Origin of the sequence: Flavobacterium sp. Root935 (genome assembly GCF_001429295.1) — a bacterium.
GTDB lineage: Bacteria > Bacteroidota > Bacteroidia > Flavobacteriales > Flavobacteriaceae > Flavobacterium.
Map to the genome: position 1 here is coordinate 115,499 of NZ_LMJL01000001.1, position 52,809 is coordinate 168,307.

At 30.1% G+C, this 52,809-nt stretch carries 52 protein-coding genes and 1 pseudogene (1 of these 53 running past the window's edge); 1 reads left to right on the plus strand and 52 read right to left on the minus strand.

Annotated elements, in window-relative coordinates; translation table 11 throughout:
* The 50 genes from ASE40_RS00535 to ASE40_RS00780 all read right to left on the minus strand — a co-directional run.
* On the minus strand, positions 1 to 309 hold the start of the coding sequence (locus ASE40_RS00535) for a hypothetical protein (RefSeq protein WP_057114867.1). The gene continues 1,089 nt to the left of window position 1, outside the view; only the first 309 of its 1,398 coding nucleotides appear in the window; it begins with the start codon at positions 307 to 309; its stop codon lies off the left edge, out of view.
* 41 nt (positions 310 to 350) lie between these two features.
* Positions 351 to 1,172: a polysaccharide pyruvyl transferase family protein gene (locus tag ASE40_RS00540; protein WP_057114868.1), complete on the minus strand. Its 822-nt coding sequence runs from the start codon at positions 1,170 to 1,172 to the stop codon at positions 351 to 353.
* A gap of 4 nt (positions 1,173 to 1,176) precedes the next feature.
* Positions 1,177 to 2,052, minus strand: a complete 876-nt coding sequence (locus ASE40_RS00545; protein ID WP_057114869.1) for an N-acetylneuraminate synthase family protein — start codon at positions 2,050 to 2,052, stop codon at positions 1,177 to 1,179.
* Positions 2,039 to 3,205 (minus strand): acylneuraminate cytidylyltransferase, encoded by a 1,167-nt coding sequence (locus ASE40_RS00550; protein WP_057114870.1) that lies wholly within the window; start codon positions 3,203 to 3,205, stop codon positions 2,039 to 2,041. The genes ASE40_RS00545 and ASE40_RS00550 overlap by 14 nt, the downstream gene beginning before the upstream one ends.
* Positions 3,206 to 3,247: 42 nt before the next feature.
* Entirely contained in the window at positions 3,248 to 3,874 is a 627-nt protein-coding gene (locus ASE40_RS00555; protein ID WP_057114871.1) for a hypothetical protein, read from the minus strand.
* On the minus strand, positions 3,874 to 4,926 hold the full coding sequence (locus ASE40_RS00560) for a glycosyltransferase family 2 protein (RefSeq protein ID WP_057114872.1): 1,053 nt from the start codon (positions 4,924 to 4,926) through the stop codon (positions 3,874 to 3,876). Before ASE40_RS00560 ends, ASE40_RS00555 begins: the two co-directional genes overlap by 1 nt.
* A 15-nt stretch (positions 4,927 to 4,941) precedes the next feature.
* A complete protein-coding gene (locus tag ASE40_RS00565) occupies positions 4,942 to 5,721 on the minus strand; it encodes a glycosyltransferase family 2 protein (RefSeq protein ID WP_057114873.1) in 780 nt (259 codons plus the stop codon).
* 36 nt (positions 5,722 to 5,757) lie between these two features.
* A complete protein-coding gene (locus ASE40_RS00570; RefSeq protein WP_057114874.1) occupies positions 5,758 to 6,615 on the minus strand; it encodes a glycosyltransferase family 2 protein in 858 nt (285 codons plus the stop codon).
* A 3-nt stretch (positions 6,616 to 6,618) separates the two neighbouring features.
* The gene (locus ASE40_RS00575) at positions 6,619 to 7,605 is read right to left on the minus strand and encodes a glycosyltransferase family 2 protein (protein ID WP_057114875.1); all 987 of its coding nucleotides are present in this window, start codon (positions 7,603 to 7,605) and stop codon (positions 6,619 to 6,621) included.
* A 7-nt stretch (positions 7,606 to 7,612) separates the two neighbouring features.
* Positions 7,613 to 8,650 (minus strand): hypothetical protein, encoded by a 1,038-nt coding sequence (locus ASE40_RS00580; protein ID WP_057114876.1) that lies wholly within the window; start codon positions 8,648 to 8,650, stop codon positions 7,613 to 7,615.
* Positions 8,647 to 9,486: a polysaccharide pyruvyl transferase family protein gene (locus ASE40_RS00585; protein ID WP_057114877.1), complete on the minus strand. Its 840-nt coding sequence runs from the start codon at positions 9,484 to 9,486 to the stop codon at positions 8,647 to 8,649. The genes ASE40_RS00580 and ASE40_RS00585 overlap by 4 nt, the downstream gene beginning before the upstream one ends.
* Positions 9,483 to 10,388: a glycosyltransferase gene (locus ASE40_RS00590; protein ID WP_057114878.1), complete on the minus strand. Its 906-nt coding sequence runs from the start codon at positions 10,386 to 10,388 to the stop codon at positions 9,483 to 9,485. The genes ASE40_RS00585 and ASE40_RS00590 overlap by 4 nt, the downstream gene beginning before the upstream one ends.
* Positions 10,378 to 11,658 (minus strand): ABC transporter ATP-binding protein, encoded by a 1,281-nt coding sequence (locus tag ASE40_RS00595; RefSeq protein WP_057114879.1) that lies wholly within the window; start codon positions 11,656 to 11,658, stop codon positions 10,378 to 10,380. The genes ASE40_RS00590 and ASE40_RS00595 overlap by 11 nt, the downstream gene beginning before the upstream one ends.
* Complete coding sequence (locus ASE40_RS00600; RefSeq protein ID WP_057114880.1) at positions 11,658 to 12,521, minus strand: ABC transporter permease; 864 nt, start codon at positions 12,519 to 12,521, stop codon at positions 11,658 to 11,660. The genes ASE40_RS00595 and ASE40_RS00600 overlap by 1 nt, the downstream gene beginning before the upstream one ends.
* A gap of 133 nt (positions 12,522 to 12,654) precedes the next feature.
* Positions 12,655 to 14,622: a polysaccharide biosynthesis protein gene (locus ASE40_RS00605; protein WP_057114881.1), complete on the minus strand. Its 1,968-nt coding sequence runs from the start codon at positions 14,620 to 14,622 to the stop codon at positions 12,655 to 12,657.
* 81 nt (positions 14,623 to 14,703) lie between these two features.
* Positions 14,704 to 15,588, minus strand: a complete 885-nt coding sequence (rfbA, locus tag ASE40_RS00610) for a glucose-1-phosphate thymidylyltransferase RfbA (RefSeq protein ID WP_057114882.1) — start codon at positions 15,586 to 15,588, stop codon at positions 14,704 to 14,706.
* Positions 15,589 to 15,665: 77 nt separating this feature from the next.
* Positions 15,666 to 16,511, minus strand: coding sequence for a dTDP-4-dehydrorhamnose reductase (rfbD, locus tag ASE40_RS00615; protein ID WP_057114883.1), 846 nt, complete (start codon positions 16,509 to 16,511; stop codon positions 15,666 to 15,668).
* Positions 16,511 to 17,059 carry a dTDP-4-dehydrorhamnose 3,5-epimerase gene (gene rfbC / locus ASE40_RS00620; RefSeq protein WP_057114884.1) on the minus strand — a complete coding sequence of 183 codons (549 nt, stop codon included), beginning with the start codon at positions 17,057 to 17,059 and terminating at the stop codon, positions 16,511 to 16,513. The genes rfbD and rfbC overlap by 1 nt, the downstream gene beginning before the upstream one ends.
* Positions 17,060 to 17,068: 9 nt before the next feature.
* The gene (locus ASE40_RS00625) at positions 17,069 to 18,202 is read right to left on the minus strand and encodes a DegT/DnrJ/EryC1/StrS family aminotransferase (protein ID WP_057114885.1); all 1,134 of its coding nucleotides are present in this window, start codon (positions 18,200 to 18,202) and stop codon (positions 17,069 to 17,071) included.
* Positions 18,203 to 18,204: 2 nt separating this feature from the next.
* Positions 18,205 to 18,624, minus strand: a complete 420-nt coding sequence (locus tag ASE40_RS00630) for a WxcM-like domain-containing protein (protein ID WP_057114886.1) — start codon at positions 18,622 to 18,624, stop codon at positions 18,205 to 18,207.
* A complete protein-coding gene (locus ASE40_RS00635; protein ID WP_057114887.1) occupies positions 18,614 to 19,585 on the minus strand; it encodes an MraY family glycosyltransferase in 972 nt (323 codons plus the stop codon). Before ASE40_RS00635 ends, ASE40_RS00630 begins: the two co-directional genes overlap by 11 nt.
* Entirely contained in the window at positions 19,585 to 20,487 is a 903-nt protein-coding gene (locus tag ASE40_RS00640) for an NAD-dependent epimerase/dehydratase family protein (protein ID WP_057114888.1), read from the minus strand. Before ASE40_RS00640 ends, ASE40_RS00635 begins: the two co-directional genes overlap by 1 nt.
* A gap of 4 nt (positions 20,488 to 20,491) precedes the next feature.
* Positions 20,492 to 21,529, minus strand: a complete 1,038-nt coding sequence (locus ASE40_RS00645; RefSeq protein WP_057114889.1) for a hypothetical protein — start codon at positions 21,527 to 21,529, stop codon at positions 20,492 to 20,494.
* On the minus strand, positions 21,529 to 22,680 hold the full coding sequence (locus ASE40_RS00650; RefSeq protein WP_241774303.1) for an NAD-dependent epimerase/dehydratase family protein: 1,152 nt from the start codon (positions 22,678 to 22,680) through the stop codon (positions 21,529 to 21,531). Before ASE40_RS00650 ends, ASE40_RS00645 begins: the two co-directional genes overlap by 1 nt.
* Positions 22,665 to 23,252: a DapH/DapD/GlmU-related protein gene (locus ASE40_RS22525; RefSeq protein WP_057114890.1), complete on the minus strand. Its 588-nt coding sequence runs from the start codon at positions 23,250 to 23,252 to the stop codon at positions 22,665 to 22,667. The genes ASE40_RS00650 and ASE40_RS22525 overlap by 16 nt, the downstream gene beginning before the upstream one ends.
* On the minus strand, positions 23,249 to 24,331 hold the full coding sequence (locus ASE40_RS00660) for a glycosyltransferase family 4 protein (protein ID WP_057114891.1): 1,083 nt from the start codon (positions 24,329 to 24,331) through the stop codon (positions 23,249 to 23,251). Before ASE40_RS00660 ends, ASE40_RS22525 begins: the two co-directional genes overlap by 4 nt.
* A 5-nt stretch (positions 24,332 to 24,336) precedes the next feature.
* Positions 24,337 to 25,422, minus strand: a complete 1,086-nt coding sequence (locus ASE40_RS00665; protein WP_057114892.1) for a glycosyltransferase family 4 protein — start codon at positions 25,420 to 25,422, stop codon at positions 24,337 to 24,339.
* A gap of 101 nt (positions 25,423 to 25,523) precedes the next feature.
* Positions 25,524 to 26,519, minus strand: a complete 996-nt coding sequence (locus tag ASE40_RS00670) for an EpsG family protein (RefSeq protein WP_057114893.1) — start codon at positions 26,517 to 26,519, stop codon at positions 25,524 to 25,526.
* Positions 26,520 to 26,638: 119 nt separating this feature from the next.
* Positions 26,639 to 27,625 carry a glycosyltransferase family 2 protein gene (locus ASE40_RS00675; protein WP_057114894.1) on the minus strand — a complete coding sequence of 329 codons (987 nt, stop codon included), beginning with the start codon at positions 27,623 to 27,625 and terminating at the stop codon, positions 26,639 to 26,641.
* Between the two features lie 13 nt (positions 27,626 to 27,638).
* A complete protein-coding gene (locus tag ASE40_RS00680) occupies positions 27,639 to 28,730 on the minus strand; it encodes a glycoside hydrolase family 99-like domain-containing protein (protein ID WP_057114895.1) in 1,092 nt (363 codons plus the stop codon).
* A 2-nt stretch (positions 28,731 to 28,732) separates the two neighbouring features.
* Positions 28,733 to 29,350: a DapH/DapD/GlmU-related protein gene (locus ASE40_RS00685; RefSeq protein WP_082586722.1), complete on the minus strand. Its 618-nt coding sequence runs from the start codon at positions 29,348 to 29,350 to the stop codon at positions 28,733 to 28,735.
* A 72-nt stretch (positions 29,351 to 29,422) separates the two neighbouring features.
* Entirely contained in the window at positions 29,423 to 30,733 is a 1,311-nt protein-coding gene (locus ASE40_RS00690) for a glycosyltransferase (protein WP_057114896.1), read from the minus strand.
* On the minus strand, positions 30,708 to 32,066 hold the full coding sequence (locus tag ASE40_RS00695) for a lipopolysaccharide biosynthesis protein (RefSeq protein WP_057114897.1): 1,359 nt from the start codon (positions 32,064 to 32,066) through the stop codon (positions 30,708 to 30,710). The genes ASE40_RS00690 and ASE40_RS00695 overlap by 26 nt, the downstream gene beginning before the upstream one ends.
* On the minus strand, positions 32,053 to 33,195 hold the full coding sequence (gene rffA, locus ASE40_RS00700) for a dTDP-4-amino-4,6-dideoxygalactose transaminase (protein ID WP_057114986.1): 1,143 nt from the start codon (positions 33,193 to 33,195) through the stop codon (positions 32,053 to 32,055). Before rffA ends, ASE40_RS00695 begins: the two co-directional genes overlap by 14 nt.
* Before the next feature lie 96 nt (positions 33,196 to 33,291).
* Entirely contained in the window at positions 33,292 to 33,921 is a 630-nt protein-coding gene (locus ASE40_RS00705) for an acetyltransferase (protein ID WP_057114898.1), read from the minus strand.
* On the minus strand, positions 33,918 to 34,556 hold the full coding sequence (locus ASE40_RS00710) for an HAD family hydrolase (RefSeq protein ID WP_057114899.1): 639 nt from the start codon (positions 34,554 to 34,556) through the stop codon (positions 33,918 to 33,920). Before ASE40_RS00710 ends, ASE40_RS00705 begins: the two co-directional genes overlap by 4 nt.
* Positions 34,557 to 34,559: 3 nt before the next feature.
* Positions 34,560 to 35,534 (minus strand): ATP-grasp domain-containing protein, encoded by a 975-nt coding sequence (locus ASE40_RS00715; RefSeq protein ID WP_057114900.1) that lies wholly within the window; start codon positions 35,532 to 35,534, stop codon positions 34,560 to 34,562.
* Entirely contained in the window at positions 35,516 to 36,346 is an 831-nt protein-coding gene (locus ASE40_RS00720; RefSeq protein ID WP_057114901.1) for an NAD-dependent epimerase/dehydratase family protein, read from the minus strand. The genes ASE40_RS00715 and ASE40_RS00720 overlap by 19 nt, the downstream gene beginning before the upstream one ends.
* A 25-nt stretch (positions 36,347 to 36,371) precedes the next feature.
* Entirely contained in the window at positions 36,372 to 37,439 is a 1,068-nt protein-coding gene (locus ASE40_RS00725) for a Wzz/FepE/Etk N-terminal domain-containing protein (protein ID WP_057114902.1), read from the minus strand.
* Positions 37,440 to 37,448: 9 nt separating this feature from the next.
* Positions 37,449 to 39,878 (minus strand): SLBB domain-containing protein, encoded by a 2,430-nt coding sequence (locus tag ASE40_RS00730; protein WP_057114903.1) that lies wholly within the window; start codon positions 39,876 to 39,878, stop codon positions 37,449 to 37,451.
* A 44-nt stretch (positions 39,879 to 39,922) separates the two neighbouring features.
* Entirely contained in the window at positions 39,923 to 40,969 is a 1,047-nt protein-coding gene (gene rfbB, locus ASE40_RS00735; RefSeq protein ID WP_057114904.1) for a dTDP-glucose 4,6-dehydratase, read from the minus strand.
* Positions 40,970 to 40,979: 10 nt separating this feature from the next.
* Positions 40,980 to 41,987 (minus strand): mannose-1-phosphate guanylyltransferase, encoded by a 1,008-nt coding sequence (locus ASE40_RS00740; protein WP_057114905.1) that lies wholly within the window; start codon positions 41,985 to 41,987, stop codon positions 40,980 to 40,982.
* A 31-nt stretch (positions 41,988 to 42,018) separates the two neighbouring features.
* Complete coding sequence (locus ASE40_RS00745; protein WP_057114906.1) at positions 42,019 to 43,308, minus strand: nucleotide sugar dehydrogenase; 1,290 nt, start codon at positions 43,306 to 43,308, stop codon at positions 42,019 to 42,021.
* Positions 43,309 to 43,589: 281 nt separating this feature from the next.
* On the minus strand, positions 43,590 to 44,054 hold the full coding sequence (locus tag ASE40_RS00750) for a UpxY family transcription antiterminator (RefSeq protein WP_057114907.1): 465 nt from the start codon (positions 44,052 to 44,054) through the stop codon (positions 43,590 to 43,592).
* Positions 44,055 to 44,126: 72 nt separating this feature from the next.
* A complete protein-coding gene (locus ASE40_RS00755) occupies positions 44,127 to 45,518 on the minus strand; it encodes a UDP-glucose 6-dehydrogenase (RefSeq protein ID WP_057114908.1) in 1,392 nt (463 codons plus the stop codon).
* A gap of 26 nt (positions 45,519 to 45,544) precedes the next feature.
* On the minus strand, positions 45,545 to 46,528 hold the full coding sequence (locus tag ASE40_RS00760; protein ID WP_057114909.1) for an SDR family oxidoreductase: 984 nt from the start codon (positions 46,526 to 46,528) through the stop codon (positions 45,545 to 45,547).
* Between the two features lie 11 nt (positions 46,529 to 46,539).
* A complete protein-coding gene (locus ASE40_RS00765) occupies positions 46,540 to 48,987 on the minus strand; it encodes a polysaccharide biosynthesis tyrosine autokinase (RefSeq protein WP_057114910.1) in 2,448 nt (815 codons plus the stop codon).
* A gap of 12 nt (positions 48,988 to 48,999) precedes the next feature.
* The gene (locus tag ASE40_RS00770) at positions 49,000 to 49,797 is read right to left on the minus strand and encodes a polysaccharide biosynthesis/export family protein (protein ID WP_057114911.1); all 798 of its coding nucleotides are present in this window, start codon (positions 49,795 to 49,797) and stop codon (positions 49,000 to 49,002) included.
* A 69-nt stretch (positions 49,798 to 49,866) separates the two neighbouring features.
* Positions 49,867 to 50,487, minus strand: coding sequence for a recombination mediator RecR (gene recR, locus ASE40_RS00775; RefSeq protein ID WP_057114912.1), 621 nt, complete (start codon positions 50,485 to 50,487; stop codon positions 49,867 to 49,869).
* 141 nt (positions 50,488 to 50,628) lie between these two features.
* Complete coding sequence (locus tag ASE40_RS00780) at positions 50,629 to 50,994, minus strand: CoA-binding protein (protein ID WP_057114987.1); 366 nt, start codon at positions 50,992 to 50,994, stop codon at positions 50,629 to 50,631.
* A gap of 154 nt (positions 50,995 to 51,148) precedes the next feature.
* On the opposite strand from ASE40_RS00780, the gene ASE40_RS00785 reads away from it, so the two are divergent.
* Entirely contained in the window at positions 51,149 to 51,778 is a 630-nt protein-coding gene (locus ASE40_RS00785; protein WP_057114913.1) for a MarC family NAAT transporter, read from the plus strand.
* Between the two features lie 74 nt (positions 51,779 to 51,852).
* Here ASE40_RS00785 and ASE40_RS22185 read toward each other — a convergent pair.
* A partial coding sequence (locus tag ASE40_RS22185; RefSeq protein ID WP_241774304.1) for an arginine deiminase-related protein occupies positions 51,853 to 52,171 on the minus strand: 319 nt, incomplete at its 5' end.
* Position 52,172: 1 nt separating this feature from the next.
* Positions 52,173 to 52,787 (minus strand): annotated as a pseudogene (locus ASE40_RS00790) (arginine deiminase-related protein); the annotation flags it as partial.
* Between the last annotated feature and the right edge of the window lie 22 nt (positions 52,788 to 52,809).

Below are 52,809 nucleotides of genomic sequence, written 5' to 3' on the forward strand. Positions count from 1 at the left end.
TAAATTATTTAGGCCTTTGTAAGATTGAGGAAAATTATATGTGTTGTAAACAACTTCATTAAACTTTTTATCAAAAAAATTCAACTCCATTCTTTTACGAGAACGACTATAAACCAAAGTTAAAGGATGTAGGGATTTCTCTTTAATCTGCAACTCTTTGAAACCTAACTTTTCGGTAATAGAAAATGGAGTATTATTCCAATAAGTAATATCAAACCCACTTTTCTCTCCTATTTCTTTAAAAGAAGTTAAGGCAAAATTTCTAAGTCCAACGCCGTCTGGCAAAAAGATAAATATGTTTTTTTTCATTTAAAATAAGAGGCTAAAAAAATCTGCAGTTTAATAAAGTATTATTTTTTAAAAGGACAAACATTCAAAAGTCCATCGCATAATTGATCTATAATTTCTCGTTTAGGAAGATTCGGAAGTTCTTTAAAAAGATTTTCTAATTCTGAATTAGAAAATTTTTCAAGTCTAATTTCAGGTTTAACAAAAGGCAGCTGGACAGATTCAAAATAATCTTGATATTTAATATCATCTCCGAATACTTTTTCTGAAAACTTCTGCCAAACAGCGGGAATATTATATGCATGAGCTACTATAACTCCATGAAGGGAAGATGATACTATTTTTTCACATTGGAGAAATTCTATTGTTTTTGCTTCAATATCATTTGTCATTAAATCTATAAGCAGTACTTCTGGATTATCTGTAAACCAATTTTGAACTAGTCTATAATCATTATAGTGAGGTATAAAACCGTATTTATATTTTTTTTCTATTGTTGGATTAAAATATCTCGGCAATAATAATGCTGGATCTCCATAAACTTCAGGAACATCATAAGAAAGATCTAAAAGAAATTTTCTTGTTTGCGGACCTCGTACAGCTAAAAAAACTGCCTTTTTTATTTTTATATTTTGATCTATAATTCCACTTCCCCAAACAATACATTTATGATTTGCATTTGCCAAAACACTTCCGACAGTTACATAAATTGGAATTATGTAATCTAGCAATGAGAACTTTTTTGGCCACGCAAAAACAACTTTTTTTGAAGAGATTTTTTCTACTAGATATTTTCCAACAAGATCTCCATAATTTTCTCTTTTTTTACCTTGAATGATTTTTTCATTCCACCAAAAAAGCCTAATTGTATTTGAGAAAAACATATTATTAAACCTTTTTGTTTTTTAGTTTATCTCTTTGAATTTGTTCAATTGGTAAAATATCAGAGGACTTAAAAGCTAATGCTTGATAAACTGCATTTAAATCACGAGTAAGTTTACGCAATCCCATTGGTTCCAAAGAAGCCGCATGATCTGTACCCTTCCAAGTTCTGTCTAAAGTATAATGTCTTTCTATAATATTGGCTCCTAAAGTATAAGCTGCAATATCAACGGCAATACCCAAATGATGTCCTGAAAAGCCAATATGTTTGACTTTATGTTCGTATTTTTGTTTTAAAATATTAATATCCAAAAGACATACATCTTCAAAAGGAACGGGATATCCTGATGTACAATTGTATAAAACTAAATCTTTGTTTCGTTGTTTTTGTGTAAAGAATTCAACTAAAGTATCTGTTTCTTCTTTAGTAGTCATTCCAGTAGAAATATGAATCTCACCTGAATAATTGTCACTTAGCCAGCCCAGCATTTCAAAATTATTATTGCAGGCAGAAGGAATTTTAATAAAATCTGGATTTAACGAAGCAATTTCTTTTGCAGATGTTGTATCCCAAACTGATGTGGAATATGTAATTCCGATTTCATCACAATACGTTTTTAATTCTCTGTGCTGCTCAAGATCAAATTCTAAAAATTCTCTGTGTTCTCCATAAGTTTCACCATATGAATTAGAGAAATTTGGATGTGGCGCATTATATTGTTCTTCTGTTAGAAGCTCTTTATTATTACGCTTTTGGAATTTAACTGCATCTGCGTTTCCGAAGATTTTGGCTATTTTAATTAACTCTTTGGCTATTTCCATTTCACCTTTATGATTACATCCAATTTCTGCAATCACATAAGGTTTCTTAAATTCCTTCATAACGTTTGTTGTACTTTATTAAAATTTCACAAGTTTCTCTTATTGCACCAGCGCCAGATTGATGTGTCAAAATATAATCTGCATTTGCTTTAACAATTTCTATTGCATCTGCAGGTGTAAACGACCATCCGACACTGCAAATATTGGCCAAATCATTTACATCATCTCCCACATATGAAACGGCGCCAAAACTACTATTTCTCTCGGAAAGAAAATGTGTTAAAAACGAAAACTTATCTTTTATTCCTAAAAAAGTATGTTTAATCTGCAATTTCTTCATTCTCTGCGCAACTAACTCAGAATTTTCTGAGGTCATTACCACAACTTCAATATTATTTTGTCTTAATATTTCTAATCCCATTCCGTCGCGCATGTCGAATTTTTTTGCCATTTCGCCATTTGCGTCATAATAAACACATCCATCAGTAAAAACGCCATCAACATCTAAAACCAAATAGTCAATACGTTGGTGTACTTTCTTTTTCTTCTGACGATCTGCCAAGAGTTTTTCAATAATATCCCAATCTGACAAACTATCAATCTCTACAAGAGACTCTTCGTCCATTTTTACTAGACCAATTGAACCGCTAACTCTATTTTTTGAATTTAAAAAAGCTTCTTTATTTGTTGCATATACGGCTCCGTTTTCAATCAACAATCCATCAAAATCTTGGCGTCTTGGTCTTTTAAAAACATCATAATTTTGAGGAGTTCCATCTGAATTCCATGTGAATCGATGTGTATTTACGACTGTCAAAGCCGATTCTTTTTTATTAACAAGAATTTCGTTTAACGTTGCATTAATATCTTGAGCTTTTGTAATTGGTGAGGTTGCCTGTAATAAACATAAAATATCAAAATCATTATTTATCAATTCTGCGAATTCGAGCATAGCACTTTCTGTAGATGCTGTATCAGAAGCATTTTCATCATTTCGTAAAAGAGTTTTTACTTTTGGGGTCCAAAAATATTCTCTTTTAATATAATCTATAATTTCTTGATCATCTGTAAAAATGTAAACTTCATCTAATTCTGAGAAAATAGCTTCTGTTAGAACCCATGAAAAAAGTGGTCTTCCAAGCATCTTCTTTTTATTTTTTCCTGGGATCCCTTTTGAATTTTTACGAAGTGGAATTATGGCTGTTTTTTTCATAACTTTATTATTTAAAAAAATTAGTCTGTTTCAGACTAATACTTAGTTTTGTGATCCCGAAGTATTTGATTTCTTTATCAGATTAAAAATTGACTGCTTTCTCCATTCTGCATAATTTTCAATTTCAAAACCATGTTTTTTGAAAATTTCAATCAGTTCGTTGTATGTATAATCACTTAGCCAACCGTTTTTTTCTCTTGTCAATGTAACAATATCAGAACAGCAATAAGAAACAACAACTTGTTTAATGTCTTTAGAAATAATTTCGAAAACCCTATCAATATCATAAACATATTCTAAAACACCACTGAAAACCACTGCTTGATATTTTGAAAAATCGATATCTATTGTCCCGTTTAAATCACAAACTACGGTTTCATCAAATCTCTTTACGATATCAGAGGGCGTATAACTTCTATAGTTTGAAAGATATTTTTTTAAGAACATATTACCAGCGCCAAATTCAATTATATCTGAATCAAGCGCAATAAAATCTCCTAGAATTGCCGTTCTTTCATTCCAATCTATAAATAATTCATTTTTGTCCTGCCATCTTTCAATATCAGATTTTTTCTCATTTCTGATTTGGCTGGTTGATTCCTCAATTTTATGTACTCTCGAATCTATATTTTTTATGCCCTTCAGTATTTTTAGTATTTTCTCTATCATTATAGTTTTATTTTTAGACAAATTTTGTTTTCATTTATAAAATATTGATATGGTGCATTTCTGCAAAATGAAATTATGACTTCTAAAAGCAAATTGTTTATTATTTGAAAATCGTAGTATTCCGTATACTTTCTCCCTATAAATCTTTTGATTAAGTTTTTCGTTTTATTCTCATTCACAGTTTTTTTGATTTCGATTTCTGCAATTGAATTTTTCAAATCAATCAACGTGCCTCGAAGCAAAGCATCGACTGCCGCTTTTTCATTTGTTATGGAAATAAAAACATTAGGATTCTCCAAAGATTGATAATCATCCGGATTCGGAATTACTCCCCAATCAAAGTTAAGATTGGCCTTGCTTTTTTTTAATTTATCGGCTTGTAAAAGATATCTAGAATTAATTTTTTCTAATGAAGTATGAAAACCTGTTTTATTTTGAACTGAACGATAAACTTTAGGATGCCATTGATGCAGCATCAAAATTTCCTTATCATAGTATTCAACTGATATGCCCAGATTTTTTAACCTGACATGCATATCTGTATCTTCTGATCCCCAGCCATGGTAAAATTCGTCAAATCCGTTTATCTGCTTAAGCAAATCCGTTGGGTACAAAGTCATGCCCGTAGCATTCTCTGTCGAATTAAAACTAATTTTGTATTCTTCAAATGAACCGTTTTGATGACCTTGATTTTTATCTAAAAAACCAACTTGAAAATATTTTACTGCCTTCTCATTTTTAAGTTCAAAAAGTCTGTTTACAAAATTAGGATGATAGATCATGTCTATATCTCCAACGAAAAAGAAGTCAGTCTTACATTGTTTAAGGGCAATATTAATGGCTCTGCATTTATTCCAAAGCTGTCTTGAAACTGGACAGTCAATAAAATTTATTTTAGAATAAGAATGTACCAATTCTTTTAAACTGACTAAATAGTTTTTATCAGAACCATAATCTACAAAAAACAATTCAAATTGATCATTAGACTGATTTTTGAGCGAGTCTAAACATTTCTTCACAATGTTTAAATCGCGATTTCGATTGGTTAGCACAATTGATATCAACTTCTAGAATTTTTTTGGCTTATTTAAAATGAATTTTATCGCAAAACAGAATCTTAAAAACGCATAATATAAATCTATTATAAAATTTTTTATTAAAAAAAACAAAGAGCCAATGAGACCTTTAAGGACAGATAAAAATTTTATATCTATATGCCAGAGCTGGTAATTGCCAATCATATCATTCTTAAATCGAAAAAAAACTTGTTTTCTGGTTCTTTTGATTTCATAATGAAAAATCGATTCAACAAATTCAATATCATAACCTTCGGCCAAAACTCTTTTCGACCATTCTTTATCTTCAAAAGTGGCTACGTCATTTCTAAAATTATGTTTTTCCCAAACATCTCTATTAAAAGCGGATCCTGAAAAAATCAGTCCCGATTTGTTTGGATCAACTTTAGCTGAAACATTATTTATAAAATTCCTATAATCGTTTGTACTATGGAGACATCTTAAACCTGCCAGATTCTGATTTTGAAGAAATTTTGACTTTATAAGTTTAAAAAAGTCATGGCTGACCGGATAAGAATGAGCACTAAAAATAACGACAATTTTTTGACTTGCCTCCTTTGCAGCTAAATTGGCACTGCCTCCGTAACTAAAGTTTTTAATAGAAACAAATCTGCCTTTATACTGCTCAGTAACATCTTTACTTCTATCTGTTGATAAGTTGTCAATTACAATAATTTCATGAATATCATCAGCATATCTTTCCGTTAAATTTTTCAATAAAAATGATAATGCTTCTGCCTGATTTTTATTTCTGATAACAACTGAAATCATAAAGTTTTATTTAGTAATGAAGTCGAAAATTTGGGGTTATTTATATAATTTCAGTTTACTTTTAAAAAATCTTAAAGGCTTAGTTATAATCCTGCCGATTTTATATTCTAGAGATTTTTTAATTTTTTGCTCGCTTGTTTTATATCGTTTTAATAAAAAAATAAAATAATACAAAGTCATATCAAAATTCTCAATATAAATTTCTTTGTGCTTTGTATATACATACTCTATATTGCTTTCAACATGATTCGCTAAAGTGTCGGTAAGCATTGATTTTTTCGATTTACGGTAAAAAAACAAAAACTCTTCTATAAATTTGAACTTCCAACCTCTCTTTGTAATATTAATCCAAAACTCCCAATCTTCGAAGCCTTTTTTCATGTTCTCGTCATAACCGCCAACTTCTTCCCAACATTTTTTTCTGTATAAAGAAGACGCCGTTAAAATATTTTCATACATTAAATCATTGCAATTGGAACCTTTAGCTTTTTCTTTATAAAAAACATTGTTTATGTTGTCTCTAAAAAATTCTCTATAGCTGGACACTATCGCTAGAGATTCATCATTGTGCAGTTCTGGCACTAATTTTAATAAATAATTTTTATGCAAAATATCATCTGAGTCGAGGGCTAGAATAAATTCTCCATTAGAAATTTTAATCCCTGCATTTCTTGCACTTGATAACCCGCCATTCTCTTTAAAAAGATATTTGAATCGGCTGTCTTTACCGCACCAATCTAAAGCAATTTCTTCAGTATTATCGGGGCTCCCATCATTAACAATAATACATTCCCAATAATTATAAGTTTGGTCTAGCACTGACTGCAGGGTTTCTGTTAAAAAATGAGCCTGTTTATAACAAGGAACAACTACTGATACTAAGACTGTTTCCATTAATTAATTATTAATAACTTTTTTCAAATGATTTCTAAATGCATTCATGCCTATTCCTTTAATTTTAAATAGCTTGCTATTAAGAAAAAACATTAAACTAAATAGAAATCTTTTTTGCTTAAAGCTATACAACTTTGATTTTAAGTACCATTTAAAAATTGCATTCGATTCCTTTTTGTTTTCTTCAAAATAAGGCATTACAAATTCAAGGATAATCTTACAGTTAAATTTTCGTAAATCTTCTTTATGGTTTACATTGGATATTAGATGCAAATGTATATTATTGAATACAATAAGGGCTTCTAACATATTACCAATAAAGTTATTCTTTAAAACCTTTTCATCATCCTGCCGATAATAATTATCTATTTTAAAATCTCTGTATATTTTTATCTCTTTAGACTGTGAAAGTACTTTAATATTAAAACTTAAATCCTGAAAACGCTTTAAATTTTCATCAAACTTACAATTTGTAATACTACTTTTTTTATAGAAGCATGCCATTATGGGCCAGGGAATTCTATAGCTCAAAAACATACTTAAATAATCTCCACTGTTCTTTATTTCTGGATCTTTATTAATAGAAAATGATTGTTTTACATTTTCAATAAAATAAGCAGTATCCCTAACTAATAAATCTATGGAAAGATCATCGACTACTATGCTAGCTCTTTCTTCCAGACAAAAAGATTCACAAATATCATCAGAATCTAAAAACATTACATATTCACCTTTACTTTTCTCTAACCCTAAATTTCTACAGGCATTAGCTCCTTTTAAATGATTATCTGGACGATAATAAAATTTAAAACGGTTATCTTTACTTAAATATTTATTAATTATGTCTTCTGTGTGATCTGTTGAACCATCATCAACAACAATGCATTCCCAATTTTGATAAGTTTGTGTAAAAATACTATCTAATGTTTCTGCAATGATATGTGCACGATTATAGGTTGGAATTATTATAGAAACCTTTACTGAGTTCATAGAGTTATTATATTCCCGAAGCAATTTTTTTTATTAAATTATCGAATTGAGCAGCTACGTTATTTGGATAAAAAGCTTCTAGAGCTATTGAATTAATTTTATGATTCTTTTTCTCTAACATTTTCACTCCCTCAATGATTGCTTTTTTTACTGATTTAGGAGAGTGAGGATTAAAAATAGGGAAATCAAACATTTCTAAATGCTCTTTTATATTTCCTTGATCTGGTCCAACAATCATTTTTCCATAAGTAAGTCCAAGAAAAATATTTCCAGAATTTAAAATCTCTATTCTGGGAACAAATACAATATCTGCAGCAGACATCATTAATGCTAATTCTAGATGACTTTGATACTCGTTTCGAAAAAAAAACTTTGGATCTATACTTTTTTTTAGGATTGGTCTGCTAAATATTTTTTTAAATTTATAATATCCAGGAAGCTTGTTCCAGATATTTTTTTTGTACATATTCGGAACAATTAGTATTTTCTTTTTATTTCTGATTGCTCCAAAAGCCGTCATAATCATTTTTTTTTCAGCTTTATTTCTAATTCTCCCAGGTGCAATAATCACTAATGCATCACTTTCGATTTTTAACAAGTTTCTTGCCTCGTATTCATTAAATACAGAAAAGGAATTGATATATAGCGGGTGCCTAACAAGGTAATGAACAGCATTTGTATACTGTTTTTCAAACATTTCCTTACTATACTCTCCTAAATGAATAAATACATCTGCATTTTCAGTAACAAGTTTGTACAATCTTTTATGATTTATATTGTATTCACTATGGGGTTTTAGGTTATGAACTGTATAAATAATTTTCGAATGTTTCTTCCAATATAAAAAAGCTCTCTCAAAATTATTTAGTTCTTCGAGAGAAAACGACTTCCAATTAAAAATGCTTTCAGGCCAATGAATATTTACAATCTCGAATGAAGAATCATAATTTAAATAATGATCAAATACAAATTCTGATGCGCTATATTTAATTATTTCATCAAAATAATTGTTTGCATCTTTGGGAAATGGCAAAAAAATTTTCATCTTTTATAATCAAAAATAAACCTTTCAACTTCTTTTTTCAATTGATCAATCTTACAATCAAAAACTTTATTTGAAGACAAATAAAATTTCCCTTTAGAATTAATCTTTTTTAATAGTTCAAAAAATTGAATTCTTCCAGAAACGAAGTTTGCAATTCTTGAATTTTTAAATAGCTTATCATTGATTTCTAGTATTTCAATTTCTTCAAAGATTTCCATTGAATAAAGCCAATCACACCATTTAATTTCAGATGTTAAAAGACTTTCATAACCATGTTTACCTAATCTCAATCTTTTCCAAGGAACTCTTAAGATATCTGCAATTATTGCCCCGTGCATAGCACCTGCAATAATTTTTTTGCTAGCGCCTATTTCTTCAAGTATATTTTCAATTGTATTATTAGGTAAAATAACATGTATACCTGTCAACTTTTCAAATAATTTCCAATTTATTATTTTAATATGTCTAAAATAAGGAATAATTGAACAATTATATTTTTTTTCTTGATTACTATAATTCTTTTCGAGTAAAGCTAAACAGTAAGCGCTATCTGTAATATAAGTTGCATTGTTTAAGTATTTAGAAGAAATTGGGCCTCTAACAAATCTTATATCTATATTTTCATTACAAGTAAACTGAAAATCCCGAATACCTGATCCAAAAATCACCTTTACTTGATTTCCTTTATTTAGTCTTCCATCTAATATAGAACCAATCCCGACAAAATCTATATTCTTGTCATAAGATTCAAAATCCCCAAAAAGTTTTTCCCAAATCCATGGATTTAAATCATCGCCAAAATTTCCAACTTGTGTCTTAAAATAGATTAAATTCATGAGAGCTTATTTTGGATATCAAAAATTCCTTTTTTCAATTGATTTGAATAATAAAATTGATCCCAAACTTCTCCTTTTAACAGTTCCTCCAGCTTGGGATTATCTTTTTGAACTAGAACTTCAGCACCGCACTTTCGCGCTTCAAGAACTGCTCTTTCACCTCCACCATCTACTTCCGCTGGGATATAAACTAATTTCGTTTGGTTTAAAATTATTGATAATTTTTCTTGGGAAACATAATCTAAGACATTAACCGATTCTTTTTCCAACTCATCAATAATCTGTTGGGAATCTTTTTCATTCTTATTTCCTATTACTAGTTTATTTTGCCCTGGTATTTTAAGAATTTCATTGTGTCTTTTATACGCTGTTAAAGCTCCTATGCTTACTACATCATATATTTTATCTAAATTTCTATTATGAAATACTTCAGAATTTATTCCAAAAGCATGATACACATATGGATGAGCAGCAATATATTCTTTATACCAATTGGTCTCGTACCACAAAATATCGTAAAAAAACATCCATTCTCTTTGTATGCTTTTTTTTGAGCATGATATCATAATACCTCGTGGTGTATTTAAACATTCAAGAGATCGAATATAACGATCAACAATCCAATTCCAACAACTTTTTACAATCAAAAAATCAAAAGCATTTAAATCTGTTGCCGTTGGCTTTTGATCTGCAAGATTAATCCAAGTAACATTAAATTCATCATCAAGTAATTTTACTGCACTTGTAAAACCATCGCTCCAATTATTATATTTTTCGGTATTGGTCTTCGGGATATAATAAATAACAGCTATTCTAGAAATTTCTTTTATCTGATAATTTCTAATTCTTTTTAGAATTTTCTTTTTTTGAATAAATCGAAGAATCTTGTCCTTAATTGACATTCCATTCAGCAGGATAAAATATTAAACTTTTCGATGATTTTTCTTTTGTAATAAAATGAAAATCTTTATTTGGCTTAGAAGGAAAAATTTCAAATTCCAGAAATTTCTCATGAAAATCAAGCAGTTCTTTACCATCAAGTACACTAATTGAAATGGTGTATACTCCATCTAATAAGTACAAATTTTGAGTTTTAATTTCTATGATCATATGACCACCTTTATTTTTAGGCAAAGGCTCTTCTATGTAGTCGTTACTTCTCCAAGTAATAATATTTACATTTGATAAATCACTTAATCTCAAACTAAATGTTGGATTTCTGATTAATGATTTTATATTTATTGAAACTCTAAAAATGATTTGTTCCCCTGATGAAAACTGGGTCATTAATTCTCGTTTATCATTTAAAATTTCAAAATAGTTTATTTTGGCTTTATATAATTCAGGTAATATAAATTCTTTAAAAGGAGCTATTTGAAGTTTAGAAGACAAATAAAAATTAATCCCTTTCTCAACATTTCCTTCAAATTCAATCCCTCCCTGATTCATTACTATAATTTTACTACATAATTCTTGCACAGCGGCCATATTATGACTAACAAATAAAACAGTCCTTCCTTCTCCCTTTGCAATTTCTTGCATTTTTCCAACTGCTTTCTTTTGAAATTCTGCATCGCCGACAGCTAAGACTTCGTCTACAATTAGAATTTCAGGTTCCAAAAAAGCTGCAACAGCAAATGCTAAACGAACTGTCATCCCAGAGCTATATCTTTTTACTGGCGTATCTATATAACGCTCACATCCTGAGAACTCGATAATTTCATCAAGTTTTGAAGTAATTTCTTTTTTGGTCATTCCTAAAATGGCACCGTTAAGAAATATATTCTCTCGTCCTGTCATTTCTCCATTAAATCCTGTCCCAACTTCTAATAAAGAAGCAATACGTCCTCTAGATTTAATACTTCCTGTTGTTGGCGCTGTAACCTTTGACAGAATTTTTAAAAGTGTAGACTTTCCAGCCCCATTCTTTCCAATAATCCCTAAAACTTCTCCTCGTTCAACTTCAAAATTAATGTCTTGCAAAGCCCAAACATAATCTGAAGTTCCTTTTGTACTACGATCATTTGTGTCTCCTACTTTTAAATACGGATCTTCTTTTCCTCGAATTTTATGCCACCATCGGTTAAAATCATGACTCAGAGTACCTGTTCCTACCTGTCCTAAACGATATTGTTTAGAAATATTTTCGGCTTTTAATATTATATCTTTCATTATACGGTATCTATAAAGCTTTTTTCTGTTCTATTAAAAACCAACAACCCAGATAAAAAAACAACTACTGTAACTGCCATTGTATATACTAACCCTAAAATTGATACACTACCAATATTTAAAAGCATATATCGAGAAGTTTCTATCACATACGCTAAAGGATTGTATTCAACAATCCAACCAAATTTTGGAAGTTTTTCTTTTATCAATTCCATTGGATACATTACGGCAGATACATACATTAAAAGCTGTACTCCAAAACCAACTAAATTATTTAAATCTCTATATTTTGTAACCATTGAAGAAATCATCATCCCCAAACCTAACCCTAAAATTCCCATAAATGAAATTAAAATTGGGAAAAATAATATAGATATATTTAGTTGTAAATGTGCTCCTTGAAAATAAAAGAAAATGTAAAAGAAAATAAATATTCCAAATTGAATTCCAAATTTGATTAAATTCGAAATCACTATAGATAACGGAGTAATAATTCTGGGGAAATAAACCTTACCGAATATTCCTGCATTAGACTTAAAAGTATCTGATGTTCCTGTAAAGCAAGCTGTAAAATAATTCCAGACCATAATTCCTGCAAGATTAAATAAGAATGGCGGTATAGTTCCAGTTTTAATTCCAGCGACATTATTGAATATGATGGTAAAAGTTACAGAAGTAAACAAAGGTTGTATTAGATACCAAAGCGGTCCTAAAATAGTCTGTTTATAAACTGTAATTATGTCACGCTTTACAAAAAGCATTAATAAATCACGGTATTGCCAAATCTCCTTAAAGTTTAAGGAGAAAAATTTATTCTTGGGTGTTATTTCAAACAACCAGTTATTTGTGTTTTTAGAATCCATTTAAAAAGAACTACAATGTCTTGTTTTTATAAAATTAACAAGATTTTTAACATTTTAGAATTTGTTTAAAAATACCAAAAGGTGTTTATTAAAAACACCTTTTGATTATATTTGTTGATATTTTATTTTAATATTACTTATCTAAAACCTCAAAAGTAGAATTCATACTCTTAAACTCTGGAACAATTTTTTTCATTTTAGATACTATGTCGTCATTTTCATAAAAATCGGCAATTCCAATAAGTTCATCAACATCATTATGTAAATTTTCATACTCATCTTGTATTTCCTGAGCAATCATGATTTTATTATGATATGTTGGAAGAGTCTTCGAAGTATCATTTAATAATTCTTCGTATAACTTTTCACCAGGTCTTAAACCTACAATTTTTATTTTTATTTCTTTATCTGGTATAAAACCAGCCAATTTGATCATTTTCTTAGCCAAATCAATTATACGGACAGGTTTACCCATATCAAATATATAAATCTCACCTCCGTTACCCATTGCTCCAGCTTCTAATACAAGTTGACAAGCTTCAGGAATTGTCATGAAATAGCGAATAATATCTTGATGAGTAATAGTAACTGGTCCACCTTCGGCAATTTGCTTAGTAAATAATGGAACCACCGAACCATTTGAACCTAAAACGTTACCAAATCGAGTTGTAATAAATTTTGTACCACCCTCAACATTTTCTTTTTGATTTTTCAAGAATAAAGACTGCACATATTTTTCAGCAATACGTTTACTTGCCCCCATTACATTACTTGGGTTAACAGCTTTATCGGTAGAAACCATAACAAATTTTTTAACATTGTACTTACATGCTAAGTCTGCTAAATTTTTAGTTCCTTTAATATTGGTTTGAATAGCCTGAGAAGGATTTTCTTCCATTAAAGGCACATGTTTATATGCCGCCGCGTGGAAAACAACATGTGGGTTATAACTTTTAAATACTTTTTCTAAGGCTTTTTTGCTTCTAACATCAGCAATTACTGCTACAATCTTTGCGCTCAAATTCATAGCTTGAGTCTCTAAACACAAATTATGTAACGGTGTTTCTGCATGATCCAGAATAATGACATTCTTTGGATTAAAATTCAGCACCTGTCTTACAATTTCACTTCCGATCGAACCAGCCGCTCCAGTAATCAAAATTGTTTTATCTTTTAATTGTTTAGAAATTGATTTACTATCTAGAACGATCGGTTTTCGTTCTAATAAATCTTCAATCTGAATATTCTTAACTTTTTGAGAAATTTCCTTTTGATTTTCCCAATCCGAAATTAATGGGACAGTGTAAACTCTGTAATTAAATTCTAAACATTGATCAACTATAATTAATTGCTCCTCCTTGCTCAAACTTTTATCTGCGATGATTACACCTTCCGCAGCAACAGATCTCATTAATGCAGGAAGTTTTTTTCTTAAAATTAAGATAGGAAGATCCAGCATACGTTTAGATGCATTCTGGTTGTTTTTATCTACAAATCCTACGATTTTAAATCGTGAAGGAGTTTCAAACTTAAGAGCATTAGCTACTGAAATTGCATTCGCATCGGTACCATAAATTACCGTTCTAACCAATTTAGTTGTCGCTTTTTCTGAAAAGTACATCTCAAATGTCTGTTTTACAACTACACGGTATAAAAATAATCCACAAAAAGATAAAACCAAATTAATAAAAAGTGCAGTATTCAAAAACGCTTTATGTCCCGTATACAGTTCAAAAACTAAATTTATAAATAAGAAAAAAACCAGCACTGACATTTGAGAAAAAAGCAGTTTAATTGCATCTATATAAGAAGAATGCCTGATAATTCCCGAATAGGTTCTAAAAAGCCAAAAGAAAAATATATTTACTAGTATTAAACTTGTGACAAAATAAAAATCATGTGATGTAATAATATAACCTATTGCAGTACCTTCAAAAAGCAAATAAGTAAAAGAAAATGAAAAAAACAAAACCATTACATCAATAGCAATGATAATCCACCTAGGCAGATAGCTCAGATTATTAATGTTTGCTCTAAGATTTCTTGGCGAAAAAGTTCTATACAACAAAGAAGTTATATTATTTGGTTTATCTGTATTCAATTGAGCTTTATTTAATCTTGTAATTTGTACATATACAAAAATACAAATTAAAGGTTTTAAATAATTATTTATAGATGTAAATTAAATTTTAACACCTTTTTTCTTTTGTTTTAAAAAATCTATGAGATACTTACCATATCCTGATTTAACTAATGGTAATGCTAATTCTTCAAGCTGGTCATCATTAATAAATCCTTGTCTCCAAGCGATTTCTTCAATACATCCAACCTTTAGGCCTTGCCTTTCTTCTAAAACTTGAACAAATTGACCTGCCTGCATTAAACTGTTAAAAGTTCCTGTATCCAGCCATGCTGTCCCTCTGCTTAGTATTCCCACTTTTAACTGACCTTTTTCAAGATAAACTTTATTTACATCAGTAATCTCATATTCACCTCGTGCACTTGGATTAATATTTTTAGCGATCTCAACAACGGAATTGTCATAAAAATACAAACCTGGCACAGCATAATTAGATTTTGGTTGTAAAGGTTTTTCTTCAATAGAAATAGCATTTTTATTCTCGTCAAATTCTACCACCCCATATCTTTCAGGGTCGGAAACGTGGTAAGCGAAAACAACTCCTCCATCTGGATTAGCATTATCCTTTAATAATTGCTGCATGTTTGTTCCAAAGAAAATATTATCTCCTAGTACTAAAGCAACTTTATCACTACCAATAAATTCTTCACCTATTACAAAAGCTTGAGCTAGGCCATTTGGATTTGGCTGCTCAGCATAACTAAATTTACACCCAATTGTACTTCCATCTCCCAATAATTTTTTAAAATGTGGCAAATCATGAGGAGTTGAAATAATTAAAATCTCATTTATTCCTGCCATCATTAAAGTTGACAACGGATAATAGATCATAGGTTTATCATAAACCGGCATTAATTGTTTACTTACTGCTAATGTCAATGGGTGCAATCTTGTGCCAGAACCTCCAGCTAATATTATTCCTTTCATAAACTTAATTTTAGATTGTAGATTGTAGATTTTAGATGTTTAATTTTTCAAACCTCTAGAATTCTAATCTAAGATTTTTAAACAAACATTTTTTTTAAACTTTCCTTATAATTTGGAATATTTAAATTATAAATTGCTTTTATTTTTTCTTTATTCAACAATGAAAAGCTTGGCCTCTTTGCTGGAGTTGGGTACGATGCTGATGGAATTCCCCCTACTTTGCAATTATAACCTCCAAGTTCTTTTATACTTAGTGCAAATTCGTACCAGCTAATTTCTCCCTCATTCGAATAATTATAAACTCCAGGAATCCATTTTGAAGATTCAATGATATTGATCATTACTTGTGCTAAATCAGCGGCATAAGTCGGCGAACCAATTTGGTCATTTACAACATTAATTTCATCTCTTTCTTGCATTAATCGCTGCATCGTTTTTACAAAATTATTTCCAAACTTACTGTAAACCCAAGAAGTTCTAATAATAATTGAATCTGGATTTTCTTTTAAACAAGCGATTTCTCCTGCAAGTTTACTGTCTCCATATACATTTATCGGATTAGTCTGAGCGTCTTCAGTTAGTGCATTTGAAGACAAGCCATCAAATACATAATCAGTAGAGATATGAATTAGTTTTACATTATTTTTAAATGCGTATTTTGCAATTAATTCTACGGCGAAGTGATTTATTGTAAAAGCTAATTCCTTTTCAGTTTCAGCCTGATCAACTGCAGTATAGGCACCACAATTAAAAATAATATTGGGTTGAATTTCATCTAATTGAACTTTCAGCAACTCTAAATTATCTAGTGTAATATCTTTTCTATTAGCAAAAATCCATTCATATTCTAAATATGATTTTGATAAAAGGCCAAGTTCAGATCCTAACTGTCCATTTGCGCCGGTAACAAGAATTTTTTTCATTAAAATAAACTATTACAATTTTCGATAAAAGGAAGAATTTGATCTTTTTCTGAAACTATTGCTTCATCCAGATTCATTCCCCAATCAATATTCAAAGACGGGTCATCATATTTAATTCCACCTTCAGAAGCTTTATTATAAAATTGATCACATTTATACATTACTGAAGCTGTTTCACTAATCACAGAAAATCCATGAGCAAATCCTTGCGGCACTAATAATTGTTTTTTATTCTCTGCTGATAACAAAATGCTAAATGCTTTTCCGTAAGTAGGAGAATCTTTTCTCAAATCTACTGCAACATCAATAATTTCACCTTCTAGAACTCGTACTAATTTTGTTTGAGCAAAAGGGGGATTTTGATAATGTAATCCTCTTAAAGTTCCTTTTTTTGAAAAGGACTGATTATCCTGAACAAATTCAATATTAATACCTAAATCTTCAAATTTAGTTTTGCTGTATGATTCAAAAAAATAACCTCTTTCGTCTCCAAAAACAGTTGGTTCAACAACAACCAAATCTTTTATAAATGTTTCTTCAATTTTCATATTGTAATTTTATATTCCTCTAAAAAAGTTAATAATAACTTCTTTTATTCTGTTTTTATCTTTATCAGTTAAATTTGATCCTGATGGTAAACATAATCCTTTTTGAAATAATTTTTCGGCAATTTTACCCCCATAATATGGATATTTTTCAAAAAGAGGCTGTAAGTGCATTGGTTTCCATAATGGACGGCTTTCTATATTAGCTTCTTCAAAAGCAAGTCTCAAACTTTCTCTTTCTTCCTCTGTTTCTAATAATATTGTATTTAACCAATAATTAGAAAAAAAATCATCGCTTGGATTATTAAATAGCTGCACCTTTTTAATGTTTTTGAAAGTTTCTCTATAGAATAAATGATTATCTCGTCTAAAACGAATATTATCTTCTAAATTTTTAATTTGTCCAAGACCAATTGCTGCACAGATATTACTCATTCTATAGTTATATCCTACTTCACTATGTTGATAGTGTACAGCTGAATCTTTTGATTGGGTTGCATAGAAAATAGCTTTTTCTTTGAAACTTTTTGAACTCGAAATTAATGCTCCCCCACTTGAAGTAGTAATAATTTTATTTCCGTTAAAAGATAAAATCCCAAAAGTTCCAAAACTTCCACATTTTTTTCCCTTATAACTGCTCCCAAGAGCCTCGGCGCTATCTTCAATAATTGGTATTCCGTATTTATCAGCAATTGAATGGACTTCATCTATTCGATATGGCATCCCATATAAATGAACCGCTATTATTGCTTTTGGTTTTTTTCCTTTTTTTATTCGGTCTTTTATAGCGGTTTCTAGATATTCTGGACAAATATTCCAAGTCTCAACTTCGCTATCTACAAATATGGGACATGCATTCTGATATAAAATTGGATTTGCCGACGCCGAAAAAGTCATACTTTGGCAAATCACCTCATCGTCAGCTTTGACATCTAGCAAAATTAACGCTAAATGTATAGCAGATGTACCTGAATTTGATGCTGTAATAAAGTTTTCGTTATCAAAATAATTTCGAAGTTTATTTTCAAATTCATCTACATTTGGTCCGCCCGAAGTAATCCAGTTTGATTTTAGAGCTCTTTGGATATATTCTTGCTCATAACCACTTTGTTGAGATAGGGACAAAAAGATTCTCTTACTGTTCATTATTAATAAAACCAATAATCTGATGGGTAGCGAACATCGTCATCTTCTAGATGACTTAAAGGCAATGTAGAAAAAGACATTAATTTTGAATTTTCTTCTAAAGACTCTATCGCATTTGCATAACCAGCTGGTATGTGAACAATTTTGCTGTCAGATTCAGAAACCAAAATAGTTTCAATAGCCAAATCCCTTGAAGGATTTTCCCAATTGTCAATTTTTATAAAATGAATATTAAAAGAACCTGAAAGACAATAAAAATTTTTAGCATCCAATTTATGTCCTTGCCAAGCTCGAATAGGATTTTCTTGAGAATTACTTATAATATAAAATCGTTCAATATTTGTAAAACTAAAATCGTTGACATACGAGATACTTCCTCGATGATCTAAAAATTTTCCTCCTTGAATTATTTTAGGCTCCATGATTAAAACGCAAATTACTTTTGTTTAACAAATAAAATTTTGCAGAGTAAAATAACAATAAGGGTAAAATTACAATTAAGAATACTAGTGAATCTTGAACTTTTTGATAAAGAAAAATAACTAAAAAAGAAATTCCTGTCTGTATAATTGCATAAAGAAGCGAAACTAATCTGTGCTGTATTTTATATTCATTACTCAATACTTGATACATATGTAATCGATGAGCCTCAAAAATATTTTGTTTCAGGTAAAGTCTGTGCAAAATTGTACAGACAGCATCAACTCCATATACAGCTAAAAACAATAACCAAATAAGTGTTTCTGTGACAATAATTAGCTTTAAAACTAAATAAATTATCCAGAAAGCGATAGCAATACTCCCCACATCTCCTGCAAAACATTTTGCCTTTTTTCTATAATTAAAAAATAGAAAAACTAAACTGGCAAGCATAGCGTATTTTATAAATGTGTCATCTGTAAAAAGCTGAATTTTAACATTAACGTATGATAATGATCCCATTACCACTAAAGTATAAAGTCCAGTAATGCCGTTAATCCCATCCATAAAATTATAGGCGTTTATTAGTCCAATCGCTAAAATATATGTAAGTCCGACGCCCCAAAGCGGCAATAAATGAAACAAATTTAGGTCATAAAAAATCAATGTGATTGATAGAAAATGAATTGAGATTCTTATTTTATTAGATAGACTCTGTATATCATCCCAAAAACTAACCAAACTCACAAGGGTAATCCCTGTAAAGAAGAAATAATTGTTTTGAGCATGCTGCACGAAGTAAAGCAAAGCTACAAACCAAAAAATGATTCCACCTCCTCGTAAAGTCACTTCTGTATGTGAACTCCTTTGGTTAGGTTTATCAATTATATTAAAATGATCAGCTACTTTGAAATAAATTAACATGATGATCATTAGAATGCTCCCTAAAATTGTGTATTCCATTATACTTCTATAAAGCTTTTTATAGTTTTTTCTAATCCTTGTCTAGCTGTGTTTGGAAGTTTTTCAATTCCAATAGCTGATTTTATTTTTTTGTTTGAGACCCTGTAATTTTCAGTCAACTTTTGAATGGTTTCAGAATTCAATGGTAATTTTGTTAAATCTCCCACTTTAGCCACACTGTTTATAATCGCTTTTGGAATTTTAATCAATTTATCTTTTTTATCTAAAACGTATGATATTATTCTTACCACATCATTTGTAGATAAAAATTCGTCATCAGAAAAATTATAAACTCCAGAAGAAATTTCTTTATTTTCAAGAATTTCTTTAATCAAAAAGTTAAGATTATCAATACCTAAAAAAGATCTTTCGTTGTGAAAAGATGCTAAAGGATAAGGTATTCCTTTCTTTACTACATTAAAAAGCAAATTTAGATTTCCTTTATTCCCTGGGCCGTGTATCATACAAGGTCTAACAATAAAAACTCTTTTTCCATTCGGAATTTTTTTTGACAAAATGTACTTTTCAGCCTGTCTCTTTGACTCACCATATGGAGTCTGAGGTTCGCTATTTACCTCTTCAAATAATGTATCTGGAACTCGATCCGCAACAGCTTTCACACTGCTAAAATAAATAAATAATTGACTGTCACTTTCCAAAAAGATATCAAACAAATCTTTTGTTAGGTTTGTGTTTATCTCAAAATATTCTTCACTTGCACTTATATTCTTTGTATCGTGAGCTTTACCTGCCAAATGTATTATTGCATCACCCTTTAAACCGTTTTTCCAATTTGCATTTCTTAGTGATAAAGGCAAAACTTCAAATTTACGATTAGACAAATAATCTGAAAGATTCTGACCAACAAATCCAGAAGCACCAGTAATTAATATTTTATTCATACAATTATTTTAAATTTTCAATCCAAAAATTAGATTCATCTTGAAAAAAAATACAATTTAACCATCCTTCAATTGACATCTTTTCATAAATATCATCATTTATATTTTCATATTTTGATTCGAAAAAATCCTTTTCTATTTTGATATTTTCTCTATCAATAACAGCAATATTATTTGGATTGTAAAAACAATACTTTTTGACCTCTGAATTTGTTGTTATTATTTTTTTTCGTGCTCCTGTGGATTCAAATGTTCTCATTGTTAGACCTTTTTGACCAGGATGATTAATATCTAAAATAACATTTGAACTCTGGTAAAGTTCTAAGATTTGTTCTGTTCTTAAACTTTTAAAACTTAACTTTTTATAATCAAATTCTTTAAACGTTTTGTCAAAGAATTTTTTGTAAAAATACACTAATTTTCCATGCATGTAATAATAGCAAAATGACGTAAGGTTATTTTGAGCACACCAATCTACAATGTTCATACTAATTCTGTAGCGGTCTGAATGAGCTGTTCCTAAAAATAATAAATCATATTTTGATTTATTATTTTTAGGATTGTTAATATTTTTATAGACATCCAGAAAAAACAAAGGCCTAAAGTTTATATTATATTTTATAGCATCGTCTGAATCGAACGTAAATTTTCTATCAAAATAATGTAAGATACTTGTCGGATGTTTATGATTTGTAAAAGAGTCCCAGGTATAAAATATAAATTTGCAGTCCTTATGTTTTTTTTTAAATTCTTCTAAAAAAAATTTAGGAACCACTTCCCCTCTATTAACAAAAAGGAAATCATACTTTTTTTGTAACGTATTTTGAAGTATCTCTTTATAATACTGATCTATTTTGTGCTGATAAACACTTCTTTTAAATCTAATTATTCCTTTAGTAAAATTACTATTTGAAGGTCTTTCATCATAGTATTCTACATTTGCACCTAATTCTTCTAACTTCTTAACAATTTCTTTTTCAAGATTAAAAGTCTGAACTGAAAAAAATATAATATTCTTATTTTTAAGAGATTCTTTAATCATCACTTTAGTAAACCTTTCTTTTTCATTTCTTCTAATGAAATACTTAGTTTATCCTCTTGTATTTCTTGCTGTAACACCCATGCAGAAAATTTTTCAATGCCTTCTCTAAAAAAAACTTTTGGTTCAAATCCTAATAATGATTTGATTTTGGTTAAATCAGCAAAATTATGACGTATATCTCCTAATCTAAATTTTCCAGTCACAGTTACTGGAACATTAATATCGTATGCTTTAATCAATGAATGTGCAACCTCAAGAACATCTGTTGCAACACCAGTTCCTACGTTAAAAACATGTCCATTTGCTTCTTCTTTTTCAATTCCAAGGATTGTCGCATTTACCACATCGTCAATAAATACGAAATCTCGTGTTTCTTTTCCATCTTCAAAAATTTGAATTGGATTATTATTTCTAATTTGAGTCGAGAAAATAGATAAAATACCTGTATAGGGATTAGATAGTGATTGTCCAGGACCATATACATTTTGATATCTAAATCCTACAGGAGCTATATCTAGTGTAGGGCAAACAGTCATAATCATTTGCTCTTGATTTTGCTTTGTAATACCATAAACAGAAGAAGGGTGAATTTTTGATTCTTCGTCAGTAGCTAATAATTCAAGTACTTCATTATCTTTATATGTTAGTTCAAAATTTCCAGCCAACATATCTTCTTCTTTTCTATGCGAAGGATAAACAATTCCTAACTGAGGGTGTTTATATTTTCCTTCACCATAAATAGATCTTGAAGAAGCAATAACAATTTTTTCTATAGAATGTTTGTTATTTGCTAAAATATCTAACATAATTGCAGTACCCTGAATATTAACTTCTGTATATTTCTCAATACAATACATTGATTGCCCAGTTCCTGTCTCGGCAGCAAAATGAACTATTACATTTTGATTTTGAATAGCTTTTTCCCAATCACTTCTAGAGGTAACCGTTCCTTTAATAAATTTAACCTTATCCTTTATACTTTTATACAATGGTGATGTCAATTCAGGATTATCACCATGAATTTGTTTTGAAAGATTATCCAAAACTGTAATTGTGTATCCTTTTTCTATTAATTTAAGGGCAAGGTTTGTTCCAATAAATCCCGCTCCTCCTGTTATTAATATATTTTTCATTGTTATATTTTTTCCCATTTATTAATTTCAAAATTAAATTTCTTAATTGGTTTCGCAGGCGAACCTACTGCAATTACATAATTTGGTAAACTTTTGGAAACCACAGAATTTGCTCCTACAATTGTGCCTTTACCAATTGTAACTCCTGGCAAAACGGAAACAAATTCTCCAAGCCATACATTGTCTTCAATGCTTACCGGTTTAGAAAACAAAGATCTTTCTACTGGTGTCAAATCAGGGTGACTATCATTGTTGTCTCCTGAATAACTTCCATGTGAACAATCTGATATATATATTTTACTTGCCATAAGCACATTATTACCTATAGTAACATTTTTCATAGCAGTAATGTGCACATAATCATTCATTTGAACATTATCACCAATAAACAAAACCTTATTTTTAGTTTCAGGATAGGCTTCTACTCTACAACCAAAACCTGTTGTCAAGCCTTTTCCAAACTCTATAAAACCTTTGTTTCTAATATCAAATGGTAGACGTATCAATTTGGCGTTTCTAAAAAATAATTTAGTATAAATTAGTGATACTGCTAATTTTAAGAGCCCTAAAATTCCATATCTCCTAATCATAATAACTCTTTATAAAATTCTTTTGTCTCATCATAAGTTTTTTGCCAACTGAACTGATTTGCCTTTTCGAATCCCATCTCAATAGATTCTTCACGTAGATTATTGTCTAACGATAATTCCTTAATTCTTTCAGCCATTATAGTAGCATTTGACTCATTCAACGCTAAATACATATTTCCCATTACCTCAGGAATTGATGATATATTAATTGCTACAACAGGACAACCCGCTTTTTGTGCTTCTACTACCGGGATTCCAAACCCTTCATATAATGACGGATAAAGTAATAATTTAGCGTTATTATAATAATAATTCAAATGTTCAATGCTAACTCCTGTTATACATTTGAAGTTTTGATCTCCTAATTTCAAATTCAAATAAAAAATCTCATGATCATCTAAATCCCCTCCTCCAATCATTAGTAATGGAGTTTTTGTTAGAGAACAAGCCTCAACTGCTGTGTTAAAATTCTTATGGGATGATTTACGATCTCCTACATAAATTGCGTAACTTTTTTCTTCAAATGGGAGAATATTATTCATCTTAAAATTTGAGTCTAATGGTCTGAAAGTCTCATCAACTCCATTGTAAATTACACGAATTTTATTTGCATCAAAATTTGGCAAAAATTTAATCAAATCATTTTTTGTACTGTTTGAAATACAAATAATACCATTCGATCCATTTATGGCAATATACTTTTGCCAAGAATGTACCTTTTGCCTAATTCCTGTTCTATAATATTCATAAGTAAAATCATGAACAGTAGTTACATTTACTACATTTTTTCCTTTTTGTAACCTGTAATGAGATGAGTGAAACAAATGTTTATCAGTATTCTTACTTTCTAAATTAAGATATCTCTTCAAAGCTAAAAAACGAGAACTCTCAATTCTAATTAAATCTACATCAATCTGTAATTGTTTTCGAAATAGATTATTTATTGCTGTATCAAATTCAATAAAAGAACAATCAAAATCACTATCAACAAGCAATCTCTGTAAATGTTGCTGCCAAACAACAGAAGCGCCACCAGATTTTTGAAGCGAAAAAATAATATTATCAAGTAGTATTTTCATTATTACTATTTTACTAATTCCTCAAATAATGAAGTCCATTGTTTCATTATTATTTCTTCGGAAAATCTTTTAGAATTCTCTTTTGCAATTCTTCCGAATTCTTTTCGTAAAGAAATATTTTCAATTAAATCTGTTGTTTTTGCAATAAAACTTTCCTTATCTCCCATTTGGATTAAATAACCATCTTGCCCATCAGTAATAATTTCTTTTGGTCCGCATTTACAATCAAAAGATACGATTGGCAACCCATAGTTTTGAGCTTCCAACAGAACCATTGGCAAACCTTCAAATCTTGATGTCATTAGATATAAAGAACTATCTAAGTAACAATCACTTATTTTTGATGTTGATGGTACAAGCTTGATAACATCGTTTAATTTCATCTTATCAATCTTCCCAATCAGTTCTTTTGAATCTCCAGTACCTACAATAGTCAAACACCAATCTGGATATCTTTTTGATATTTGCTCCCAAAGTTCAATCAACAACTCTAAATTTTTTTGATAAGTTAGACGCCCAATTGCGAGTACTTTTTTATTATCTAATAACGACGTCGCATTATTATTACTATCTGTCACAGAATTATAAATTACTGAAATATTTTTATGCTTTTTCCAACTATGTTTATCTTCTAATGTTAGAACCACAAAACGATCATATTTAGTTACAATTTTATCGTTACGATTTGTCATGTATAAATCTAACAATCTTGTAATCCCTTTACGATTTGCTAAAAGTCTAAACTCTCTACTAAAATGAATTTCTAATACTTTTTTTGATCCGTCTTTAATGGCATACAGAAAGTTAACATCATTTGTAAACATCGACACAACAATGTCTGCCTTTATTTCAAACAAAATCTGTTTTAATTTTGCTTTATGAAATAGATATTTTTTAAATGACTTAAAAACTCTTACTAGTATATTTCCATCAGTAGTTTCAGAATAATTGATCCCTAAATCAATACATTTTACTTTTGAAGATATTTCATAAAAATGGGGTCTATTTCTTTGACCAGTAGTTATGATATAAACCTCATAATTTGGCAATTGAGACAAATAGTTAACTTTATTTGAAAGAACTCGTTCCATTCCTCCAGAATTACAAGTACTATGAATACAATATATTATTTTCAATTTTTTATTTCTTCTTTAATTTAGATTATTTATAACAATGAATTTGTTAAACAATATCACAAAATCTTTATCATTTTATAAGGTATTATTTCATTTATTCCTTTGACCAAAAAATATTCAAAAAATAAAAGTCCGATACCTACTGAAATAGTTGCAACACAAAATTGGAACCACGATTTTTTATAATTTCTACACATTTCTACTAATAATAAAACATATAAAAAATCAAAACTATCTACAAACCGATATAAAATTACCAAGTGAATGGCCATTATTTTTATAACTATTAAGAATAGCGCACTATTCCCAAAAAACTTTTGTGAAAAAGAATCATCAAAAATTTTCTCTTTGAAAAAAACAACAATTAATGATGGAAAAATTTGCAATAAAAAACCCATACCTGTTCCTAATTCCTGTGATGCTGAAAATTCATCCATATCTGCATAAACAGCATATTTCGAAGCTTCAACCAAAGGAAAGGTTAATAGTTTTCCAGCAATTACTGGCGAAAAAAACCAAAAGAAAATAAAAACAAGTATACCAACAGTTCGGGGTATCTTAATTTTTAAAAGTACCAAAATCAATAGACTAAAAATACAAGAAAAATGAAATAGTGCTCCTAAAGCAATTAAACTTAAAAAAATTTTTATTCCATTTTTATGTTTATTCAAGAGAAATGAAGTTGCATACATCGAAATAGCCACTGCTATAATCTGGCGTACAGCATTGTAAGAATCTGAATACAAAAGTATAAATGAAAAAAAGACTCCTAAAACTAGGGTGTTTCTAGAAAAACTTTTGTAAGTAAAAACTAAAAATATTGAAGACGAAATGGCTAATACCCAATTTACTCCACCATCAAATAAAGAAACTGTATAATTTATTACCCAAAAAAGTGGTTCTGTATCTATTTCATCTTTATAAGCTATTCTGTTATATATAATTTCATAACTAAAATAATCTGTTCCTATCCCATATCTGAGGGAAGCAGGAATAATCAAAACCAATATAGAAGTTATAATAAAAAAATTTCCAATAGTCTTATTTTCCATTATTACTCCTAGGTACGCAAATAATACTGAAAAAAACAATAAGAAATTATATAATATTATGGACTCGAACATCAATAACTATTTTTTATGAAGCATCCATTCTTTGCTTAACATACACTTCATTTTAAATATTTCAAAAATAAAAAGAATGTTGCTTTTACTACTTTATTTACAATTGAAGAAGACCTTGGTATATCTTTTAGTTTAAATTTTTTTGCATTCGATGAAACCTTTTTATCTTTTATCAATTCTTTAAAATCATAAAACTTTCCTTTTATTGATTTATTATACACTAAGGCATTTAAACATAATACGAAAGTCATATCAAACAAGCTCTTACTTAATCGATACTCTTGTTCACTTTTTAAAAAATCATTTTTAGACAAAATATCTTTTACATCATTATTCATCAAAAAATATTTTTGTGCTAAATCTTTTTTATACGATGTCATCGTACTGCCATATCTTATTACATAATGATAAAAAACTTTTGCTTCAAAGTAAAAAAAAGGATTTGACGCTAAAAAGACCATATTAAAAAGCTTATCTTCATATAAATACAAACGTTCGCTTTTAAATCTTAAATTTAGCTTTTCAATATATTGCCTTCTAAATATTTTATCACATGGCGAATTTGGAGAAAAAAAGGTAATTGAGGGATTTATTGATTCATTTATTAAGAACTCCTGACTAATTTTTTCTTTAGCTGGCATTTTTGGAACCCCTTTGCTACCGTCAGGGAAATCAAAAACAAGATTACAACAAACTAAATCATACTTTGCAGTTAATGTTTTTTCATAAAGAACCTGATACATGTCTTTTTCAATCCAATCGTCACAATCTACAAAAGCAACATACTCTCCTACGGCTACATCCAAGCCTTTATTTCTTGTTAATCCTTGCCCAATGTTTTTTTCATTTTTCCAAAGTTTAATGCGAGAATCACGTTCCGCATAACTTTTTAAAATTTCGCAAGAATTATCTGTAGAGCAATCATCTATACAAATTATCTCTACATCACTTAGTGTTTGATTTAGGACGCTATCTAAACATCTCTTTAAATAGCTTTCAGCATTAAAAACAGGGATAATAACTGAAATCTTCATTAGCTTCGCTTAATTATTTTTCAATTTGTTTTTTTAATACCTCAAGATACTTATGCCCCCATTTTAAATCTGGTTCCATATAATTACCTTCGGCCCATTCATTCCAAGATTTAATAAAAATGATTTTATTTTCGTATTCTTTATCACGAACTAAGTCTAAAGCCTCCTTTACATGTTTCTCAAACAAATCTGGCGTTGAGTTTGTCATTACTAAACCTTCACGTCCACTTCTGGGAGTGTGGTCCCAACCAGGAATAATACTAGGAAATACATTGTGAAGTTTATCCTCCTCAGGAACCAAAAAATATTTAGACATCATTTTGTAAGCTATTGCATAAGCAGCTGCATTTCCAAGGAAAATTCTTTTAATTCTGCTTAAAATCTTTTCAAAAATTGACCTATGGTTAATGATATAATTATTTAAACGCGTTGTATTTACAGCATCAACTCCAGTCGCTAAAATTTCTTCTAAATTATTTCTCAAATCATTATGGTGTCCAACAAAATATATCCCAGATAAATCATTCTCCGCTGCCAACCTCTTCCATGTTTCCATAAAAACCTTAATCTCTTCTGAGGCAAGAGGTTTATAGATCATAAACAATGGTTTTCCATTTACAGTAATATATCTTTTATCCTTAAGGGCAGGTAAAACTTCGTAAAAATGAGCTTCGTAATCTTGAATACCTGGATAAAGCTGTTCTATTAATATATTTCTATTTTTAAGACCATGATCAAAACCTTTCCAAGTTTCATTTGCCCAAGCCAAACAAAATGGAAAATCAGGCTCTCCAGAATTTAAAACCTCATTGAACGGGCGTTCAATCAATCTTTTTCCATTCCCAAACCAATAATGCCAGTAACAAAATCCTTCAATACCATATTCTTTTGCCATATCAGCTTGAGCTTTACGAGTTTCAGAAACTCGAAGATCATAATACCCTAAATCAGCAGGTATTCTAGGTTGATAATGTCCTCTGAATAAAGCCTTTGCTTTTCCCACATTAGTCCATTCCGTAAAACCTTTACCCCACCATTTATCATTTTCTGGAATGGGATGATATTGTGGCAAATATAACGCTATAACTCTTGCTTCTTTTTCCATCACTATAATTCTCTTATTACTCTGGCTGGATTTCCTCCAACAACACTATTTTTAGGTATTGATTTTGTAACAACTGCATTAGCTCCTACAACTGTGTTTTCGCCAATAGTTACTCCTGGTAAAACTACTACATTTTCGCCCAGCCAAACATTATCTTCAATAATAACGGGGCCTTTACTATATAATTTTCTTTTTGAGGGAGGTAGTAATATTGCTTCTTTTGTAATTTCTCCATGTGAATGATCACTGATATATACTTTACTCGCCAATAAAACATTGTCGCCTAAAATAATTTTATTTATCGCTCCAATATGACAATCTTTTTGTATTGAAACATTATTACCTATAATTATTTCCGGGCAAAACTTTTCTCCAAGAAAATTATCTATTGCATCTAAACGCAATCTTTGATCGCAATCAAAATTATTTCCAATTTTAATATACTCACCACCTGTAAGATACATTGGATATCTAATGTTTCCATTATTTGCATCTTTTAAGTTCTTTAAAATTCTGTTGGTATAAATTGAATTAAAAGCATTTTTAATTTTAGTTGAGAATTTTAATGGTAATAAAACTAAGCTAATATTGGCAATACCACTAATTATTATTTTTTTCATTTTAAAATCTAAATCAAAAGCTTTATTAAAAAATCAAAAATGCATTCATATGCGTAAAAAAAATCACAAAGTTTAGTTAATCGTTTTATAAGCATTGATAATTGCTGATCTAAATCCTTCGTAAGAAGATCTGATCATTGATTCTGATCTACAATTCTTTGAAATCATGTCTAATTCTATTGAACTTTTAGTAATTAAGCTAATTATCCCTCTACTAAAATCCTCACTGTCTTTAAATTTTGCTAAGTATCCGGTACCTTCATTGATTATATCACAAGCAGTTCCTATATTAAATGCCACTGCAGGTGTACCACACATTAAAGCTTGATTTAGCATCATTGGACCTGCATCTTGTATGCTTGGGCTTAAGAAAACATCAGCCAAAGCATAATATTCTGCTAATTGATCAAAAGTTAAATGACCCGTATAATCAATATTAAATTCGTCGAGACCTTCAACTTTTTCTCCGCTCCCCGCAACAACTAGAACAATGTTTGAAACCAAATCTGGTCTTTTTATATATAGCAACTTTAGAGCTTCTAAAAGGTATTTAAATCCTTTCCGAGGATCATGAACTCCAAGCGATCCAAAAAATAATACTTTTTTGTCACAGTAGTTAAAATCCTTTTTTAATGTCTTTCTATCTCTTGGTCGAAACACATTTTCGTCAACGATTGGATAAATTGTCCCTATATTTTTAAATAATCCAGACTCAGAAGCATATCTATTTTGCCAATTATTACCTAAAAATATACTTTTAATATTGGCAAATACATTTTTCTTGTAAAGAAAATTTTTACGAGTAGCATCATTTTCATTTGATGAAAGTATCCCCTGACATTTACCACAAGATTGCTTTATCCGCTCGCAATCCCAGAAATAACTACATCCTCCTGTCATGGGAAACATATCAGCTGCAACTAATAAAAAAGGTATTTCAAATTTATCGTAAATATCTTTTAATGTTTTACTTGTAACAAGTCCTTGCCAAAAAAAAACTAATATATAATCATACTCCTTTTTTATACAATTTATAATTCTTTTAGTTTTTACAGGAGGTTTATCATCATTTAATCCAAAAAAGTAGTATGGCAAATTCTCCTTAGATTCAAATTTATGAGGTGCAGGTAATAATTTATATTTTAGCAATATAGCGCGAGCACGAGCAGAAAAATCATGAGCCAATTTCTCATATTTATTATACGCAGAATAAACATTAAAGTCCTCAGTCCTAAAAGGATACTTTGTAACAACGTCAATATTATAATAGCTACTTAATGATTTCGAGATATCCAAAATCATTTTAGATGAATTCCCATTATCAAGAAAACTCGTTATTATCAAGGCGTTAGAACTTTTATTTGTTCCAGATTCTTTTTGCATTTTTATTAAATAGTAGATTTAATTGTAGAGGGCCAATCCAGGCGATTGACAACGCTAAAATAATTTGTGAAATTACAACTCCATCTAGTCCCCATGTTCGGCAAAAAAATATGGTTAATGGAATATTAATAATCCCAACAGAAAGAGAAGCTATGATCTGCAACTTAATTTTACCAAATCCATAAATTAAAGTAGAATGTAAAGAATTCCACATATTAAAAATTTGCCATATTCCTAAATACATCGTCAACAAAAAAGGCACATTAACAGATTTTCCAAACCAAATATTATACACAAAAGAACTACATACAACTAAAATTAATGTTGCCAATAAGAACAACCCAAATATTTTATATAGTTTTTTTGTTACGGATCTCATCCATGAAATATCGTTTAAGACCCTTGCTTCAATAAAGGCACTCCAAAAAGGAGAAATAATTATACTAAAAAACATTCCTATAATTGACAGATATTTGAATGCTAAATTGTACACCGTCACATCTAGGGGGCTTAATATCTTCGTGATAATAATGTTATTAGTCTCATAATATATGATCGAAATAATTTGCAAAATAAAAAAATTCAACCCTAAAGTCAGCAATCCTTTCGCATATCTAAACCGAACATACTTAAATGAAGGAACATAATTTTTTAATGATGTTTTAAATAAATAAATAGAAAAAATAAAAAGCACTAAAGTGTTTACTGTTCCATTTAATAAACTAAGATTTAAAATAGATCCTGAACTTGTTTTGCTTAAAATATAAATCCCTATTAAAACTAAAAATTGACTTATTACATTAATTAATGAAGTAATAACAGGCTTTTGGAGAGCTGAAAGAATTGTATTTATTAAACCTAAAACAAATTGAAATGCAAAAGTTGAAAGCACAATCAACATAACATAGAATAACTCCTCGTTATTTGCACCTTTAACATTTAAAAATTTAGGCCAATCAACAAACTTTGAAATTAAAACTGATACTACCCATATCAGTAAAATAATTAAGGCTAGTATTGAATAGGTTGTACTTACATAAATTCGTGCTAATTTTAGTTTTCCTATGGTAATAGCCTCAACAAATTTGTTTTTTAAACCATTACCAAATCCAATATCAAAAAAGCTTAGCCATCCAATGATAGATGAAATTGTAATCCAGACACCGTATTGATATGGTGAAATATAATTAATAGTTAAAGGGACGACCAATAAACTTAAAAAAATACTTATCCCCTTTAAAAAAATTGAACCAACGACATTTGCCTTGATATTTTGACTCCTATCGTTGTTATTAAAGCAACCTTTAATATTTTTTATGCTAATCTTTTTCAAAGCTACTTTTAATCGATGCTACTATATTTTCTACATTATTATCTGTTAGTTCATAATAAAGAGGTAGACGAACAAGACAATCAGTGAAATAGTCTGAATTAGGAAGGCTTCTTCCATCATGTTTATCCACATAATAATCACTTAAATGAAGAGATAAATAATGAAAAACAGCATGAAATCCATTTTCCTTTAAAGTATTAATTAACTTATTTCTAACCTCACCATCTTTACAAGACAAATAGAACATATGACCATTATTTGTTGCATAATCTGGTATTATAGGCAATTTAATTGCACTTATATTTAATTTTTCAATATCATTATGATAGCTTTCCCAAAGTCTTTTTCTTTTGTTCTGAATATCTTGCAGATTTTCTATTTGAGCCCAGAGAAAAGCTGCGATGATTTCAGATGGTAAAAAGGACGAGCCAGTATCTACCCACCCATATTTATTTACTTCACCTCTAAAAAACTCTGCTCTATTGGTGCCTTTTTCCCAAATAATTTCAGATCTAGTGATATATTTATCATCATTTACTACAAGCATTCCTCCTTCTCCAGAAATTATATTTTTTGTCTCGTGGAAAGAAAAAGCTGCAAAATGACCTATTGAACCTAATGCTTTTTTTACACCATTTTTGTCAATATAAAAACTATCTATCGCTTGTGCAGCGTCTTCAATTACAATCAAATTATATTTATTTGCCAAATCCATAATTTTATTCATATCACATGCTACACCAGCATAATGGACAGGAACAATTGCTTTGGTTTTAGGCGTAATTAATTGCTCTATTTTGTCTGCGTCAATATTTGGATTGTCTGAATATGAATCAGCAAAAATAATTTTTGCGCCTTGACGAACAAAAGCGATTGCTGTTGAAACAAATGTAAAACTAGGAACAATGACTTCATCGCCTTCTTTTATATTTGCTAATATTGCTGCCATTTCTAGTGCATCTGTACATGATGTCGTTAATAGACATTTTTTAAATCCATAATGAGATTCAAAAAAAGATTGACATTTTTGCGTATATTTTCCATTACCAGATATTTTGCCTGAATTTACAGCATCATAAATATAGTGCGTTTCTTTACCAGTTAGATATGGCTTATTAAAAGGAATCATGTGTTTGATGTTTTTTATTTTATAATTTTTTACTAAAATTGTCATAGTAAAAAAATGAATTGAATCATATAATTTAAGATACTTTTGAGCTTTAACTCACCTCACAAACCTTTGAGGGTTACCAACATATAACCCAGGTTTATCTATGTTTTTGATAACTACAGTCCCTCCTCCAAGTCTTGTATTAGATGTAATAGTAATATTGTCTATAATCGTCGAATTAATTCCAATTATACACATTTCCTGTATGTGTATGAAGCCTGCTAAAGCCACTCTTGGAGAAATAAAGCAATGACTATCAATCTTTGTATCATGCGCAATAACAGAACTGATATTAATAATAACATTATTTCCAATTATAACGTTGGCATCAATACTGCAGCAAGGATAGATTACAGAACCATTTTCTATTTTCGCAGTATTATCTACCCATGATGAGGAATGTATAACCTTTCCAAATGGAATTATGCCCTTAAACCTTTCAAACAAAGTCTTACGAACTAGTAAATGATTATATCCAATTCCTATAATCAATTCATCAAAGGTTTTCTTCAAATATTCTTTTTCAATCGAATCTGAATTTCCAAGAATTGCATACCCATTAATTTCACTTACAGTAGCAAAATCATCAAAAAAAACTATTTTATCATAGTGATTATCAGAAAGAGCATAATGAGCAATTTGTTGACCCAAATCTCCACTTCCAATTATAGCTAGCGTTTTCATTTCAAATATTGTAAAACCTCACTAAGATTATTAATTTTGTAAATTGACTTTTGATAAAAATTATCTCTATCAATTAATAAGCATTTCATTCCTAATTTACTAGCTGGTTCAATGTCTAATTTCATTGAGTCGCCAATATATAGAACCTCACTTGGAAGACAATTAATTCTTTCCAAAGCTTTCTGATAAAATTCTACATTTGGTTTTGCAATTCCTAATTCTTCAGATACTAAAACATCTTTAAAAACCGATCCAAAAAAATGCTCTAACTTCTCCTTTAGCGAAGTATTAAAGTTTGAAATTATACCAATAGGAATATCAATTGTATGTAAAACTTCAGTATCCTCAAATTTTTCCCATGGAAGATAGGTACAATTATTAAATATAGCATTAACTAGCTCTTCCGTTGGAAAAATCCCTAATAATCTTAAGAACTCGGTATTAAAATAATGATAAAAATCTGAATCAGTTCTGTCAGGGAAATGTATAATTTCGGATAAAGCTTTATGTTTATACTTTAACTCATCCATAGAAACTAAATGATTAAAACTAAGTAACGTTTCATATATACTTTGATAAATCATAGGCTTCCACAAAATAGTTCCGGAAACATCCAAAAAAATGTATTTTATCATTCCTTAATATAAGATATGTTTTGAAGAAAGATTATTAAGTTCATTTTCATGAGATGCTTCTGGATAAACCACATCTAAGAAAATCCTTGTTGCAATACCTTTAATTGGTTTTGCCACATCAGGTTTCATATTATATAAATATTCCTGAACGCCATATTTGACATCTTGAAATCCTAAATTATGACGAATTGAATTTGTACCAGAAATTCTACAATTCACTTCAAATGGTACGATGTCTCTATTTTCTGTAACAATAGATTGAATATTAAAACTTCCTTTTAGCCCACCTAAATCAATCATTTTTTGGGCTATGACTCTTATTTCATTATCATAATCAAATATGACTTTTGATTTGGAAGTTGTGCCGTTAGTTAATTCTCTCTCCATTGTAAACACGGAATGAAGAATGTTCTCTTTAGTGACGTAAACTGCTGAAGTGATTTCTTTACCTTTAACCAAAGGCTGAATCATATATTCGTCAGGCAATTCTTCTGGATTACTTGGATTAATCAGAATGCCTCTAGATCCACGACCTTCTCTTGGTTTTGCAATTATCTGATCTACTGAATGGTCAAATTTTTTAGGTATCCAAGATTGGGCAAAAGGAATATCATTCTTACTGTGATATAGAAATGTTTCGTACTTGTCTAAATAAATTTTAGCTACCGCGGCATCACTTGCAAGAACTATCGCATTTAAAACTGATTTATTAATAGACAAATAATAAACTTCATAATCCGTAGAAGGAATAATTAAATCAATATGTTCTGTATCAACAATGTTCTGTATTGCAGAAATATAATTCTGCTCATAAGAATATGGCACTTGAAAAGTTTTATCACATAGATAATTCCCGGCAGTAAAAGTACATATATCAACTCCTATAAGTATTATTTCTGGGAAAGAATCCTTGATATTTCTTAAAATACCCTGTCCAACATTCCCTCCTATACCAGTAACTAATATTTTTTTTTCCATTCAATGTATTTTTGTAAACTCGTCTCAATATTGCTTTCCGATGTCCAATTTAGAATATCGCATGTATAAGTATTATTATATTTGAACGATTTAGAATTATCTTCTTTTATAAGTTGGATCTTAGCGTTTGAATAATCCGCAATTATATTTGCAATTTGTAAGTTAGAATAATGTGCTTTGGAAACAGCTAAAAGTACTTTGCCGTTTGTTATTTCTCTATTTTCAACTATTAATTTTATGTATGCAACAACGTCTTCTACATGAATATAATTTTGAACTCTACCTCCATTTCCCCAGACCTCTATGATACCTTTTTGCAGTGCCTGATTAGTATAATTTGGAATCAATGTATTTTCTTTCATTCCTATTCCAAACAAAGAAGATACTCTCAAAATTGTATTCCTCTCATGAAGTGAAACAATTTTCTCTGCCCAAAACTTTGATAATGCATAGCTTGACTGAGGACTTACAATCGATTTTTCATTCTGAATTTCTCCATTTAAGTGATAAACTGATGTTGACGAAATATAGATTACATGCGCATCCTTAAATCTATTAATAATTTTTTCGGTTAGTGAAATATTCACTTCATATAATTTGTCATTAGAGATAATAACTGTGCCTGACGAAACAGCGGCATGACAAAGTATTAAAACATCTATATCAATATGTATATCATCTACACTACCAAATACAGGAATATCTTCTAAAAAATCATCTTTAGTTCCTAAACCAACAATCTCATAGTTATCCAGTCTCTTTGCTAAATTACTTCCCAAAAAGCCTTTAATCCCCGTAATAAGAATTTTCAAAATCTTTATTTAAAATTTATATTATTTATAAAAGTTTTAAGATTCTTCTAACAACTAAAAAGCAAATTGTAAAAAAGGCAATTAATACGCCTCCCACAATAAATCCTTTAATTTTTCCAACCCTTTCTTTGGCTAAAGGAAGTATAGGCCTATCTATGACTTGTATTAATGGAGTTTCTTTACGCAATGTAACTTTTGCTAATTCTGATTGTTTTACCAACTCAGTTAATATTGCAGTATTAGCTTGGACATCAACTTGTCTGCGCACAGAAGGAGATCTCCGTACATTTAATGCCGGATTCAAATTAAAAGTATTATCATTGGCAATTGCTACTCCAGTAATTGCGCTATTGAGTTCTCTGCGAATTGAATCCACTTGTTTTTCCAGAATTGACATATTCATTCTGGCTTTCTTACTTTTTGTTTCAACGTAAAATTTTCCTACTTGCTTAGCCAATTCTTCACAAAAGTATTTTGCAAATAATTCATTCTTTGAAGAAACGTCAACAGTAATAATTGAGATTTTTTTATCTTTTTGACCAACCACCAAATCAGTTTTTAATAAACTCCCATAAATCACTCCTAGTATACTATCTTGTGCTCTACTAAAATTTTTAGTGTCGGTATTTGGTAAAAATTGAATAGTCACGAGTTTTTGATTCTTATTCCATAATTCTCGCCAATTGTTATTCTGTATATACATTTCAGCCAGCGAAATTTTTTTACCATCAAAATTAACAGGTGAAAGCAATGTTTTTTCAACCATTGACCTCGATTTAAATAATTCTGAAAGGTTAGAACCCGTAAAAATTCCACCTCCACTTCCTCCCAAATCTAACCCAAAAGAACTCGCTAAACCTAATGCGCCTCCTATACCTCCTCCCGCTTTTTCATCTTCCAAAGCAAATGTTAAGCTTGCAGTATAAATAGGTTTTTTTAAAAATGCATAAGTAAATCCTAGCGAGCCTCCTATAATTCCCGCTAGAATAATTATCTTCCATTTTGAAAACAAATAATTACACCACTCTTTAATAGTATCAATTAGTTCCTTAAATGAGATTTCATTATTTTTTGTAGATTCCATTCTATCCATCAAAAATATTTATTTAAAAGCAGTAACAATTAATAATGCTAAACTAGAAATTACACTTCCTATACCAACCCATTCTCCAGCGGTCATTTTCTTTCTTTCTGGTTTCTCTGGAACAACAATCTGAGAATCCGGAGTTACTTTTGGGTAAGATCTAAAAAACAAAAATGATCCTGTAACAGCTGCTTTTCCATTTGGATAAATTATATACGCCTTTCTCTTCCAGCCTTTATTATCTACTCCCCCGACGGCATTAATGTAATATTTAAACCCTTTACCACTCCTATATGGAATTTCTGAAGTCAACAATACGTTACCTGTTACTTTTACACCCTCATTGTAAACTGCAACTTCAATTTCATCTCCAGGAAATAAAGTCACATTTGAAAAATGATTTTTATCTTTAACTATTTTCTCCCAATTAACTGGAATTGTAGCAAATTTTAATTCTTCTTTTAACTTTTTCGTCAATTTATCTTTTAATGTATCATTTTTAGATAAATTCAAATCGATACTTTCTAACTTTTCAATTTGTTCTTGTTTAATTGGTCTCTTGATTTTCATTCCATCTAAATTTGCAATAGATGTCAATCCTCCTGCTCTCATTACCACATTGTAAACCGTCTCTTTTTTATTTGCCAAAACATATTTACCTGGATATCCGACAGCACCACTAACAGTAACCATCTCTGGTTTTTCATAAACGGCCATTCTACGAATATTAATAACATCGAATGGTTTTAAAACAAAGTTTTTTATTTGCTCATTATTATCTGCTGTAATTTCCAGTTCAACTAATTCAATGCGTTTAGGATCTGCGTCATCAATTTCATCAGACTTAATCATTCTTGCAATTTCTACTCTCTTTGAAGCAGAACCAGTCAATCCACCAACCTGAACAACCAAATCATTCAAAGTTAAATTATCAAAATATTCGTATTCTCCAGGGTTTTTAACTTCACCATCAATCGTTACTTTATATTCTTCTCTAAAATCTAAAATTGAATAAACTGTAACTATATCCTCTCTTTTCAATTCAATATCAGAACTTAAATCCCCAGACATTGCAGCGCTTAAATCAACATTAACAATTTCAGTTGTTAAGTCTGTTTTTAAACGAATAACTCTTGCTCTTTTTGTATAAGCATCTTCTTTAAGACCTTCTGCTCTTGTGATCAGATCTGAGATCCTCATTCCGTCACTATATGAATAATAATCAGGTCTAAAAACTGCGCCTTCAATTTTAATTCGATTTTCAAAACGATTTAAAATTTTAGTAACTCGAAGTACATCACCAGATTGTGGTAAATAAGTATTGTATTCACTTTCATTTATATCATGAACCTTGAATTCTTTACCTGTCTTTTGCATCACATTTACAGATGCTGTATAAGCAAACTCATTAAAACCAGAAGCAAAATTTAACAAATCAGAGAATTTTTCTCCTTTTTTCATTTCAAAAATCCCTGGACGCTTAACTTCTCCTTCAACAGTAACTCTTTGACTGTAAGCAGGGATTCTAATTACATCATTATCTTTCAAACTAACATTGTCAGACTGATCCCCTTTTACCAAAAATCGATAAATATCAATATTTCTATAAACTTTATTATTTCTAATTAATTCAATATTTCTGTAACTTCCATTTTTCCCAGGTCCTCCAGCTAAATGTAAAGCATTATAAACTGTTGCTAAAGAAGAGATAGAATAGTTACCCGGCTGTTTACCTCCAACAACAGTAATTTTAATGGTACGAATACGTCCTAAACTTACACTTACTTGAGATTGTCCTGATGCAACAGTACTGTAAACTCGCGCTATTGCTGCTTTTATTTTTTGGGTGGCCGTTTCAATAGACATCCCAGAAACTGCTATTTGTCCAACATAGTCAATAGTAATTTTTCCTTCGACACTTACTGGAATACTTGCATTATATTCTTGAACTCCATAAACACTAACCTGCAATTCATCACCAGGTCCTAAAATATAATTCATAGGTGTTGCAAGTTTCAAATCTGGCTCAAAATTTAATGTTGGATTATCAAACAATTCCGAACCAAAAATCAAAGCATTGGCAGAATCCTTAACTTTTTCATTTACTATTTTTTCTTGTTTCCTCCCAGAATTACTATCTGACTGTTTTGGGGTATTAGCCTTACCTGAAGAATCTTTAGAATTCTTCTTTTCGAACTCGGAAAGTCTGTTTTTTAACTTATTAAATTCTGTTTGACTCATTCCTTTTGAAAGTGCCATTGTTTCTGCCTGTTCGATTGAGGTGTTATTACTTTTAAGCTGAGCACTTATTTTAGCCAAGTCATCATCAGATAAATAGTCTACTTTTATTGTACTTAAATCTTTAGATCTAAGAATATCTTGTGCACTTGCATTAAAAGAGAACAAAAAAGTAAGAAACAGAATAAGAACGTATATTATTTTTTTCATGTGATTTAAGTTAATCTTAAAAAAATAAGCATTTAAAATAGTTGTTATGAATATTGTTTTTCATAGTATTCCTTATAAGAGCCAGATGTTACATTATTCAACCACTCTTCATTATTTAAATACCAATTTATCGTTTTTTCCAGTCCTTCTTCGAAAGTAACAGATGGTTCCCATCTTAATTCTTTATTAATTTTTGAAGCATCAATAGCATATCGTAAATCGTGACCAGGTCTGTCTTTCACGTATGTTATTAAATTTTGAGATGTTCCAGATTCTCTTCCTAATTTTTGATCCATAATCTGGCATAATAATTTAACCAAATCAATGTTTTTCCATTCGTTAAATCCACCTATATTATAAGTTTCATGATTTTTTCCTTCGTGAAAAACTAAATCTATTGCAATAGCATGATCTTCTACAAATAACCAATCACGAGTGTAATTTCCGTCTCCGTAAACTGGTAATGGTTTATTGTTAATAATGTTATTTATAAAAAGAGGAATTAATTTTTCAGGAAAATGATACGAGCCATAGTTATTAGAACAATTAGTTAAAACATAAGGTAATCCATAAGTTTCCCCATAAGCTCTTACAAAATGATCTGAACTTGCTTTTGAAGCCGAATATGGTGAATTTGGATCATAAGGAGTAGTTTCGGTAAATAACCCGTCAGCTCCCAGAGAACCATAAACTTCATCTGTACTAATATGATAAAATCTTTTTCCTTCGAAATTTGTTTTCCACTGATTTTTTGCAGCGTTCAGTAAGTTCATAGTTCCAATAACATTTGTTTTTACAAATGCTAATGGATCTTCGATAGAACGATCCACATGAGATTCTGCAGCTAAGTGCAAAACTCCATCAAAATTATGTGTTTCAAAAAGCTCATTGATAAAGACTTCATCAACTATATCGCCTTTCACAAAAGTGTAATTGGATTTATTCTCAATATCTTTTATATTCTCCAGATTCCCAGCATAAGTCAAGGCATCTAAATTAAAGATTTGATAATCTGGATATTTATTAACAAAACGTCTTACTACATGAGAACCAATAAAACCAGCACCGCCAGTTATAAGAATTTTTTTCATTTTAATTTTATTAATTTAATAAATCTGAATTTATTTTTTCTAATTCACTGTAGATATCTTTAACATCTTGTGAATTTTCTTTTTGCAAAATTAAATTAGCGCTATCTGTATAAACAAAAATAGTATTTTTTAGTCCCAAAAAAGTTGTATGCTTCCCAGAACCAATAACCATATTACCGTTCTTATCAACCGGATGCCCCTTCAGAATTAAATAATCATAAACCGATTCAAAAGAACCTAAATCTGACCATGAAAAAGAAGCAGGAACGACTTTAATTTTTTTACTACGTTCCATCACAGCATAATCGATACTAATGGAAGGAATTTGCATTGATAATTCAAAATCTAAAAATCCTTCTTTAGATGCCTCCCAAACTACTTTAGATTTTTCATAAACATCTGGCTGAAATTGTTTTAATTCATCTAAAAGTACTCCCGCCTTAAAACAAAACATTCCGCTATTCCATAAAAAATTACCTTTTGCAATAAATTCTTTTGCAGTTGTTTCATTTGGTTTTTCACGAAATGATATTACTTTATCACCTTTCGATTCAATATAACCATAACCCGTTTCTGGTTTTGTAGGTATAATTCCAAATGTTACTATGAAACCTTCTTTTGCTTTTGAAACTGCTTCTTGGATAGCATTGTTATAATCATCCATTTTATCAATAATATGATCAGAAGGAGTTATAATTAAAATATCTTCAGGATTTGATGCAAAAGCCGCAAATGCTATCGCAGCGGCAGTATTTCTTGGTGTAGCCTCAACAATATTCAAATAAGTTGTATTGGTTTTATTCATTACTTTACCACTCAAATGATGGTTGTCGACATTACCTACGACCATTACTTTATTTGCTAAATGACTATTGCGCTCAACAGTCATTTCAAATAAAGATTTATTTTCAAATATTTCTAAATATTGTTTTGGCTGGCTTTTACGAGAAAGTGGCCATAATCTGCTTCCCACTCCACCAGTTAAAATTACATGTATAATTGAATTATTATTTTCCATTTTTCTTTTTAAATTAAAAAAGCTTCAAATATTATAACCTGTTATCTGCTATATTACCTAAAACTCCTTTTACATCATACAATAAACTATTTGATTTTTGCAATTCAGCAAAATCTAACTCTAAAAATTCCGAATGAGAAACACCTAGAACTATCGCATCAAATTTATTGTTGGGAAGAGAGCCTAATGTTATTAAATTATATTCTTTTATTACATCATTTGCATTTGCAAGTGGATCATATATTGTTACTAAAATTCCATATTCTTTTAATGCTTTTACAACATCAACAATTTTAGTATTTCTAACATCTGGGCAATTTTCTTTGAAAGTAATACCAAGCATTAGCAATTCAGCTCCATTAACAGAAATGCCTTTTTTTATCATTAGCTTAACTATTTGTGAAGCCACATATTCTCCCATGCTGTCATTTAAACGTCTTCCTGCTAAAATTATTTCGGGATGATAACCAAATTCTTGTGCTCTTTGTGCTAAATAATAAGGATCTACTCCTATACAATGTCCGCCAACAAGGCCTGGTTTAAAGGGTAAAAAATTCCATTTTGTTGAAGCTGCTGCTAATACTTCTTGAGTATCGATATTCATTAAATTGAATATTTTAGCCAATTCGTTTACAAAAGCAATATTAATATCACGTTGTGAATTCTCAATAACTTTCGCTGCTTCTGCAACTTTTATAGTAGGTGCTAGATGAGTTCCAGCAGTAATTACAGACTTATATAATGCATCAACTTTTAAACCTATTTCTGGAGTTGAACCTGAAGTCACTTTTAAAATTTTTTCAACGGTATGTTCCTTATCTCCTGGGTTTATTCTTTCTGGAGAGTATCCTGCGTAAAAATCTTCATTGAATACTAAACCTGAAGCTTGTTCTAAAACTGGCACACATTGTTCTTCTGTAACACCTGGATAGACTGTAGATTCATAAATGACAACATCTCCTTTTTTTAAAACCTTTCCAACCGTCTCGCTAGATTTATACAATGGTGTTAAATCTGGTCGATTATTTTTATCGACAGGTGTAGGAACCGTAACTATATAATAATTACAATTTGCAATATCATGTAATGAAGTTGTACAATATAAACCTATTTCTTGATCTGGTGAATCAACTAGGACATTTTGTAAAACATCATCTTCAACCTCTAAGGTTGTATCTGTTCCGGATTTTAAAGAATTAACTCTTGATTCATTTATATCAAACCCAACAACTGAATATTTTGTAGCAAATAATCGAGCTAACGGCAATCCAACATATCCTAAACCAATAACCGCAATTTTTACTTTATTTTTTAATTCCATTTTTTTTAATTTATTTAGGTCACTAAAACTCACGGCTTCGCCGTTCTGAGTCACAAATCTTTGACCCAGATACCTAAATTAATCATTTTCGGCAAATATAGTACAATAACTCTACTTTTTCAATACGGTTTCCCGTATTACTTAAAAAGTAATTGTTAATAAAAAAGCACTTAATTCCAATGCCTTATTAATCAGGGTGTAAATAATTACTTTATAAAAAAACAGAAGAAAAAAATCTAAAAAAGATTCTCTCTTCTGTTAATTTTACTTTGATAACGGTGTTATTTATATTTTATTTTCAAAACACATCCTAATGTTTCCAATACAAGAGTATAATAACTATTAGATATTTCTTGTACAATTGCATTTTGATTACTAAATGCCCCTGATTCTAATTTGATTTTATCTCCCACTTGAATTGCCGAAACAGTTACATCACTAATATTAGGAGCTTTAAGGCTCTTTTTTATAATTTCTATTTCTTGATCTTTTACAATAGCTGGTTTGCCTAACCAAAATAGATATCTCACGACACCTGCTACCTGAAAAACCGAATTCCTTTCAGAATCTGATAACTGAACAAAAACATACGAATTAAAAAGTGGAACTTCAATCTTTTTCTTTCGATCTGACCATTGTTTAACTTGAGTAATTAGAGGGCAATAGGTTTCTATACCCAATTGACTCAGCTTATCTGCAACTTTTTTTTCCCATTTAGGTTTTGTATAGACTACGTACCAATTCATTTTTTTATTTATAACGAAGTAAAACTCACTACTACTTCACATTTTCCACTTTCACTTCACTACAAAATCAATTTAAGAACCTATTCCATTATAAACAAAGCCAATTGATTCTAATTCTTTACCATTTAAAATATTTCTTCCGTCAAAAACAAATGCGGGCTTATGCATAGAGTCATAAATTTTTTTCCAATCATATGTTGTAAACTCATCCCATTCTGTTAAGACTGCAATAGCATGAGAATTTTTACAGGCTTCATAGGCATTATCGAAAACATTTAAAGCATTTGAATTCTCAGCTTCTATCCTTGTTTCTAAATAATTTAAATCGGAAAGCATTTTATTTCTTGAAACTTTTGGATCGTAAACTGAAATTTTAGCTTGTTCATTGATTAAGTCATCCGCAACATAAATCGCAGCAGATTCTCTAGTATCATTTGTATCTTTTTTGAAAGCCCAGCCTAAAAATGTAATTTTCTTATCGGCTACTGTATTATATAATGTTTGAACAATTTTATTCGAAAATCTTCTTTTTTGATGATCATTCATAATAATTACCTGCTCCCAATAATCTGCAACTTCATTTAATCCATATGATTTTGCGATATAAACCAAATTCAAAATGTCTTTCTGAAAACAAGAGCCACCAAAACCTACCGAAGCTTTTAGAAATTTTGGACCAATTCTGCTGTCCATCCCAATTGCTCTCGCAACTTCATTTACATCTGCACCTGTTTTTTCGCATAATTCCGACATTGCATTGATGGACGAAATTCGTTGTGCCAAAAATGCATTTGCAGTAAGTTTAGACAATTCTGAAGACCAAACATTTGTTGTCAAAATCTTGTCTATATTTACCCAATTTGCATAAACATCAACTAGTGCTTGAATTGCTTCTTGACCTTCTGGAGTTGTATCTCCACCAATAAGAATTCTGTCAGGATTTAATAAATCTGTAACTGCTGTTCCTTCTGCCAAAAATTCAGGATTAGATAAAATCTGGAATTGAACTCCATTTCCTGTATTATCTAAAATACTTTTAATTGCTTCAGCCGTTCTAACTGGTAAAGTCGATTTTTCAACAACTATTTTATTTTGCTTTGCAACTCTCGCGATTTGTCTTGCACATAATTCGATAAATTTTAAATCCGCTGCCATACCTTTTCCTTTTCCATAAGTTTTGGTTGGCGTATTTACCGAAATAAATATCATTTGAGCTTCGTCTATTGCTTTATCAACATCTGTAGAAAAAAACAAATTTCTTCCTCTTGCTTCCGAAACAATTTCAGAAAGTCCCGGCTCATATATTGGAATATTTTCAGGATTTGGATCATTCCAGTCTGCAATTCTTTGTTCATTTAAATCGACAACTGTAACTTGAATATGTGGACATTTTTGAGCAATTACTGCCATTGTAGGCCCACCAACATATCCTGCACCAATGCAGCAAATTTTTGTAATTTTCATTTGATCTATTATTATCTTGATCTAGTTTATTTTAAATTATTCCAATACCACTCAACAGCTTCTTTTAATCCATCTTGTAAAGAATATTTCGGATTGTAGCCTAGTACTTTTTTTGCTTTTTCAATACTTGCCAGCGAATGTGGAATGTCGCCAGCTCTATTTTCTCCATAAACAACTTGAACGTCATTTATCTTTGGATCGAATTCAGATAAATATTCTTTTAAATATTTAACTAAATCATTTAATGTGTTTCTATCTCCGAACGCTGTATTATAAACAGAATTAACTGCTTCTGGATTTTGACTCGTCATTGCCAGCTCATTCATCTGAATCACATTATCTATATATGTAAAATCGCGAGAATAATTTCCGTCACCATTAATTATCGGACTTTCGTAATTCATGAATTGCATGACGAATTTCGGTATTACAGCAGCATAAGCTCCATTGGGATCTTGCTTCCTTCCAAAAACATTAAAGTAGCGCAGTCCTATTGTTTCTAATCCATATGTTTTACTGAAGATTTCAGCATATAATTCATTCACGTATTTGGTAATCGCATAAGGAGATAATGGTTTTCCAATTACCTCTTCTACCTTTGGCAATCCTTCAGAGTCTCCGTAAGTTGAAGAACTAGCAGCATATACAAAACGTTTTACTTTTGCATCACGAGCCGCAGTAAGCATATTTAAAAAACCAGAAACATTTACATCGTTTGTAGTGATAGGATCTTTTATTGATCGAGGAACAGATCCTAGAGCTGCTTGATGCAAAACGTAATCTACTCCTTCAACAGCCACATTACAATCTTCTAGATTTCGAATATCTCCTTCAATTAATTTAAAATCAGGATTATCTAAAAAATCTTTTAAATTATGACGATGCCCAGTCGAAAAATTATCTAAACAAATTACTTTATGGCCTGATTTTAAAAAATACTCCGTCAAATTTGAACCGATAAATCCAGCTCCGCCTGTAATTAAAATTATATTTTTTGCTGTGTTTTCCATTAACCAAAAGATTAGCTTTTTCTAAATCTATTTAAAAGTGTTTGCCAAAAACCAATTTTCACTTCCTCTTCATGATAACCGTTTGAATAAGCACCATAGCCATATCCATACCCGTAAGCTGTACCGTATTTAGCTTTATTTTCATAGCCATTTAATACAATACTAACATTATTTAATTCTCCACGCTTGATTCTCGTATTTAGCAACGTAATCATTTCCTTTTTGGTATAATTCTGTCTAACAATATATAATGTTACATCTGCAAACTGAACTAATTCTAATGAATCGGCAACTAAACCGACTGGAGGTGTATCCAAAATTACATAATCATACTTCTGCTTTAATTCATCAATTAATTCCTTCATAGCATCACTTAATATAAGCTCAGAAGGATTTGGCGGAATTGGACCAGAAAGGATCACATCTAAATTTGGAATTTGAGTTGAATTGGTAATTTCTTCTAAACTATTTTGCTTAATTAAATAATTAACAACTCCTAAAGGTGTTGTCAATTCAAACTCATCTGCTAATCTCGGTTTTCTTAAATCTAAACCAACAATTACAGTTTTCTTTTCACTTAACGCAAAAACTGTTGCAATATTTATAGAACAAAATGTTTTTCCTTCACCACTAATTGAAGAAGTAATCATTAAAGTCTTTGATCCGCTTACTTGTTGTTTTTTATATAAAAACTGAAGAGAAGATCGTATTCCTCTAAAAGCCTCAGAAAGAGCAGACTTAGGTTTATCGAATACCGCTAAACTTTTTGTGTCTTTATTTATACCAATTACTCCAAGCAATGGTATTTGAGTTAATTTACTAATATCTTCTGTATTCTGAATAGAATTATTAATGAAGAATATTGCAAAAACAAACAATAAAGGAATTAAAGTCCCTAAAAATAGAGCCATTACATAATTCACAGAAGTTTTAGGCCCAATTAAGCCTCCTCCAATATCTTTTGCCGGATCAATAAAATGGATATCTGATAAATTAGAAGCTTTTACAATTTCTGCTTCATTTCTCTTTTGAAGAAATTCAGTATAGATATTATCATTTAAATCATATTTCCTTTTGATTTTAAGCAGTTCTTGCTGTTCAGCAGGAAGTTTTCGAACTGTGCTTTCTGCTTGGCCAATTTTCGCATTTACTAATGACAAATCATAAAGTAATGACGTTTTTGCTGTCGCAATATTCTCTTGAAGCACATTTTTTACAGCTTCCATTTGATTGTCAAAATCTTTAAAGATTTTTTCACTTTTTACAGCATAAGCCATTTCTGATCTTTGAGTTGAAAGCGCAATTAACTTTGAAACACTCGCGACAATATTTGGATCTTCAATTCCTGCTACTGAAGGCGCTGGTAATCTAGAATAATCATTACTGCTGTTTAAATATGATTTTAACGAATTGTAATATGCTATTTTTCGAGTTACTTCATCTTTCTCAACATCAAAATTCATTATTTTATCAGAAACTTTAGAACCGCCATCTTCTATTTGAAAGATGTTTTTATCTTTTTGAAAAGTTTTTAGTTCATTCCCAGTCTGCTTCAACTGGGATTCCATCGCAACTAGAGTGCTATCAATGAATCGAATAGTATTTGTTGCAAATTGATTTTTACCATCTAACTGAATTTTGATAAGCATTTTCACAGTCGAATTTAAATAATCAACCATTCTAGCTTTATTTGTTCCCTGCATCGACAATGTCAGCAATGAACCACTTCCTTTATCACCTTCAACATTTATTCCTCTATATGCGGCCACAGTTCCGTCAAAATCATTGAATTTGACAAAATATTCTTTCCCTTTATAGAAACCTGGATTATCGTTTATTTGAAGTTTCCAGTTTAAGAAAGGAAGATTAACATGTTCTCCTACTTTATATCTTTTTGAAAAATTTCCCGGTTGTACAGAAGTATTGCTATAAGTATTTGTACTATATGTAATTAAGGAAACAGAATTACCTTCAAACGGAATTTGAATTTGATATTCATTTTCACTCAAGAACTTAATGCTTATTAGTGTATTGGCTAACTGTCCTTTTGATTTATCAATATCTATATAAAAAGGAACAGCTCCATAAGAATCAATAAAATTATATTTTCCCTGCTCTAAATAATCGATATAAAATTGCAGTTTGTCAACTACCAATTCATTATGAGATCTCGATTTTAGAATAGTAGAAATTCCATTTACCTGATCTGAGATTCCCCCCCAGTTAAAAACTAAACTTGTATTTGAAGTAAAAAACGGATTACTTTCTTCTTTAATAGAAATCATAGTCTGCATTCCGTAAATTTTCTCTTTACGAATGTTTACTTGATAAGCTATTGTAAATGCAATAATTAAACTAATTAAAAACCATTTCCAATAACTGGCAATTTTTAACAAAAATCCCTTAAAATCAAAATTGGAATGATTCTCAAAAATGGAAAAATCTTTAATATCTAACATTTTCTAAATCTTTTAATTTTTGATAATAAGATAAACTGTTGTTGCTAAAGATAACAATGTAATGATGGTTCCAATTGACTGTATACCTGTTTGACCAGTTCCCCATGTTTTTTGCCTTAACGGTTTTACATAGATATAATCGTTTGGCTGTAAATAATAATAGGGCGATTTCATCACATTTATATCTGTTAGATCAATATCGTTCATTTGCACACCTGTGGGCGTTTGACGAATTACAGTTACTGCCTTTCTATTACCTACAGTAGTAATATCTCCAGCATTGGCAATAGCTTCTAGAATAGTTACATTATCTTTAAATAATGTTTTTGTGCCTGTACTTCCAACTTCTCCGTTAATTGTATATCGAAATCCTGCTAATTTTACGGTAACAAAAATATTAGCTTCGCTTTTGAAATATTCTTCAAGTAATTTCTTTTCAATTTTTACACGAACTTCATCAAGAGTATAACCAATTACATTTATTTCCCCTAAAATTGGCATTCTTATATTTCCGTGATCATCAACTGTAAATCCGTCAAAATATAAACCAGATTCCGATTTTGAGGTTTGGGCAGCATCGGCCGCATTGGTTGTATTAAAAATAGAAACCAGCTTCGGATCAATTGCTTTTATAGTAACACTTAAAACATCATTAACCTGTAATCTGTATGGTTTTGATTCTACTGCAGCAATAGAACTCTGCTCACTTGAAGTACTTTTATCCTGAAGATAAACTAAATCTTTAATCGGAATGCAAGACGTAAATAATACCGAGATTAATAAGAATAGATAAAAGCTGTTTTTTGTCATTAGTCTAATTTTAGCACAAATATAGTTTTTCCTTTAATCTATAGAAAAAACGTAATTATTATTTGGGGGTTAATTATTTTTAAAAGTTTTTTCGAAAGGAACTCTGTGCAAAATACTTCTTCCTAGTGTTACTTCATCAGCATATTCTAACTCGTCTCCAACAGATATTCCTCTTGCAATTGTTGAGATTACAATATCCGAATTTCCAATTTGTTTATAAATATAAAAATTCGTTGTATCTCCTTCCATTGTTGAACTTAGAGCAAAAATAATTTCAACCACTTTTCCAGATTTCACCTTTTCAACCAAACTCGAAATATTTAGCTGATTTGGCCCAACTCCTTCAATAGGTGAAATTTTCCCTCCAAGGACATGATAAATTCCTTTAAACTGTCCAGTATTTTCTATCGCCATTACATCTCGAATATCTTCAACAACACATATTGTCTCATGATTTCTAAGATGATTGGCACATATTTCGCAAATTTTAGTATCAGAAATATTATGACAGCTTTCGCAAAACTTAATATCCTCACGCATATTTAATAATGCTTGAGACAAAAAAGAGGTTTGTTCCTTGGGCTGTTTAAGCAGATGAAGAACTAATCGAAGTGCTGTACGTTTACCAATTCCTGGTAATTGCGACATTTCGTTAACCGCTTTTTCAATTAATTTTGATGAAAATTCCATGACGACAAAAGTAATACTTTTAATGGTTTAGCTGGCATTGGTACAATTAAATTGAATACCAATAAATACTGCAAATTAATTATAAAACAATATCTATTTGATCAAAGTGAATCTCGTTGCAAAGTAAACCGCTAAGTATTTTTAATATTGATTTGTTGCTAATAAAACCAGTGTACAAGCTACTTCTACTTGAATATCATTCAATTCTAATAACTGATATAATTCTGGATTTTCAGTTCCTGGATTAAAGACAACTCTTTTTGGTTTTGCTTCAATTATATAATTGTAATAATCTCTCTGACGACCTGGATTCAGATATAAAGTAATTGTATCAATGTTTTTTACTGGTATTGCTTTAGTCTGAATTTTTACTCCGGCTACCTCTCCTGCTTTTTGACCAATCGCTAAAACAGAATGTCCTTTTCCTACGAGCATATTTACAGCTCTGTATGAATAACGCTCTGGATTTGTCGATGCTCCTATAACTAATGTTTTTTTACTTTTCATTGTTTTCATTTAGATTGCAAAAGTAATCAAAAAGAACCATTTAATCTTTATGTCTTTGACTCAGAATCAACAACAATTAAAAACATTATCCTAACATTATTTCTCATAAAAACATCAAAAAATAACTACTTTTACTTTATTAACCCAAACCAATATGGAATTATTTATTTACTTATTTGCTGCTTTGTTCTCTGTACTAAACCCAATTGGAACCGTACCTATTTTTGTCGGACTAACCCAACACGATTCACAAAAAGAAAGATCCCGAATCTCACTTTGGACTGCTATTAATGTTTTCATAATATTATTGGTTTCCTATTTCATAGGACAATATGTATTGACTTTTTTTGGAATCAGCATTGATGCTTTAAGAATTGCCGGCGGAATTGTTATTGTAAATTCTGGTTTTTCGCTGCTCTCAGGAAAATTCAATAAAAAACGAGGAATCAATAAAAAAATTGAAAATGAAGCACAACAAAGAAATGACATTGCTCTAACGCCTTTAGCAATTCCGATGCTTGCTGGCCCTGGTTCAATGTCACTTTTAATTGCTTTTTATCAAGAACACCATGAAATCCATGAAATAATAATTTCATCATTGGCTATATTAGCAATTGCAGTAGCAATTTTTGTAATCCTAAAAAGCGCTCATTATTTAGCTAGAATTCTAGGAGCTTCTGGTATAGTTGCTATTTCTAGAATTGTTGGTTTTATAGTAATTTCAATTGGAATTCAGTATATCGTAAGTTCAATAGTAAATATTATCAAAGGAAATTTGATGTAAAAAAAATATAATTGAAATAAAAAAGGGATAAAATCATATTTTTGATTTTATCCCTTTTTTAATCTTTTATGTTTCTAACTTCTAGGCAAGAAAACTTCAGCCATCATACATCTGGCACTTCCGCCGCCGCAAGCCTCGATTGTATCTAAACTTGAACTTAAAATTTCAGCATGATTCTCCAACTGGGAAATCTGCTTAGGAGTCAAACTTTGATGCGCCGATGCACTCATAACAATATACCGCTTATCATCTTTTCCTCTGACTTCTAACATGTTTCCAGCAAAATTATTTACCTGAGCCTCGGTTATTAGAATAATTTCTTTTTGATCCTGTTTAAGATTATCCAGAACCATTTTACGTTCTTTTTTATCGTCAATACAATCTGCGCAGATANAGCAAAAGTCTCGCCCAGACACATCATTACATTTGTATGATAAATAAGTTTACGCTCGCCGTCAACAGTCTGAAAAGCTTCAAAAATTACAGGGGCATAATCAAAATCTTCACAGAATTCTATAAATAACTCTTCGTCTGCTCTTGGAGATAAAGCACAGTAAGCTTTCCCGTTTGCTCTATCCAACAATAAACTTCCTGTTCCTTCTAAGAAAATACCATCTTCTTCTGCAGAAGTATAATCCATTATATTTGTAATCTCGAATCCTTTTTCTTCTAAAGTATCTAAAATGTCTTCGCGACGTTCTTGACGGCGATTTTCAGCAAACATAGGATAAAGGGCAACATCACCATTTTCATGAAACGAAACCCAGTTGTTTGGAAAAATACTATCCGGGGTATCTGTTTCTAAACTATCCTCTATAACCGTAACATCCACACCAACAGCTCTCAGTTTTTCAACGAAAGCATCAAATTCTTGCTGGGCTTTAGCATTAACAGTACTTGGTAATAATCCGTCTAATACTTTTTGGTAATAATTATTTACAGCCGTTTGCTCATTCATTCTAAAAGCTACTGGACGAATCATTACGATTGCATTTGTTGTTTGTCTCATTTTATTTATCTTTTTTGTTTCA

Coding starts and splice junctions, on each gene's coding strand:
- ASE40_RS00540 (WP_057114868.1), bottom strand. CDS start 1,172: ATGTTTTTCTCAAATACAATTAGGCTTTTTTGGTGGAATGAAAAAATC.
- ASE40_RS00545 (WP_057114869.1), bottom strand. CDS start 2,052: ATGAAGGAATTTAAGAAACCTTATGTGATTGCAGAAATTGGATGTAAT.
- ASE40_RS00550 (WP_057114870.1), bottom strand. CDS start 3,205: ATGAAAAAAACAGCCATAATTCCACTTCGTAAAAATTCAAAAGGGATC.
- ASE40_RS00555 (WP_057114871.1), bottom strand. CDS start 3,874: ATGATAGAGAAAATACTAAAAATACTGAAGGGCATAAAAAATATAGAT.
- ASE40_RS00565 (WP_057114873.1), bottom strand. CDS start 5,721: ATGATTTCAGTTGTTATCAGAAATAAAAATCAGGCAGAAGCATTATCA.
- ASE40_RS00570 (WP_057114874.1), bottom strand. CDS start 6,615: ATGGAAACAGTCTTAGTATCAGTAGTTGTTCCTTGTTATAAACAGGCT.
- ASE40_RS00575 (WP_057114875.1), bottom strand. CDS start 7,605: ATGAACTCAGTAAAGGTTTCTATAATAATTCCAACCTATAATCGTGCA.
- ASE40_RS00580 (WP_057114876.1), bottom strand. CDS start 8,650: ATGAAAATTTTTTTGCCATTTCCCAAAGATGCAAACAATTATTTTGAT.
- ASE40_RS00585 (WP_057114877.1), bottom strand. CDS start 9,486: ATGAATTTAATCTATTTTAAGACACAAGTTGGAAATTTTGGCGATGAT.
- ASE40_RS00590 (WP_057114878.1), bottom strand. CDS start 10,388: ATGTCAATTAAGGACAAGATTCTTCGATTTATTCAAAAAAAGAAAATT.
- ASE40_RS00595 (WP_057114879.1), bottom strand. CDS start 11,658: ATGAAAGATATAATATTAAAAGCCGAAAATATTTCTAAACAATATCGT.
- ASE40_RS00600 (WP_057114880.1), bottom strand. CDS start 12,521: ATGGATTCTAAAAACACAAATAACTGGTTGTTTGAAATAACACCCAAG.
- rfbA (WP_057114882.1), bottom strand. CDS start 15,588: ATGAAAGGAATAATATTAGCTGGAGGTTCTGGCACAAGATTGCACCCA.
- rfbD (WP_057114883.1), bottom strand. CDS start 16,511: ATGAAAAAAATTCTTGTTACCGGCGCAAATGGACAGTTAGGATCTGAA.
- rfbC (WP_057114884.1), bottom strand. CDS start 17,059: ATGAAAATTGAAGAAACATTTATAAAAGATTTGGTTGTTGTTGAACCA.
- ASE40_RS00625 (WP_057114885.1), bottom strand. CDS start 18,202: ATGAACAGTAAGAGAATCTTTTTGTCCCTATCTCAACAAAGTGGTTAT.
- ASE40_RS00630 (WP_057114886.1), bottom strand. CDS start 18,624: ATGGAGCCTAAAATAATTCAAGGAGGAAAATTTTTAGATCATCGAGGA.
- ASE40_RS00635 (WP_057114887.1), bottom strand. CDS start 19,585: ATGGAATACACAATTTTAGGGAGCATTCTAATGATCATCATGTTAATT.
- ASE40_RS00640 (WP_057114888.1), bottom strand. CDS start 20,487: ATGAATAAAATATTAATTACTGGTGCTTCTGGATTTGTTGGTCAGAAT.
- ASE40_RS00645 (WP_057114889.1), bottom strand. CDS start 21,529: ATGATTAAAGAATCTCTTAAAAATAAGAATATTATATTTTTTTCAGTT.
- ASE40_RS00650 (WP_241774303.1), bottom strand. CDS start 22,680: ATGGGAAAAAATATAACAATGAAAAATATATTAATAACAGGAGGAGCG.
- ASE40_RS22525 (WP_057114890.1), bottom strand. CDS start 23,252: ATGATTAGGAGATATGGAATTTTAGGGCTCTTAAAATTAGCAGTATCA.
- ASE40_RS00660 (WP_057114891.1), bottom strand. CDS start 24,331: ATGAAAATACTACTTGATAATATTATTTTTTCGCTTCAAAAATCTGGT.
- ASE40_RS00665 (WP_057114892.1), bottom strand. CDS start 25,422: ATGGAACGAGTTCTTTCAAATAAAGTTAACTATTTGTCTCAATTGCCA.
- ASE40_RS00670 (WP_057114893.1), bottom strand. CDS start 26,519: ATGGAAAATAAGACTATTGGAAATTTTTTTATTATAACTTCTATATTG.
- ASE40_RS00675 (WP_057114894.1), bottom strand. CDS start 27,625: ATGAAGATTTCAGTTATTATCCCTGTTTTTAATGCTGAAAGCTATTTA.
- ASE40_RS00680 (WP_057114895.1), bottom strand. CDS start 28,730: ATGGAAAAAGAAGCAAGAGTTATAGCGTTATATTTGCCACAATATCAT.
- ASE40_RS00685 (WP_082586722.1), bottom strand. CDS start 29,350: ATGAAAAAAATAATAATTAGTGGTATTGCCAATATTAGCTTAGTTTTA.
- ASE40_RS00690 (WP_057114896.1), bottom strand. CDS start 30,733: ATGCAAAAAGAATCTGGAACAAATAAAAGTTCTAACGCCTTGATAATA.
- rffA (WP_057114986.1), bottom strand. CDS start 33,195: ATGATTCCTTTTAATAAGCCATATCTAACTGGTAAAGAAACGCACTAT.
- ASE40_RS00705 (WP_057114898.1), bottom strand. CDS start 33,921: ATGAAAACGCTAGCTATAATTGGAAGTGGAGATTTGGGTCAACAAATT.
- ASE40_RS00710 (WP_057114899.1), bottom strand. CDS start 34,556: ATGATAAAATACATTTTTTTGGATGTTTCCGGAACTATTTTGTGGAAG.
- ASE40_RS00715 (WP_057114900.1), bottom strand. CDS start 35,534: ATGGAAAAAAAAATATTAGTTACTGGTATAGGAGGGAATGTTGGACAG.
- ASE40_RS00725 (WP_057114902.1), bottom strand. CDS start 37,439: ATGGATAGAATGGAATCTACAAAAAATAATGAAATCTCATTTAAGGAA.
- ASE40_RS00730 (WP_057114903.1), bottom strand. CDS start 39,878: ATGAAAAAAATAATATACGTTCTTATTCTGTTTCTTACTTTTTTGTTC.
- rfbB (WP_057114904.1), bottom strand. CDS start 40,969: ATGAAAAAAATTCTTATAACTGGCGGTGCTGGTTTTATTGGTTCTCAT.
- ASE40_RS00740 (WP_057114905.1), bottom strand. CDS start 41,987: ATGGAAAATAATAATTCAATTATACATGTAATTTTAACTGGTGGAGTG.
- ASE40_RS00745 (WP_057114906.1), bottom strand. CDS start 43,308: ATGGAATTAAAAAATAAAGTAAAAATTGCGGTTATTGGTTTAGGATAT.
- ASE40_RS00750 (WP_057114907.1), bottom strand. CDS start 44,054: ATGAATTGGTACGTAGTCTATACAAAACCTAAATGGGAAAAAAAAGTT.
- ASE40_RS00755 (WP_057114908.1), bottom strand. CDS start 45,518: ATGAAAATTACAAAAATTTGCTGCATTGGTGCAGGATATGTTGGTGGG.
- ASE40_RS00760 (WP_057114909.1), bottom strand. CDS start 46,528: ATGGAAAACACAGCAAAAAATATAATTTTAATTACAGGCGGAGCTGGA.
- ASE40_RS00765 (WP_057114910.1), bottom strand. CDS start 48,987: ATGTTAGATATTAAAGATTTTTCCATTTTTGAGAATCATTCCAATTTT.
- ASE40_RS00770 (WP_057114911.1), bottom strand. CDS start 49,797: ATGACAAAAAACAGCTTTTATCTATTCTTATTAATCTCGGTATTATTT.
- recR (WP_057114912.1), bottom strand. CDS start 50,487: ATGGAATTTTCATCAAAATTAATTGAAAAAGCGGTTAACGAAATGTCG.
- ASE40_RS00780 (WP_057114987.1), bottom strand. CDS start 50,994: ATGAAAAGTAAAAAAACATTAGTTATAGGAGCATCGACAAATCCAGAG.
- ASE40_RS00785 (WP_057114913.1), top strand. CDS start 51,149: ATGGAATTATTTATTTACTTATTTGCTGCTTTGTTCTCTGTACTAAAC.